The organism is Acidovorax sp. BoFeN1, from assembly GCF_003345135.1.
GTDB lineage: Bacteria > Pseudomonadota > Gammaproteobacteria > Burkholderiales > Burkholderiaceae_C > Acidovorax > Acidovorax defluvii.
The window spans coordinates 1-51,442 of record NZ_QOZT01000018.1 but is presented as its reverse complement, the minus strand read 5'-3'; the positions used below and the strand labels follow the sequence as shown (position 1 = coordinate 51,442).

The 51,442-nt window shown below is 63.3% G+C and carries 41 protein-coding genes, 2 tRNA genes and 1 pseudogene; 31 read left to right on the top strand and 13 right to left on the bottom strand.

The genetic code is table 11. From position 1 onward, the window contains the following. From DTW89_RS06810 to DTW89_RS06730, 17 genes and pseudogenes are all read left to right on the top strand, one after another. Positions 1-127: pseudogene (locus DTW89_RS06810) on the top strand (hypothetical protein); the annotation flags it as partial. Between the two features lie 11 nt (positions 128-138). Further along, a tRNA-Trp gene (locus DTW89_RS06805) sits at positions 139-214 on the top strand. An 86-nt stretch (positions 215-300) separates the two neighbouring features. Next, a complete protein-coding gene (gene secE / locus DTW89_RS06800; protein WP_111867197.1) occupies positions 301-687 on the top strand; it encodes a preprotein translocase subunit SecE in 387 nt (128 codons plus the stop codon). Further along, positions 684-1,277 carry a transcription termination/antitermination protein NusG gene (nusG, locus tag DTW89_RS06795; protein WP_024813806.1) on the top strand — a complete coding sequence of 198 codons (594 nt, stop codon included), beginning with the start codon at positions 684-686 and terminating at the stop codon, positions 1,275-1,277. Before secE ends, nusG begins: the two co-directional genes overlap by 4 nt. A gap of 123 nt (positions 1,278-1,400) precedes the next feature. Next, positions 1,401-1,832, top strand: a complete 432-nt coding sequence (gene rplK, locus DTW89_RS06790) for a 50S ribosomal protein L11 (RefSeq protein ID WP_024813807.1) — start codon at positions 1,401-1,403, stop codon at positions 1,830-1,832. Continuing rightward, positions 1,833-2,528: a 50S ribosomal protein L1 gene (gene rplA / locus DTW89_RS06785; protein ID WP_024813808.1), complete on the top strand. Its 696-nt coding sequence runs from the start codon at positions 1,833-1,835 to the stop codon at positions 2,526-2,528. It abuts the gene before it with no gap. Between the two features lie 237 nt (positions 2,529-2,765). Next, positions 2,766-3,290: a 50S ribosomal protein L10 gene (gene rplJ / locus DTW89_RS06780; protein ID WP_114655386.1), complete on the top strand. Its 525-nt coding sequence runs from the start codon at positions 2,766-2,768 to the stop codon at positions 3,288-3,290. 40 nt (positions 3,291-3,330) lie between these two features. Continuing rightward, on the top strand, positions 3,331-3,705 hold the full coding sequence (gene rplL / locus DTW89_RS06775) for a 50S ribosomal protein L7/L12 (protein ID WP_024813810.1): 375 nt from the start codon (positions 3,331-3,333) through the stop codon (positions 3,703-3,705). A 301-nt stretch (positions 3,706-4,006) separates the two neighbouring features. Next, on the top strand, positions 4,007-8,119 hold the full coding sequence (rpoB, locus tag DTW89_RS06770) for a DNA-directed RNA polymerase subunit beta (protein WP_114655385.1): 4,113 nt from the start codon (positions 4,007-4,009) through the stop codon (positions 8,117-8,119). Between the two features lie 131 nt (positions 8,120-8,250). Next, positions 8,251-12,477 carry a DNA-directed RNA polymerase subunit beta' gene (gene rpoC, locus DTW89_RS06765; protein WP_114655384.1) on the top strand — a complete coding sequence of 1,409 codons (4,227 nt, stop codon included), beginning with the start codon at positions 8,251-8,253 and terminating at the stop codon, positions 12,475-12,477. A gap of 114 nt (positions 12,478-12,591) precedes the next feature. After that, positions 12,592-13,149, top strand: coding sequence for a LemA family protein (locus tag DTW89_RS06760; protein ID WP_114655383.1), 558 nt, complete (start codon positions 12,592-12,594; stop codon positions 13,147-13,149). Continuing rightward, complete coding sequence (gene rsmB, locus DTW89_RS06755) at positions 13,146-14,588, top strand: 16S rRNA (cytosine(967)-C(5))-methyltransferase RsmB (RefSeq protein WP_114655382.1); 1,443 nt, start codon at positions 13,146-13,148, stop codon at positions 14,586-14,588. Before DTW89_RS06760 ends, rsmB begins: the two co-directional genes overlap by 4 nt. A gap of 7 nt (positions 14,589-14,595) precedes the next feature. Then, complete coding sequence (locus DTW89_RS06750; RefSeq protein ID WP_442858099.1) at positions 14,596-15,198, top strand: DUF4390 domain-containing protein; 603 nt, start codon at positions 14,596-14,598, stop codon at positions 15,196-15,198. Then, positions 15,195-17,492, top strand: coding sequence for a sensor histidine kinase (locus DTW89_RS06745; protein ID WP_114655380.1), 2,298 nt, complete (start codon positions 15,195-15,197; stop codon positions 17,490-17,492). Before DTW89_RS06750 ends, DTW89_RS06745 begins: the two co-directional genes overlap by 4 nt. Positions 17,493-17,528: 36 nt before the next feature. After that, on the top strand, positions 17,529-18,206 hold the full coding sequence (locus DTW89_RS06740; protein WP_024813817.1) for a response regulator: 678 nt from the start codon (positions 17,529-17,531) through the stop codon (positions 18,204-18,206). 54 nt (positions 18,207-18,260) lie between these two features. Beyond that, positions 18,261-18,336: transfer RNA gene (locus DTW89_RS06735), tRNA-Phe, on the top strand. Between the two features lie 197 nt (positions 18,337-18,533). Continuing rightward, positions 18,534-19,790, top strand: coding sequence for an Hsp70 family protein (locus DTW89_RS06730; RefSeq protein WP_114655379.1), 1,257 nt, complete (start codon positions 18,534-18,536; stop codon positions 19,788-19,790). Between the two features lie 121 nt (positions 19,791-19,911). Here the strand turns inward: DTW89_RS06730 and rsmI are convergent, their stop codons facing one another. After that, a complete protein-coding gene (rsmI, locus tag DTW89_RS06725; RefSeq protein ID WP_201740959.1) occupies positions 19,912-20,844 on the bottom strand; it encodes a 16S rRNA (cytidine(1402)-2'-O)-methyltransferase in 933 nt (310 codons plus the stop codon). On the opposite strand from rsmI, the gene DTW89_RS06720 reads away from it, so the two are divergent. The 3 genes from DTW89_RS06720 (at position 20,844) to DTW89_RS06710 (ending at position 22,604) form a co-directional block, all read left to right on the top strand. After that, the gene (locus DTW89_RS06720; protein ID WP_114655378.1) at positions 20,844-21,260 is read left to right on the top strand and encodes a YraN family protein; all 417 of its coding nucleotides are present in this window, start codon (positions 20,844-20,846) and stop codon (positions 21,258-21,260) included. The genes rsmI and DTW89_RS06720 overlap by 1 nt on opposite strands. An 88-nt stretch (positions 21,261-21,348) precedes the next feature. Next, positions 21,349-21,948 (top strand): SIS domain-containing protein, encoded by a 600-nt coding sequence (locus DTW89_RS06715; RefSeq protein WP_114655377.1) that lies wholly within the window; start codon positions 21,349-21,351, stop codon positions 21,946-21,948. Beyond that, positions 21,945-22,604, top strand: a complete 660-nt coding sequence (locus tag DTW89_RS06710) for a BON domain-containing protein (protein WP_114655376.1) — start codon at positions 21,945-21,947, stop codon at positions 22,602-22,604. The genes DTW89_RS06715 and DTW89_RS06710 overlap by 4 nt, the downstream gene beginning before the upstream one ends. A 123-nt stretch (positions 22,605-22,727) precedes the next feature. Here DTW89_RS06710 and DTW89_RS06705 read toward each other — a convergent pair whose 3' ends face one another. The 4 genes from DTW89_RS06705 to DTW89_RS06690 all read right to left on the bottom strand — a co-directional run bounded on the left by DTW89_RS06705 (position 22,728) and on the right by DTW89_RS06690 (position 26,671). Beyond that, the gene (locus tag DTW89_RS06705) at positions 22,728-23,642 is read right to left on the bottom strand and encodes an NAD(P)-dependent oxidoreductase (RefSeq protein ID WP_114655375.1); all 915 of its coding nucleotides are present in this window, start codon (positions 23,640-23,642) and stop codon (positions 22,728-22,730) included. Positions 23,643-23,745: 103 nt separating this feature from the next. Next, entirely contained in the window at positions 23,746-24,882 is a 1,137-nt protein-coding gene (locus DTW89_RS06700) for a PilT/PilU family type 4a pilus ATPase (RefSeq protein WP_114655374.1), read from the bottom strand. Between the two features lie 40 nt (positions 24,883-24,922). Beyond that, a complete protein-coding gene (locus DTW89_RS06695) occupies positions 24,923-25,558 on the bottom strand; it encodes a cyclic nucleotide-binding domain-containing protein (RefSeq protein WP_087743345.1) in 636 nt (211 codons plus the stop codon). A gap of 69 nt (positions 25,559-25,627) precedes the next feature. Continuing rightward, on the bottom strand, positions 25,628-26,671 hold the full coding sequence (locus DTW89_RS06690) for a type IV pilus twitching motility protein PilT (protein WP_114655389.1): 1,044 nt from the start codon (positions 26,669-26,671) through the stop codon (positions 25,628-25,630). Between the two features lie 37 nt (positions 26,672-26,708). On the opposite strand from DTW89_RS06690, the gene DTW89_RS06685 reads away from it, so the two are divergent. The 3 genes from DTW89_RS06685 (at position 26,709) to DTW89_RS06675 (ending at position 30,101) form a co-directional block, all read left to right on the top strand. After that, the gene (locus DTW89_RS06685) at positions 26,709-27,425 is read left to right on the top strand and encodes a YggS family pyridoxal phosphate-dependent enzyme (RefSeq protein WP_114655373.1); all 717 of its coding nucleotides are present in this window, start codon (positions 26,709-26,711) and stop codon (positions 27,423-27,425) included. A gap of 174 nt (positions 27,426-27,599) precedes the next feature. After that, positions 27,600-28,739 carry an aminotransferase class V-fold PLP-dependent enzyme gene (locus DTW89_RS06680; protein ID WP_114655372.1) on the top strand — a complete coding sequence of 380 codons (1,140 nt, stop codon included), beginning with the start codon at positions 27,600-27,602 and terminating at the stop codon, positions 28,737-28,739. 63 nt (positions 28,740-28,802) lie between these two features. Further along, positions 28,803-30,101: a DUF445 domain-containing protein gene (locus tag DTW89_RS06675; RefSeq protein ID WP_114655371.1), complete on the top strand. Its 1,299-nt coding sequence runs from the start codon at positions 28,803-28,805 to the stop codon at positions 30,099-30,101. A 750-nt stretch (positions 30,102-30,851) separates the two neighbouring features. Here the strand turns inward: DTW89_RS06675 and queA are convergent. Next, positions 30,852-31,955 carry a tRNA preQ1(34) S-adenosylmethionine ribosyltransferase-isomerase QueA gene (gene queA / locus DTW89_RS06670; protein WP_114655370.1) on the bottom strand — a complete coding sequence of 368 codons (1,104 nt, stop codon included), beginning with the start codon at positions 31,953-31,955 and terminating at the stop codon, positions 30,852-30,854. Between the two features lie 232 nt (positions 31,956-32,187). On the opposite strand from queA, the gene DTW89_RS06665 reads away from it, so the two are divergent. Beyond that, positions 32,188-33,333, top strand: coding sequence for a GGDEF domain-containing protein (locus DTW89_RS06665; protein ID WP_114655369.1), 1,146 nt, complete (start codon positions 32,188-32,190; stop codon positions 33,331-33,333). A gap of 81 nt (positions 33,334-33,414) precedes the next feature. Here DTW89_RS06665 and DTW89_RS06660 read toward each other — a convergent pair whose 3' ends face one another. The 3 genes from DTW89_RS06660 to DTW89_RS06650 all read right to left on the bottom strand — a co-directional run bounded on the left by DTW89_RS06660 (position 33,415) and on the right by DTW89_RS06650 (position 37,135). After that, positions 33,415-34,362: a 1-phosphofructokinase family hexose kinase gene (locus DTW89_RS06660; RefSeq protein WP_114655388.1), complete on the bottom strand. Its 948-nt coding sequence runs from the start codon at positions 34,360-34,362 to the stop codon at positions 33,415-33,417. 38 nt (positions 34,363-34,400) lie between these two features. Next, complete coding sequence (locus tag DTW89_RS06655) at positions 34,401-35,681, bottom strand: HD-GYP domain-containing protein (protein WP_114655368.1); 1,281 nt, start codon at positions 35,679-35,681, stop codon at positions 34,401-34,403. Between the two features lie 179 nt (positions 35,682-35,860). Further along, positions 35,861-37,135: an HD-GYP domain-containing protein gene (locus DTW89_RS06650; RefSeq protein ID WP_114655367.1), complete on the bottom strand. Its 1,275-nt coding sequence runs from the start codon at positions 37,133-37,135 to the stop codon at positions 35,861-35,863. 110 nt (positions 37,136-37,245) lie between these two features. Here DTW89_RS06650 and recG point away from each other — a divergent pair, with 110 nt between their 5' ends. The 6 genes from recG to DTW89_RS06620 all read left to right on the top strand — a co-directional run bounded on the left by recG (position 37,246) and on the right by DTW89_RS06620 (position 44,357). Then, positions 37,246-39,486: an ATP-dependent DNA helicase RecG gene (gene recG / locus DTW89_RS06645; RefSeq protein WP_114655366.1), complete on the top strand. Its 2,241-nt coding sequence runs from the start codon at positions 37,246-37,248 to the stop codon at positions 39,484-39,486. A 41-nt stretch (positions 39,487-39,527) separates the two neighbouring features. Continuing rightward, positions 39,528-40,493, top strand: coding sequence for a LysR substrate-binding domain-containing protein (locus tag DTW89_RS06640; RefSeq protein ID WP_024813840.1), 966 nt, complete (start codon positions 39,528-39,530; stop codon positions 40,491-40,493). A 162-nt stretch (positions 40,494-40,655) separates the two neighbouring features. Beyond that, positions 40,656-41,159: a Dps family protein gene (locus DTW89_RS06635; RefSeq protein WP_092698020.1), complete on the top strand. Its 504-nt coding sequence runs from the start codon at positions 40,656-40,658 to the stop codon at positions 41,157-41,159. Positions 41,160-41,254: 95 nt separating this feature from the next. Continuing rightward, positions 41,255-42,787, top strand: coding sequence for a CYTH and CHAD domain-containing protein (locus DTW89_RS06630; protein ID WP_114655365.1), 1,533 nt, complete (start codon positions 41,255-41,257; stop codon positions 42,785-42,787). A 108-nt stretch (positions 42,788-42,895) separates the two neighbouring features. Continuing rightward, on the top strand, positions 42,896-43,765 hold the full coding sequence (ubiA, locus tag DTW89_RS06625) for a 4-hydroxybenzoate octaprenyltransferase (RefSeq protein WP_114655387.1): 870 nt from the start codon (positions 42,896-42,898) through the stop codon (positions 43,763-43,765). 223 nt (positions 43,766-43,988) lie between these two features. After that, positions 43,989-44,357 (top strand): response regulator, encoded by a 369-nt coding sequence (locus DTW89_RS06620; RefSeq protein WP_114655364.1) that lies wholly within the window; start codon positions 43,989-43,991, stop codon positions 44,355-44,357. A 46-nt stretch (positions 44,358-44,403) separates the two neighbouring features. Here DTW89_RS06620 and DTW89_RS06615 read toward each other — a convergent pair whose 3' ends face one another. From DTW89_RS06615 to DTW89_RS06600, 4 genes are read right to left on the bottom strand one after another with little or no spacing between them, the layout of a single operon-like run. Beyond that, positions 44,404-45,534: a hybrid sensor histidine kinase/response regulator gene (locus DTW89_RS06615; RefSeq protein WP_114655363.1), complete on the bottom strand. Its 1,131-nt coding sequence runs from the start codon at positions 45,532-45,534 to the stop codon at positions 44,404-44,406. Positions 45,535-45,581: 47 nt separating this feature from the next. Next, positions 45,582-46,199, bottom strand: a complete 618-nt coding sequence (locus DTW89_RS06610) for a chemotaxis protein CheB (protein ID WP_024813846.1) — start codon at positions 46,197-46,199, stop codon at positions 45,582-45,584. After that, on the bottom strand, positions 46,199-47,038 hold the full coding sequence (locus tag DTW89_RS06605) for a CheR family methyltransferase (protein WP_024813847.1): 840 nt from the start codon (positions 47,036-47,038) through the stop codon (positions 46,199-46,201). The genes DTW89_RS06610 and DTW89_RS06605 overlap by 1 nt, the downstream gene beginning before the upstream one ends. A 30-nt stretch (positions 47,039-47,068) precedes the next feature. Beyond that, positions 47,069-50,545 carry a response regulator gene (locus DTW89_RS06600; RefSeq protein ID WP_114655362.1) on the bottom strand — a complete coding sequence of 1,159 codons (3,477 nt, stop codon included), beginning with the start codon at positions 50,543-50,545 and terminating at the stop codon, positions 47,069-47,071. 686 nt (positions 50,546-51,231) lie between these two features. Here DTW89_RS06600 and DTW89_RS06595 point away from each other — a divergent pair. Continuing rightward, on the top strand, positions 51,232-51,442 hold a 211-nt coding region (locus DTW89_RS06595; RefSeq protein WP_201740958.1), incomplete at its 3' end, for a transposase family protein.

Sequence of the window (51,442 nt, the reverse complement as noted above, 5' to 3'; positions counted from 1 at the left end):
TGGCGACAACGTGTCGATCACTGTGAAGCTGATCAACCCCATCGCCATGGAAGAAGGCCTGCGTTTCGCCATCCGTGAAGGCGGCCGCACCGTGGGCGCTGGCGTCGTGGCCAAGATCATTGCTTAAAGCGTGTTCATAGGGGTATAGCTCAATTGGCAGAGCGTCGGTCTCCAAAACCGAAGGTTGTAGGTTCGATTCCTACTGCCCCTGCCACTTGAATGTGGTCAAAAAAGCCCGCCATGAATTGGCGGGCTTCGGCGTCTTAGGCGACGCCAGAAATCGAAGCAGGAATTTTACACATGGCCACTACACAAGTTGAAACCGTCAATACCGGGGCGGACAAGGCCAAGCTCGCTGCGGCCGTGGCTTTGGTCATTGCTTCCGTGGCGGGCTTTTATTTGCTGGGCAAGCAAGGTCCGATCGTGCAATGGGCTGCGTTGCTGGTGGGCCTCGTTGTTGCTGCGGCCGTATTTCTGGTTTCTGAATCAGGGCGGCAGTTTGTCGCCTTCGCTCGTGATGCTTGGCGTGAAGTCAAAAAGGTGGTGTGGCCTACGCGCAAAGAAACCGTTCAGATGACGGCTTATGTGTTTGCATTTGTCGTGATCATGGCGCTGTTCTTGTGGTTGACCGACAAGACCCTTGAGTGGGTGTTTTACGACCTGATTCTGGGCTGGAGAAAATCATGACAAGCGTTGTGGAGTTGGCTGGGGCAGATGCCCCTGGTGGGGCTGCATCCTCCAATCCTGATTTGCGCTGGTACATTGTCCACGCTTATTCTGGTATGGAAAAAGCAGTTGAGCGCAACATCCTCGAGCGCATTGCCCGCTCCGGAATGCAGGATAAGTTTGGTCGCATTTTGGTGCCCACCGAAGAGGTGGTCGAGATGAAGAACGGCCAGCGCAAAACAACGGAGCGTCGGCTTTTCCCTGGTTATGTGTTCGTCGAGATGGTCATGGATGATGACACTTGGCACTTGGTCAAGCACACCAACAAGGTCACTGGATTTGTCGGTGGCGCGAAGAATCGCCCCGCTCCCATCTCTGAAGAAGAGGTGCAGAAAATCGTCAGCCAGATGCAGGAAGGCACTGACAAGCCCCGGCACAAGGTCGAGTTCATGGCGGGTGAGTTGGTTCGGGTCAAGGAGGGCCCTTTCACGGATTTCAATGGATCGGTGGAAGAGGTGAATTACGAGAAGAGCCGAGTGCGCGTTTCCGTGATGATTTTCGGTCGCTCCACGCCGGTGGAGTTAGAGTTTTCGCAGGTCGAAAAAACCTGATTTGTTGAATTTTTGGGCATCACACTTTTCGACTCGGTGTGAATGCAATTTGTGAGTCGTTAGCCCCGGGGAGCCTATTCTTGCGTCAGCAAGTTCGGCGTTATTACCCGCAAGGAGAAAACCATGGCGAAAAAAATCGTCGGTTTTATCAAGCTGCAAGTACCAGCTGGTAAGGCCAATCCATCCCCACCCATTGGCCCTGCGCTCGGTCAGCGCGGCCTCAACATCATGGAGTTCTGCAAGGCATTCAATGCGCAGACCCAAGGTGTCGAGCCCGGCCTGCCGCTGCCGGTGGTCATTACGGCCTTTGCTGACAAGAGCTTCACCTTCATCATCAAGACGCCGCCTGCGACGGTTTTGATCAAGAAGGCCATCAAGCTGGAAAAAGGTTCACCAAACGCCCTGAGCACCAAGGTCGGCAAGATCACTCGCGCACAGCTCGAGGAAATCGCCAAGACCAAGTTCAAAGACATGAATGCCGCCAATGTGGACGCTGCTGTCCGCACATTGGCTGGCTCTGCACGCTCCATGGGCGTGACGGTGGAGGGTTTGTAAATGGCCAAGCTGACAAAAAAACAAAAAGCCCAGCAGGGTAAAGTGGACAGCACCAAGCTGTACGCATTCGCTGAAGCCATCGTGATCGTCAAGGATGCGGCGACCGCCAAGTTCGACGAGTCTATTGATGTGGCAGTGCAGTTGGGTATCGACGCCAAGAAGTCCGACCAGGTTGTGCGTGGCGCCGTGGTGCTGCCCAACGGCACTGGCAAGACCACCCGCGTGGCGGTGTTTGCGCAAGGTGCCAAGGCTGATGAAGCCAAGGCCGCTGGTGCTGACATCGTAGGCATGGACGACCTGGCCGCCATGGTGAAGGCTGGCGACATGCCTTTCGATGTGGTGATTGCTGCTCCGGACGCTATGCGCGTTGTGGGTACCTTGGGTCAGATTCTGGGTCCACGTGGCCTGATGCCAAACCCCAAGGTCGGAACTGTGACCCCTGACGTCGCCACGGCTGTGAAGAACGCCAAGGCTGGTCAGGTGCAATTCCGTGTTGACAAGGCTGGTATCGTGCACAGCACGATCGGTCGCCGTTCGTTCGACAACGACAAACTGCAAGGCAATCTGGCAGCTCTGATCGACGCGCTGTCCAAGGCCAAGCCCGCAACCAGCAAGGGCGTGTACCTGCGCAAGGTGGCAGTGTCCTCCACGATGGGACTTGGCGTCCGCGTGGATACACAGACCATCGCAGCGTAATCGCAAAAAATCTTCGGGCCGGCCCTCGGGTGGGCCTGATGTGGTGGGCTGGGGCTGCTTCGGGAGCCGCAGGCCATCCAAGACCGTTGGTGCGCGACGTTGTCGCGCTTAAAGCCAGACAAGGCGCCAACGCAGATGGCGATCCCGCTGCAGATGGAAATTTTCCTAAACAGTTGGTCGCTGCAACAAGAGCGCGCACGAGGCATTCTGCCGAGTGCGCATTTTAAGGAGTAGACCTTGAGTCTTAATCGCAGTGAGAAAGAAGCGGTCATCAGTGAAGTGACCAGCCTCGCCGCTAAAGCTCAAACGCTTGTGATCTCGGAATACCGTGGCATCACGGTCGCCGACATGACCAAACTGCGTGCCGATGCTCGCAGCAAAGGTGTCAGCTTGAGTGTTTTGAAGAACACTTTGGCTCGCCGTGCTGTAGCTGGAACCGGGTTTGACGTGGTGGCTGACCAGATGACTGGTCCGTTGATCTATGGCTTCTCTGAAGACGCAGTGGCCGCTGCCAAGGTGGTGGCCGACTTCGCAAAAACCAACGACAAGTTGGTGATTCGCGCAGGCGCTTTCGGGGGTAAGGCTTTGGACGTTAATGGCGTCAAACAACTGGCCAACATTCCTTCCAAGGAAGTGTTGCTGGCACAGGTGTGTGGCTTGCTCATGTCCCCCATGTCGCGTACGGCCGTTGTGCTGGGCGCGCTGGCGGCAAAGAAAAGCGAAGGCGCTGCCGAGCAGGCAGCCGAACCTGTCGCGGCTTAAGCGCCCGACAGTTAACCAACAAATTTGTTAGGAAATCAAAATGGCATTCGACAAAGACGCATTTTTGACCGCGCTGGACAGCATGACGGTTCTGGAACTCAATGAGCTGGTAAAAGCCATTGAAGAGAAGTTTGGTGTGAGCGCTGCCGCTATGGCCGCTCCTGCTGCTGGTGGCGGCGGCGCTGCTGCTGCTGCCGAAGAGCAGACCGAATTCAACGTTGTGCTGCTCGAAGCTGGCGCCAACAAGGTGTCCGTCATCAAGGCAGTTCGCGAAATCACCGGCCTGGGCCTCAAGGAAGCCAAGGACTTGGTGGATGGCGCTCCGAAGAACGTCAAGGAAGCTATTGCCAAGGCTGATGCCGAAGCAGCAGTCAAGAAGCTGGTGGAAGCTGGCGCCAAGGCTGAACTGAAGTAATTCAGTCTCCTTCAAGGGCTGGAGTGCTCCTATCGGGCCTCCAGCCTTTGGTGCTTTCAGAGTGCACCCGAAAACCAGATTGAACGGTTTCCCGAAGACACAAGGTCGACGGAAAACGAGCAGCAGATTTTCGAGTGTCTTCTGACAACCCCGACAGCAGAAGACGCCTTGGTTCGGGTGATGTGCAACGCATCACCGTCCGCCATGGTTGGTAGTGGCCAACCGCCAAGCCCGTAAGGACGTATCTCCTTGCGGGTCAGTCGTCGAAGACCCAGGACTCATGTCTTTGCCCGGAGATCTCATGGCCTATTCCTACACCGAACGCAAGCGAATTCGCAAAAGTTTCGGCACCCGCGATAGCGTGCTCGAAGTTCCTTATCTGCTGCAGATGCAGAAGGACGCATACACCGCTTTCCTGCAGGCTGATAAAGCACCCCAGAAAAGAACCATCGAAGGCCTTCAGGCTGCATTCGACGCTGCCTTTCCTATCGTCTCCCACAACGGTTTTGTGGAGATGAAGTTCATCGAGTACAACCTTGCCAAACCCGCATTCGATGTGCGTGAATGCCAGACACGCGGTCTGACTTTTGCGTCCGCTGTCCGGGCCAAGGTTCAGTTGATCATTTATGACCGCGAGTCCTCAACCTCGCAGTCCAAGGTGGTCAAGGAAGTGAAGGAGCAAGAGGTGTACATGGGCGAAGTGCCGCTCATGACCGAAAAAGGCTCGTTCATCATCAATGGCACCGAGCGCGTGATCGTCTCGCAGCTGCACCGTTCGCCCGGTGTGTTCTTCGAGCACGACAAGGGCAAGACCCACAGTTCGGGCAAGTTGCTGTTTTCGGCGCGCATCATTCCGTACCGCGGATCGTGGCTCGATTTCGAGTTCGATCCCAAGGACATCTTGTATTTCCGGGTTGACCGTCGTCGCAAGATGCCGGTCACCATCCTGCTGAAGGCCATCGGCCTGAACCCCGAATCGATCCTGGCGAACTTCTTCGTCAACGACAACTTCCGCCTGATGGACAGCGGCGCACAAATGGAGTTTGTGTCCGAGCGTCTGCGTGGCGAAGTGGCCCGTTTTGACATTACCGACAAATCCGGCAAAGTGGTCGTGGCCAAGGACAAGCGTGTCACCGCACGCCACACGCGCGAACTCGAGCAGTCGGGCACCACGCACATCAGCGTGCCGGAAGACTTCCTGATCGGCCGCGTCGTGGCCCGCAACATCGTGGATGCGGACACTGGCGAAATCATTGCCAAGGCGAATGAAGAGTTGACCGAAGCACTGCTCAAAAAGCTGCGCAGCTCGGGTGTACAGGATGTCCAATGCATCTACACCAATGAACTAGATCAGGGTGCGTACATGTCGCAGACCCTGCGCATCGACGAGACGGTGGACGAATTCGCTGCCCGCGTGGCCATCTACCGCATGATGCGTCCTGGCGAGCCGCCTACGGAAGACGCTGTACAGGCCCTGTTCCAGCGCCTGTTCTACAACCCCGACACTTACGACCTGTCGCGCGTGGGCCGCATGAAGTTCAACGCCAAGATCGGTCGCGGCGAGTCCACCGGTCCCATGGTGCTGTCCAACGAGGACATCCTGGCCGTGGTCAAGATCCTGGTGGATCTGCGCAATGGCAATGGCGAAGTCGATGACATTGATCACCTGGGCAACCGCCGCGTGCGTTGCGTGGGTGAACTGGCCGAAAACCAGTACCGCACCGGTTTGGCTCGTATTGAAAAGGCTGTGAAAGAACGTCTGGGCCAGGCAGAGCAAGAGCCGCTCATGCCTCACGATCTGATCAACAGCAAGCCCATCTCGGCCGCACTGAAGGAGTTCTTCGGTGCCTCGCAGCTGTCGCAGTTCATGGACCAGACCAACCCGTTGGCTGAAATCACGCACAAGCGCCGCGTGTCTGCCCTGGGCCCAGGTGGTCTGACGCGGGAACGTGCAGGCTTTGAAGTGCGTGACGTGCACGTGACCCACTACGGACGCGTGTGCCCTATCGAAACGCCAGAAGGTCCAAACATTGGTCTGATCAACTCGCTGGCACTGTATGCGCGTCTGAACGAATACGGTTTCATTGAAACCCCGTATCGCCGCGTGGTGGATGGCAAGGTCACCAACGACATCGATTACCTCTCGGCCATCGAAGAAGGCAAGTACGTGATCGCGCAGGCCAATGCCGTGCTCGACAAGGACGGCCGTCTGACGGGTGAGCTGGTGTCTGCTCGCGAAAAGGGTGAATCCATTTTGTGTGGTGCCGACCGCGTGCAATACATGGACGTGTCGCCTGCGCAGATCGTGTCGGTTGCTGCCTCGCTGGTTCCGTTCCTGGAGCACGACGATGCAAACCGCGCACTGATGGGCGCCAACATGTCCCGCCAGGCTGTACCTGTGCTGCGCCCTGAAAAGCCGCTGGTTGGCACGGGCATCGAGCGCGTGGCTGCTGTCGATTCTGGCACTGTGGTCACCGCAACCCGTGGCGGCATCGTGGATTACGTCGATGCGACGCGTATCGTGGTTCGTGTCAATGACGCAGAAGCACTGGCGGGTGAAGTCGGTGTGGACATATACAACCTCATCAAGTACCAGCGTTCCAACCAGAACACCAACATTCACCAGCGTCCCATCGTCAAGAAGGGCGACAAGCTGGTCAAGGGCGACGTGATTGCCGACGGCGCATCGACGGACTTTGGCGAAATCGCCATTGGCCAGAACATGCTGATCGCGTTCATGCCCTGGAACGGCTACAACTTTGAAGATTCGATCCTGATCTCCGAACGCGTGGTCTCCGAAGACCGCTACACCTCGATCCACATCGAGGAGCTGGTGGTCATGGCGCGCGACACCAAGCTGGGCGCCGAAGAAATCACGCGCGATATCCCGAACCTGAGCGAACAGCAACTGAACCGTTTGGACGAGTCCGGCATCATCTACGTGGGTGCCGAAGTGCAGCCCGGCGATACGCTGGTGGGCAAGGTCACGCCCAAGGGCGAGACCACGCTCACGCCTGAAGAGAAGCTGCTGCGCGCGATCTTCGGCGAGAAGGCCTCCGACGTGAAGGACACCTCGCTGCGCGTGGACCAGGGCTCGCAAGGCACCGTGATCGACGTGCAGGTGTTTACCCGCGAAGGCATTCAGCGCGACAAGCGCGCCCAGCAGATCATCGACGATGAGCTCAAGCGCTTCCGCCTTGACCTGAATGACCAGCTGCGTATCGTGGAGGCCGACGCCTTTGATCGTATCGAAAAGCTGCTGAATGGCCGTGTTGCCAACGGCGGCCCGCAGAAGCTGGCCAAGGGTACGAAGATCGACAAGGCCTATCTGGCCTCGGTCGAGAAGTTCCACTGGTTCGACATTCGCCCTGCAGAAGACGAAGTTGCCACGCAGCTCGAATCCATCAAGAATTCGCTGGAGCAGACGCGCCACAGCTTCGACTTGGCTTTTGAAGAAAAGCGCAAGAAGCTCACGCAAGGTGATGAGCTACCCGCTGGCGTGCTCAAGATGGTCAAGGTGTACCTGGCCGTCAAGCGCCGCCTGCAGCCTGGTGACAAGATGGCAGGCCGCCACGGTAACAAGGGTGTGGTGTCCAAGATCGTTCCCGTCGAAGACATGCCTTACATGGCCGACGGCACCCCTGCCGACATCGTTCTGAACCCGCTGGGCGTGCCATCGCGGATGAACATTGGTCAGGTGCTGGAAGTTCACCTGGGCTGGGCCGGCAAGGGCATTGGCCAGCGCATCGGCAACATGCTGCAGGAGCAGGCCAAGGCCGCTGAAGTGCGCAAGTTCCTCGAAGAGGTGTACAACTCGCGCGGCCGCACGGAAGACCTCTCGCTGCTCAGCGATGACGACGTGATGGCCATGGCGGCCAACCTGACCAACGGTGTGCCCTATGCGACGCCCGTGTTCGATGGTGCTTCGGAAGAAGAAATCAAGGACATGCTCAAGATCGCCTACCCGGACGATATCGCCGAGCGCAAGGGCCTCACGCCCACCCGCACGCAGGCTTACCTGTTTGACGGCCGCACGGGCGAGCGCTTTGAGCGCCCGACCACCATTGGCTACATGCACTACCTGAAGCTGCACCACCTGGTGGACGACAAGATGCACGCGCGCTCCACCGGTCCTTACTCGCTCGTCACGCAGCAACCGCTGGGCGGCAAGGCCCAGTTCGGCGGCCAGCGTTTCGGTGAAATGGAAGTGTGGGCGCTGGAAGCTTACGGCGCCGCCTACGTGCTGCAGGAAATGCTGACCGTGAAGTCCGACGACGTGGTGGGCCGTACCAAGGTGTACGAATCCATCGTCAAGGGCGAACACGCCATCGAAGCCGGCATGCCGGAATCGTTCAATGTGCTGGTCAAGGAAATTCGTTCCCTGGGCCTGGACATCGAACTCGAACGCTCCTGAACAGGATCGGGATTATTAAAAAAGTGAGCTGCTGGCGCTGATTGATAGAGGCTTTGCATGTGTTTTTGCATGCAAAGCACCATGTATCAAGCGCTGGCAGCTATGATTTTTGACGAAAAGGAAAGAGTCACATGAAATCGCTACTCGACCTGTTCAAGCAATTTACGCCGGATGAGCACTTTGATGCCATCCGCATCGGCATGGCCTCGCCCGAGAAGATCCGTTCGTGGTCCTTCGGTGAAGTGAAGAAGCCTGAAACCATCAACTACCGCACGTTCAAGCCCGAACGCGACGGTCTGTTCTGCGCCAAGATTTTTGGTCCCATCAAGGACTACGAATGCCTGTGCGGCAAGTACAAGCGCCTGAAGCACCGCGGCGTGATCTGCGAGAAGTGCGGCGTTGAAGTCACGCAGACCAAGGTGCGCCGCGAGCGCATGGGCCACATCGATCTGGCCGCGCCTTGCGCTCACATCTGGTTCCTGAAGTCGCTGCCTTCGCGTCTGGGCCTGGTGCTCGACATGACGCTGCGCGACATCGAACGCGTGCTGTACTTTGAAGCCTACGTGGTGACCGACCCCGGCATGACCCCGCTGAAGAAGTTCAGCATCATGAGCGAGGACGACTACGACGCCAAGCGCAAGGAATACGGCGACGAGTTCATCGCCAAGATGGGCGCTGAAGGTATCAAGGACCTGCTGGAATCCATCGACATCGACATGTCGATCGAACGCCTGCGCGGCGACCTGACCGGCTCTGAAGTCAAGGTCAAGAAGAACGCCAAGCGCCTGAAGGTGCTCGAGGCATTCAAGAAGTCCGGCATCAAGCCCGAGTGGATGGTGCTCGAAGTGCTGCCCGTGCTGCCACCGGACCTGCGTCCGCTGGTGCCGCTGGATGGCGGCCGCTTCGCGACCTCTGACCTGAACGACTTGTACCGCCGCGTCATCAACCGCAACTCGCGTCTGCGCCGCCTGCTGGAGCTGAAGGCCCCTGAAATCATCGCCCGCAACGAAAAGCGGATGCTGCAAGAGGCTGTCGACTCGTTGTTGGACAACGGCCGCCGTGGCAAGGCCATGACGGGTGCCAACAAGCGTGCCCTGAAGTCCCTGGCCGACATGATCAAGGGCAAGTCGGGTCGTTTCCGCCAGAACTTGCTGGGCAAGCGCGTGGACTACTCCGGCCGTTCCGTGATTACCGTGGGCCCAACGCTCAAGCTGCACCAGTGCGGTCTGCCCAAGCTGATGGCGCTGGAGCTGTTCAAGCCTTTCATCTTCTCGCGCCTCGAAGCCATGGGCATCGCGACGACGATCAAGGCCGCCAAGAAGGAAGTCGAATCCGGCACACCCGTGGTGTGGGACATCCTGGAAGAGGTCATCAAGGAACACCCCGTGATGCTCAACCGTGCGCCTACGCTGCACCGTTTGGGCATCCAGGCCTTTGAGCCCATCCTGATCGAAGGCAAGGCCATCCAGCTGCACCCCCTCGTTTGCGCGGCCTTCAACGCCGACTTCGACGGTGACCAGATGGCTGTTCACGTGCCGCTGTCGGTGGAAGCGCAGATGGAAGCCCGCACGCTGATGCTGGCCTCCAACAACGTGCTGTTCCCCGCGTCGGGCGAGCCTTCCATCGTTCCCTCGCAGGACGTGGTGCTGGGCCTGTACTACGCCACCCGCGACCGTATCAACGGCAAGGGCGAAGGCCTTGTGTTTGCCGACACCGGTGAAGTGCAGCGTGCTCTGGATGCAGGCCAGGTCGAACTGGCTGCCCGGATCACCGTGCGTATGACCGAGTGGAGCAAGAACAAGGAAACCGGCGAATTCGAACCCGCGACCTCGCTGGTGGAAACCACCGTGGGCCGCGCACTGCTGTCGGAGATCCTTCCCAAGGGCCTGCCGTTCTCCAACATGAACAAGGCGCTCAAGAAGAAGGAGATTTCCAAGCTCATCAACGTGTCCTTCCGCAAGTGCGGTCTGAAGGAAACGGTGGTGTTCGCCGACAAGCTGCTGCAAAACGGTTTCCGTCTGGCCACCCGCGCCGGTATTTCGATTGCCATCGACGACATGCTGGTGCCGCCCCAGAAAGCCGGCATCATCGAGCGCTCCGAGAAGGAAGTGAAAGAGATCGAGCAGCAATACGTGTCCGGTCTGGTCACCGCTGGTGAGCGCTACAACAAGGTGGTGGACATCTGGGGCAAGGCCGGTGACGAAGTTTCCAAGGTGATGATGGCCCGGCTCTCCAAGGAGCAGGTCATTGACCGCCATGGAAACGAAGTCTCTCAGGAGTCCTTCAACTCCATCTACATGATGGCCGACTCCGGCGCTCGCGGTTCTGCTGCCCAGATCCGTCAAGTGGCCGGTATGCGGGGTCTGATGGCCAAGCCAGACGGCTCGATCATCGAAACGCCCATTACCGCGAACTTCCGCGAAGGTCTGAACGTGCTGGAGTACTTTATCTCCACCCACGGTGCCCGTAAGGGTCTGGCCGATACGGCGCTGAAGACGGCCAACTCGGGTTATCTGACCCGTCGTCTGGTGGACGTGACGCAGGATCTGGTCGTGACCGAAGAAGATTGCGGCACGGCCAACGGTTCGCTGATGCGCGCCATTGTCGAGGGCGGTGAAGTGATCGAATCGCTGCGCGACCGCATCCTGGGCCGCACGGCGGCGGAAGACGTGTTGCACCCCGAAAACCGTTCGGTGCTGGTCCAGGCGGGCGTCATGCTCGACGAAGACATCATCGAAGGGCTCGAAATCGCCGGTGTGGACGAGGTGAAGGTGCGCACGGCACTGACCTGCGAAACCCGCTACGGCCTGTGCGCCAAGTGCTATGGCCGCGACCTGGGCCGTGGCGGCCTGATCAACCTCGGCGAAGCCGTGGGTGTGATCGCTGCCCAGTCCATCGGCGAACCCGGCACCCAGCTGACCATGCGTACGTTCCACATTGGTGGTGCCGCTTCGCGTGCCGCCATCGCGTCGAGCGTGGAAGCCAAGTCCAACGGCGTGATCGGCTTCAACGCCACGATGCGCTATGTGAGCAACACCAAGGGCGAGTTGGTGGTGATTGCACGTTCGGGTGAGATCATCATCCAGGACGAGCATGGCCGCGAGCGTGAGCGCCACAAGGTGCCTTACGGCGCCACGTTGACGGTGAAGGCCGACCAGACCATCAAGGCTGGCACCATCCTGGCCAACTGGGATCCGCTGACGCGACCCATCATCACCGAGTTCGCGGGCACCGCGAAATTCGAGAATGTCGAAGAAGGCCTGACGGTGGCCAAGCAGGTCGACGAAGTGACCGGTCTGTCCACGTTGGTGGTGATTGATCCTAAGCGCCGTGGCGCCGCCAAGGTGGTGCGCCCGCAGGTGAAGCTGATCGATGCCCAGGGCAACGAGGTGAAGATCCCCGGCACCGACCACTCGGTGACCATCGGCTTCCAGGTGGGCGCTCTGATCCAGGTGCGCGACGGCCAGGACGTGGGCCCCGGCGAAGTGCTGGCGCGTATTCCGGTCGAAGGCCAGAAGACCCGCGACATTACCGGCGGTCTGCCCCGCGTGGCCGAGCTGTTCGAGGCCCGTACGCCCAAGGACAAGGGCACGCTGGCAGAGATGACCGGTACCGTGTCGTTCGGCAAGGAAACCAAGGGCAAGGTTCGCCTGCAGATCACCGATCCTGAAGGCCATGTGTTCGAAGAACTCGTGCCCAAGGAAAAGAACATCCTGGTGCACGAAGGCCAGGTGGTGAACAAGGGCGAATCGATTGTGGACGGCCCGGCCGACCCGCAGGACATCCTGCGTTTGCTGGGTATCGAAGAGCTGTCACGCTACATCGTCGATGAAGTGCAGGACGTGTACCGCTTGCAGGGCGTGAAGATCAACGACAAGCACATCGAGGTGATCGTTCGCCAGATGCTGCGCCGCGTCGTGGTCGAGAACGTTGGTGAGTCGAACTACATCGGTGGTGAACAGGTCGAGCGCTCCGAGATCCTCAACACCAACGATGCACTGCAGGCAGCGGGCAAGATCCCCGCTACCTACAGCAATCTGCTTTTGGGTATCACGAAGGCATCGCTGTCTACCGACTCGTTCATCTCGGCCGCTTCCTTCCAGGAAACGACCCGCGTGCTCACCGAGGCTGCCATCATGGGCAAGCGCGACGAGCTGCGTGGCCTGAAGGAAAACGTGATCGTGGGTCGCCTGATTCCGGCAGGCACGGGCATGGCCTATCACCAGGCCCGCAAGGCCAAGGACGCCATGGACGACGCCGAGCGCCGCGCCATTGCCGAAGCGGAAGCCGCTGAAATGGAGGCCTCTGCCGAAGCCTCCGTGACGGAAGGTGCTGCTCCTGACGCGGCTGCCGACTAAGCCCCCGGGCCGTCACTGATGCGCTCCCGCCCTGTCGCCCGACAGGCCGGGAGCGTTTTTTCTGGAATCCTCACGGACCGGGCCGCATGGCGCATGCGGTGTCGGTGTTAGCGCATGTGGTCATCGCCGCTCATCTGGATCGTCATTGCCATCGCTCTTTTCTGGGCCGTAGGCGCCTACAACCGCCTGGTGCGGTTGCGCTCCGCCGTGGTTCAGGCATTCGGAAGTCTGGATGCCCACCTGGTTCGATGGCTGGCCATGCTGGGCGAATTTGACGCTGCGCAAGTTACCGCCGGTACCCTGGATCGCCATGCGCGCAGCCTTCTGCAAGGTGCGACCACGCAATTGACGGCTTGCCTGGCGGTGGCGCGGGCTCGCCCGTTAAAGGCGGATGCGGTGGCGGCACTGTCGGCCGCGTGTGCTGTCGTCGACACGGTGTGGCCGACACTCCTGCCGGACACAGATGCGGATGACAACCACCGCAGGATGGCGCCCTGGCGCGCGCGGTGGGACGAGTTGCGCACCCATAACGAACAGGCCGCACGGATCTTCAATGATGCGGTGACCCACTACAACGCCGGGATCGCACAGTTTCCTGCGATGCTGCTGGCCTGGATTTTTGGTTTCACCCCAGCGCGTGTGCTGTCCATCGCACGAGAAGGCAATTCATGACACGAGCCGGTTCACATCAACAGCCTCGCCATGGGGCCCCTGCGGGAGCACCCGGTATCCGCGCTTCTTCACATGCAGAGTTGGGAGCAGACCCCCGCCCAGCGGTGGGGATTGCGCTTTGGCAGCAACTAGCGGGTGTCGCGTCGGCGCTGCAGGCCATCCGGGCCGGGCAATCGGGCACGGCGGCATTGGCCGCCGTGGATTCGGGCTTGCGGCCCGGAGTGCAGGCGCTGCTGTTTCAGGTGTTGCGCTCACTGGGGCGTGCAGAGGCGCTTCGGCGCAAGCTGGTGTCCCGTGCACCGCCACCCGCCGCCGATGCCCTGTTGTGCGCAGCGCTGGCGCTGTCGTGGCAACCCGAAGTGGCGCCATACGAGCCCTTCACCCTGGTCAACCAGGCGGTAGAGGCTGCCAAACGCGGCGTTGCCACGCGCGCCCAGGCGTCGTTCGTCAATGCGTGCCTGCGCCGTTTTCTGCGAGAGCGCGATGCCTTGGTTGCTGCAACGGATGCCGACCCCGTGGCGCGCTGGAATCACCCGCTGTGGTGGGTAAAAAAGTTGCAAAAGGACCACCCGACGCACTGGGAACAAATCCTGCAGGCCAACAATGCCCATGCACCCATGATTTTGCGTGTTAATGCATCAAAAGGCACTGTAGCCCAATACCAGCAAGCGCTAGCTGCTATGAATGTTGATTCATCTTCGGTGGGTGAGCACGGCTTGATCCTGCAGCAGCCCCTGCCGGTGACCGAGCTGCCGGGATTCGCCCAGGGGATGGTTTCGGTGCAGGATGCTGCGGCGCAACTGGCCGCGCCACTGTTGCTGCAGGGGCTGGATCTCACGCAGCCCTTGCGGGTGCTGGATGCCTGCGCCGCACCAGGAGGCAAGACGGCACACCTGCTGGAATACGCGGGCCCGTCCAGCGCCATGCAGGTGACCGCACTGGAGGTGGACTCGGTGCGCAGCGCCCGCATTCATGAAACCCTGCATCGAATCGGTCTGCACGCGCAAGTGCTAGTGGCTGATGCAGCGCGGCCGCAAGACTGGTGGCAGCAGCACTGTGCAGGTGTGCCGTTTGATGCGATCTTGCTGGATGCACCCTGCACCGCCTCGGGCATCGTTCGCCGCCACCCCGATGTGCGCTGGTTGCGCCGCGAAACCGACATTGCGCAGCTGGCGGTCCAGCAAGCGCGCCTGCTTAGGGCATTGTGGCCGTTGGTGCGGCCGGGCGGGCGGCTGCTGTATTGCACCTGTTCGGTGTTCCGCGCAGAAGGCGATGCGCAGGTACAAACGTTTCTTGCGCACCACACCGATGCCCGGTTGTTGCCCTCGCCGGGGCATTTACTCCCAGGCAATGACACCAATCACCGAGCTGTCCCGGACAATGCAGCGAGTGAGCACGACGGATTTTTTTACGCACTGTTGCAAAAAGCCCCTGGGTGAGCGCCGCATGGCTCGCTGGGTCTTGTTGTGGGCGATGGCGTGGCTGTGGTTGCTGGCCTGGCCAGTGAATGTGCAGGCGCAGTCTCCGGCGAACGAGGTGGTGGACCTCGGCCTGGAGCAGGCCGATGATGGCCTGTACCTGAATGCGGCCTTGCAGCTTGCACTGCCCGCGCTGGCCGAAGATGCGCTGTACAAGGGCATTCCCGTGTTTTTTGTGGCGGAAGCCCAGGTGCTGCGTGAGCGCTGGTACTGGTCAGACCGCCAAGTGGCCGCAGCCACGCGCCACATGCGGTTGAGCTACCAGCCCCTGACACGGCGCTGGCGTCTGAGCACATCGCCCGTTCCGTTTTCCAACACCGGGCTGGGCGTGGTGCTGGGGCAGAACTTTGACGACTTGCGCGATGCATTGTCTTCCATGCAGCGCATTTCGCGCTGGAAGATTGCGGATGGAGAAGCAATCGATGCCGATGTTGTGCATACGGTGAATTTCCGGTTCCGGCTGGACCTGTCGCAGTTGCCCCGTCCTTTGCAGATAGGCGCTGTGGGCAGCGCGGGCTGGAGTCTCATGGTCACCCGCAACCAGCGGCTGGTGCCCGAGGTGGTGCGGTGATCAGGCAGCCACCCCGCAAACCTGTCGGCGAGCCAGGATCGGCCCAGGCCCTGGCCCGGCAATCGCGTGCGGTGCGCTGGACCGTGGGCGTGGGGGCCGCCATCATGTCGGCCATCGGAATGGTGCTGCTTTTCATGCTCACCCTGGCCACCAACAACCGGGCACTTTACGAGCGCAACTATGCGTGGCTGCTCGGGGTCAATGTGCTGGTGGCCGTGTTGCTGCTGGCGGTGCTGCTGTGGGTAGGCGTGCGCCTGGTTGTGCGGCTGCGGCGTGGGCGCTTTGGCAGCCGTCTCCTGGTCAAGCTGGCCGCCATTTTTGCGCTGGTTGGCCTGCTGCCCGGGCTGCTGATCTATGTGGTGTCGTACCAGTTTGTCACGCGGTCCATTGAAAGCTGGTTCGATGTCAAGGTGGAGGGGGCGCTGGTGGCCGGTGTGAATCTGGCGCGGGTGTCCCTTGATTCCATGGCCGAAGACATGGCCACCCAGGCGCGGACCGCCAGTGTGCAGCTGGCCCAGGTGCCCGACGCTGCCGCCGGACTGGTGCTGGAGCGCATCCGCGAGCAGCTTTCCGCCAGCGATGTGATCTTGTGGAATGCGGCAGGCAACGCCGTTGCCAGTGCCGGCCAGTCGCGCTTCAGCCTGAGCCCGGAGCGCCCGGGCACGGCCCAGTTGCGCATGGTGCGCCAGCAACGCACCCTGACCCAGATCGAAGGCCTGGACGACCTCACCGACACGGTCGCTACGCAGCATGCCCGGGTGAAGGTTTTTGCACTGGTCGCCAGTCCTCGGGTGGGGCTGCTGCTGGAGCCCCGGTTTTTGCAGGTCACGATGCCATTGCCCCCGGCCTTGGTGGCCAACGCACTGGCGGTGCAGGAGGCCAATCGTGAATACCAGGAGCGTGCCCTGGCCAGAGAGGGCCTGCGCCGCATGTATGTGGGCACGTTGACGCTGGGCCTGTTTCTGGCGGTGTTTGGTGCGGTGTTGCTGGCGGTGTTGCTGGGCAATCAGCTGGTGCGGCCACTGCTGGTGCTCGCCGAGGGTGTGCGGGAGGTGGCCGCCGGCAACCTGAGCCCCAAGGCCGCATTGCAGGGCAAGGATGAGCTCGACGGATTGACCCGTTCCTTTGCCACCATGACGCAGCAGATTGCAGACGCGCGGGGTGCGGTGGAGCAGAGCATGGGCGCGGTGGACGCGGCGCGCGCCAAGCTGCAGACCATTCTGGACAACCTCACCGCAGGCGTGATGGTGCTGGATCCGCAGAGCCTCATCCTGTCCTTCAACCCGGGCGCCACGCGCATTTTGCGTGTGCCCATGGCGGCCTATGCGGGCCAGCCACTGGCGGCGGTGCCGGGTCTGGCCGATTTTGCGGCCGCGGTGCAGAAGCAGTTTGACGAGTTTCTGGGGGATCGCCACCACCACGGGCTGGACCATTGGCAACAGCCCTTTGAGCTGCATGGCTCACCCAGCGGGGCCGGGCACCATGCGACAAGCCTCGTGGTGCGGGGCGCAGAGCTCCCGGATGCGACGCGTCTGTTGGTTTTTGACGACATTTCTGAAATTGTTTCAGCCCAGCGGGCCCAGGCCTGGGGAGAGGTGGCGCGGCGCCTGGCCCATGAAATCAAGAACCCCCTCACGCCCGTGCAACTGTCCGCCGAGCGCCTTGAAATGAAGCTCACGGGCAAGCTGCCTGCCCCCGAGCAGGCCATCCTCACCAAGTCGGTCAAAACCATCGTCGAGCAGGTGGACGCGATGAAGCGGCTCGTCAACGAGTTTCGTGACTACGCACGCTTGCCCGCTGCCGAACTGCAGGCGCTGGACCTGAACACGCTGGTGACAGATGTGCTGTATCTGTATGGCGCGGAAAACGCCACCGTGCCCGTGGAATCCGAGCTGGACGCGCGGTGCCCGCCAATTGCAGGCGATGCCCAGCAATTGCGCCAGGTCGTGCACAACCTGCTGCAAAACGCCCAGGACGCCACCGAACAGGCGCGTGGGGAGGGGCCCGCATTGCCGCCCGTGCGCATCACGACACGCTGGAGCGAATCGACGCGCCGCGTCCGCCTCACCGTGAGTGACAGTGGGCCGGGCTTTCCCGCGCACATCCTCCAGCGCGCGTTTGAACCGTATGTCACCACCAAACCCCGCGGTACCGGATTGGGTCTGGCCGTAGTGAAAAAGATCGCCGATGAGCATGGTGCGCGCATCGAGTTGTCGAATCGGCTTGACGACGGCGTGGTGCGGGGGGCGCAAGTGTCGTTATCATTCGCCACTTACCCATCGGTGGCGTCATAACAACACCCACTGCAGCATCCAAGGCGTTTCATACACATGGCAAACATTCTGGTGGTTGATGACGAACTCGGCATTCGTGACCTCTTGTCGGAAATTCTGAACGACGAGGGCCACAGTGTCGACCTCGCGGAGAACGCGACGCAGGCGCGCGCGGCGCGTGCCGCCGGGATGTATGACCTGGTGTTGCTGGACATCTGGATGCCAGACACAGACGGCGTATCGCTGCTCAAGGAATGGGCCTCAGCCGGCGTGCTCACCATGCCCGTCATCATGATGAGCGGCCACGCCACGATAGACACCGCCGTCGAAGCCACCCGGATTGGCGCATTCTCGTTTCTTGAAAAACCCATCACCCTGCAAAAACTGCTCAAGGCTGTGGAACAGGGACTGGCACGTACTGCCGTGCAACAAGCCCCCGTGGTCGCCCACCAGCCCACCGCTGCAGGGCCTGTGGATGGCGGCTTCGTGCCCGCACCGATCATCACCACCGCCATGGTGGGCGAGGTCGGCCCTCACGCGCACCAAGGGTTCGATCTGGATCGCCCCTTGCGTGAAGCCCGCGACGGCTTTGAAAAAGCCTACTTTGAATTCCATCTCGCGCGTGAAGGCGGCTCGATGACCCGCGTTGCAGAAAAAACCGGGCTGGAACGCACCCACCTGTACCGCAAGCTGCGCCAACTGGGCGTGGACCTTGGCCGCGGAAAACGCAATTAATCTTGGGGTTGCTGTTTTTATCGCGTCAATTTCTGGTTTATAATTTGAGGCTTAGGCCCGGTAGCTCAGTCGGTAGAGCAGAGGATTGAAAATCCTTGTGTCGGTGGTTCGATTCCGCCCCAGGCCACCAAACCTAAAAGCCCTTGATTTGTAAAAGTCAGGGGCTTTTTCCATTGGCTTTTCCTCACTGCAGGCCTTGGGGTGCGGCTCATTTCCGCGCCTTTCTGCATCGCCCTGGCCCCTGGGCGGCAATGTCACCCGTTGGCACAAGTCCGCATCTTTTGGAGCCGCGCCTGGTTTCGGGCATTTCTCTCCATATTTTTCACGATGGCATTTTTGACGGACACAACCCTGGGCATTGACTTTGGCACTTCCAACTCGGCGGTGGCGGTGCGCCAGGGGAATTCACCTGCGCGCATGTTGCGCTTGGAGGGCGAGAACAACACCTTGCCGACAGCGCTGTTCTTCAATGCCGAAGACCATCGCACGCACTACGGGCGCGATGCCGTTGCGCAGTATCTGTCGGGCACCGAAGGGCGCCTGATGCGCTCGCTCAAAAGCCTGCTGGGCAGTTCGCTGCTGCAAGACAAGACGGCGGTGCACAACGCGCTGGTGAGCTACCAGGACATCATCAGCCTGTTCTTGCGCATGTTGGCCCAAACGGCGCGCGAAACGCTGGGCGGTATGCCGGGCCGGGTGCTGCTGGGGCGCCCCGTGCATTTTGTGGATGGCGATACCGTGCGCGACCAGCAGGCCGAAGATGCCTTGCGGCAGGCGGCGCTGGACGCTGGGTTTGTAAACATTTCGTTCCAGCTGGAGCCCATTGCCGCAGCGCTGGACTACGAACAGCGCATCGAGCACGAATCGCTGGTGCTGGTGGTGGACATTGGCGGCGGCACGTCCGATTTCACGGTGGTGCGCCTGGGGCCCGACCGCAGGGCCCGCACCGACCGCGTCAGCGACATTCTGGCCACCACTGGCGTGCATGTCGGGGGTACCGATTTCGACCGGCGCCTTAGCCTGGCGCTGCTCATGCCATTGCTGGGCTTGGGTCACACCGGGCACTCGGGCCGCGAGGTGCCCAGCCGGGTATTTTTTGACCTTGCGACCTGGCACCTGATTCAGTGGCTGTATGCACCGCGCGCGCTGCGCGATGCACAGGCCCTGCGGCCCGACTATGCGCAGCCGGTGCTGCACGACCGCCTGATGGCGGTGCTCAATCAGCGCCTGGGGCACCGCCTTGCCAACACGGTGGAGCAGGCCAAGATTGCGGCTTCCGTGGATGCGGTGGATACCCCGATGGTGCTGGACTGGGTTGAGCCGGGGCTGGGGGCACTCATCACTTCTGAAGGCCTGGCCCGCCACCTTGCCGCGCCTTTGCAGCAGGTGGTGGCCTGCGCCACCGAATGCGTGCAACTGGCCGGGCTGGTGCCTCAGGATTTGCAGGCCATCTACCTCACTGGTGGATCATCGGCACTGCGCCCGCTGCGTGACGCGCTGCGTATGGCGTTCCCTGATACCCCGCAGGTGGAGGGCGATCTGTTTGGGGGAGTCGCGGCGGGGCTGGCGGTGGCAGCGCCCTGACCACAGGCGGTTTTGCAGACCCATCAGGGGGATGCAGGGTGGTTGAACGCTATTAATACAATAGCTGTGCGCGCTTATCTATAAAGGGCTAGGGGCAATTTGATGTAAAAACAGGCGCAGGCTACGCATTCCCGGCTTCCGGGGCGCTGCGCTTCCATTCCAGTGCGGTGTCATACAGGCTGTTGCGGGATGCTCCCGTTACTTCGGCCGCCAGGCGCACGGCCGTCTTCAGGGGTAGCTCCTGCAGCAACAGGCGCAGCACGCGCAGGCTGTCGCCTTCGTCTGCGGCAGGAGCCGTGGGGTGCAGCAGCACCACAAATTCACCGCGGGACCGCTGGGGTGAGCCTTGCAGCCAGGCCGTCAACTCGCGGGCTGGGTGGGTGGCGATTTCTTCGAATTGCTTGGTGAGTTCGCGTGCCAGCGTCACTGGGCGATCGCCCAGCACCGCCAGCGCCTGGGCCAGCTCGTCAATGCGGTGGGGGGCCTCCAGCAGCACAACGCAGCGGGGCTCGCTGGCGAGTTGCTGCACGGCAGTGGCCCGCTCAGCGTTCTTCACCGGCAAAAAACCCGCAAATAGAAAGCCACTGCTTTGCGTGCTGTGCGCCACGGCGCCCGCCACGCTCAGGGCCGTGGTGATGCTGCTGGCACCGGGCAGCGGCAGGGCGCGCAGGCCAGCCGAGTGCACTGCAGCCACCAGGCGCGCGCCGGGGTCGCTGACCCCGGGCGTGCCCGCATCACTGACATAGGCCACGCGCAGGCCCTGCTGCAGCCGCTGCACCACTGCCAGCGCGGCTTCGGCCTCGTTGTGCTGGTGCACAGCCAGCAGTTGCGCGCTGGTTTTGTCGATGCCATAGGCGCGCAGCAGCGCCTGGGTGTGGCGCGTGTCCTCGCAGGCAATGGCGTCGGCCAGCTGCAGCACATGCAGCGCGCGCAGGGTGATGTCGGCCAGGTTGCCGATGGGCGTGGCCACGACATACAGCGCACCCTGCGGATAATGCTGTGCAGCCGCCGCATCGCGTGCGGCGTTCAAGGCAGTTGCGAAAGATGCGCTCAATGAATTTCCTTGGAAAAAAGCCAGCCCATACCCGCCCGCCTGCGCCTGACGCCGCAGGCAGCACCACCACGCGGCAGCGGGGCAATGCGGCCGAAGACCAGGCGTTGGCCTTTTTGCAGGCTGCGGGCCTGAAGTTGCTGGAGCGCAATTATCGGACGCCCGGGCGCGGTGGGGGCGAGATTGATCTGGTGATGCGCGATCGTGACGGCACGCTGGTGTTTGTTGAGGTGCGCAGCCGTGCCAGCAATGCCTTCGGAGGTGCGGGTGCCAGCATTGGCGCCATCAAGCAGCGGCGCATCGTGTTTGCGGCGCGCCATTACCTGCTGCGTATGTCGGTGCCGCCGCCGTGCCGCTTCGACGTGGTGCTGGTGCAGGATTCGGTGCAATGGCTCAAGGCTGCCTTCGACGCCCAATAAGCGCAGCGCCCAAAAGGCCTGCACACCACGCTGGTGACTACGGTTTGCTACAAAACCTATAACAACCCGCGGGTATCATCGGGCCTCCATGCTAGAGCAACGCATTCAACAGCACTTTATCGACAGCGCCGACCTGAAATACCAGGCCGCGCAAGCCCTCAGCGCGCCCATCGCCGCTGCCGTGCAGGCCATACTGGCCTGCGTAACCAGCGGCGGCAAGGTGCTGGCCTGTGGCAATGGCCCTTCGGCCGCCGAGGCGCTGCAGTTTGCGGCCTTCTGCGTGGCGGGATTCGAGCGAGACCGGCCCGAGCTGGCCGCGCTGGCGCTGACCTCTGACAGCACCCTGCTCACGGGGGCCGGCGGCGGCAGCGACGTGGCCCAGCAGTTTGCCCGCCAGGTGCGCGCGCTCGGCCAGGCGGGCGATGTCTTGCTGGCACTGTCTGTCACCGGCAACGATGCCAACCTGATCGCCGCCACCGAGGCAGCGCACGAGCGCGACATGACGGTGGTGATCCTCAGCGGCCGCACCGGCGGCCAGCTGGCCACCATGGTGCGCGAGACCGATGTGCTGATCAGCGTGCCGCACGACCGCGCCGCGCGGGTGCGCGAGGTCCATGCGTTGGTGTTGCACTGCCTGTGCGACGGCGTGGATGCCCAATTACTTGGAGAACAGGAAATACCGCTATGAAGCTGACCATGAACCGTACCGCCTGCACCCTGCTGGCTGCCGCTGCGCTGGTTGCAGGCCTGTCCGCCTGCGCTCCTCTGGTGGTTGGCGGGGCGGTGATGGGCGGCATGATGGCCGCAGACCGCCGCACCACCGGCACCCAGGTGGAAGACGAAGGGATCGAATTGCGCGCGGTCAACCGCATCCGGGAAACGCTGGGTGATCGTGCCCATGTCAACGTCACCAGCTTCAACCGCCAGGTCTTGCTGACCGGCGAGGTGCCCACGGCGCAGGACCGTGCCACCGTCGACCAGATCGTGGCGGGGGTGAACAATGTGCGCTCGGTGGTGAACGATCTGGCCGTGATGCCCAACACCTCGCTGGGCCAGCGCTCGAATGATGTTCTGATCACCGGCAAGGTGCGGGCGAGTTTCGTGGACGCCAAGGACGTTTTTGCCAGCGCCTACAAGGTGGTGACCGAACGCAACGTGGTCTACCTGATGGGACTGGTAACCCCCCGAGAGGCCACGCGTGCCACTGAAATCGCGCGCGGCGTGGGGGGCGTGAGCAAGGTGGTGCGGGTGTTCGAGATGATCACCGAAGACGACCTGCGCCGCGCCAGCACGCAGCCGCCCCCGACCGTGACCACTGACAGCCCATCGTCGCAGGGCAACTGATGCCTGTTTGACGGCCGGGTTCTGAATCGCAGTCCGGCGATTACGGCGCGGCTTTGCGCAGCTTTCTGGCCGATCGCAGACTTGCAGGGGGCTGCAAGGCGCCTGTGCCGCCCGCATCCGGCGTCAGGTTAGGCGCTTGATCAGGCTGGACGTGTCCCAGCGGTTGCCGCCCATCTTCTGCACATCGGCATAAAACTGGTCCACCAGTGCGGTCACCGGCACGCGCGAGCCGTTGCGCCGGGCTTCGTCCAGCACCAGGCTCAGGTCCTTGCGCATCCAGTCCACGGCAAAGCCGAAGTCGAACTTGCCGTCCACCATGGTCTTGCCGCGGTTGTCCATCTGCCAGCTTTGCGCCGCGCCTTTGCCAATCACGTCCAGCACCTGCTTCATGTCCAGCCCGGCATTCTGGCCAAAGGCCACCGCTTCGGACAGGCCTTGCACCAGGCCCGCGATGCAGATTTGGTTGACCATCTTGGCCAGTTGCCCCGAGCCGCTGGTACCCAGCAGCGTGAACGCCCGTGAGAACGCCATGGCCACGGGCTGGGCGGCGTCAAACGCGGCCTGGTCCCCGCCGCACATCACTGTGAGCATGCCGTTTTGTGCCCCGGCCTGGCCGCCGGACACAGGCGCATCGACAAACTGCAGCCCCAGTGCGCGCGCGGCGGCATACAGCTCCCGCGCCACTTCGGCCGATGCTGTGGTGTGGTCCACAAAGATCGCGCCCGGCCGCATGCCGGCAAACGCGCCGTCGGCGCCGAGCGTCACCGAGCGCAGGTCATCGTCGTTGCCCACGCAGCAGAACACCATGTCCGCACCCGCCGCTGCCTCGCGTGGCGTTGCGGCATGTTTTGGGGCTTTGGCGCTTGCGTACTCTGCGCACCATGCTATTGATTTTGTAGTAGTGCGGTTGTACACCGTGACCTCATGGCCCGCCAGCGCGAGGTGGCCGGCCATGGGGTAGCCCATCACGCCCAAGCCCAGAAAGGCGACCTTGCGCGAAAGGGGTGTGTCGTAGCTGCGAGGGTTGGTGCTTGGCATGGGAGTGAAGGAAAAAAGTGGGTAGAGGAAAAAGAAAGCCCGCCCAACGGGGCGGGCTTTCAGCGGTCATGAAAAGCAAATCAATGCAGGTGGCGGACCTCGGCTAGACAATCGCGAAATGCTCGGTACCCGAGGCCAGGTCGGGCGACTTGGCGCGCTGGCTGTTGAGCTTGATCTGCAGGCGCAGGTCGTTGAGCGAGTCGGCGTTGCGCAGCGCATCTTCGTAGCTAATCACATTGGCCTCGTAGGCATCGAACAGCGCCTGGTCGAAGGTCTGCATGCCCAGGTTGCGGCTCTTTTTCATGACCTCCTTGATCTCGGCGACTTCGCCCTTGAAGATCAGGTCGGCAATCAGCGGGGTGTTGAGCATGACCTCCACCGCCGCAGCCCGACCCTTGCCATCCTGCTTGGGGATGAGGCGCTGCGAAACCATGGCGCGCAGATTCAGCGACAGGTCCATCAGCAGCTGGGCGCGGCGCTCTTCGGGGAAGAAGTTGATGATCCGGTCCAGCGCCTGGTTGGCACTGTTGGCGTGCAGCGTGGCCAGGCACAAGTGGCCGGTTTCGGAGAAAGCCACGGCATGTTCCATGGTCTCGCGGTCGCGGATTTCGCCCATCAGGATCACGTCGGGCGCCTGGCGCAGCGTGTTCTTCAGCGCCGCTTCCCAGCTGTCGGTGTCCAGCCCCACTTCACGCTGCGTCACTACACAATTCTTGTGCGCATGCACAAATTCGATGGGGTCTTCCACTGTGATGATGTGGCCGAACGAGTTTTCGTTGCGCCAGTCCACCATGGCCGCGAGCGTGGTGGACTTGCCCGAGCCCGTGGCGCCCACCAGGATGCACAGGCCGCGCTTGGTCATCGTCACTTCCTTGAGGACCTGCGGCACGCCCAGACCGTCAATGGTGGGCAACGTGAGCGGAATCGTGCGCAGCACCATGCCGACCTTGCCCTGCTGGATGAATGCGTTCACGCGAAAGCGCCCGATGCCGGCCGGTGAGATGGCGAAGTTGCATTCCTTGGTGCGCTCGAAGTCTGCCACCTGCTTGTCGCTCATGATGGAGCGGGCCAGCGTCAGGGTGTGGTTGGGCGTGAGCGGCTGGGGCGATACCTTGGTCACCTTGCCATCGACCTTGATGGCGGGCGGAAACTCTGCCGTGATGAACAAGTCGCTGCCATTGCGGCTCACCATCAGCTTGAGCAGATCGTTGATGAATTTACTGGCCTGATCGCGTTCCATCAGAGATCCTTCCGTGGGGCTTTGTCTGCAGGACGGGTGTTCATTTCTGGTGGTCGCTCAGCCGGGCGCTCACGGCCCGCAGGCGCAGCGACAGCTTGCGCGCCAGCAGCGCCACCAGGCTGGCTGCCAATTGGGGGTCTTCGGCCATCATCTGGTCCAGGGCTTCCGCGCTCAACACAGCGATCTCGCAGTCGGTGAGGGTGGTGCACGCCGAAAAGCGGATGCCGCTGTCGAGCAGCGACATTTCGCCCAGAATGTCGCCGGGCCGGGTCTCGGCCAGGCGCAGTTGCTCGCCCCAGGGCTGAAGGCGGTCCACGGCGATGGTGCCGGTGAGCAGCACCACCATGAAGTTGCCGTATTCGTCCTGCCGGATCACGTCGCGGTTGGCTGCAACGGCGGTAAATTCAAAAAAGCGCTCCATGCGCTCCACGGCATCCTTGTCCAGGTGGGCCATGTATTTGTCCTTGGACCACAACGCCTGCAGCAGCTTGCCACCGCGGCTGGGGGGCAGGCGTTTGGCGGCCACTTCCACGGCACGAGCCTCCCAGGGCACGAGCATGGATGGATCCACGCCCTGGCCGGCAAAGGCGGTGGAGAACAGCACGGAGTCGGTGTGCTCCTCCAGCGGCTTGGTGCCGCGGGTGTTGCGGCGCAGAAGGCTGAGAATGCCTTTCATAACTTGCTCCAATGTGCGGCGTCTGCTGCCGCTCTGTCAGAAGGATGTGTGGGCTGCAACGGGGCGCGATCAGCCGGGGAAATTTTCGGGAATCTTGGCCTTGCTGCGGGCTTCAGCGGGGCTGATGATGTTGCGGCGCACCAGATCGGTGAGGTTCTGGTCCAGCGTCTGCATGCCCACGCTGTTGCTGGTCTGGATGGTGGAATACATCTGCGCCACCTTGGACTCGCGGATCAGGTTGCGGATGGCGCTGGTGCCCAGCATGATTTCGTGCGCGGCCACCCGGCCCGAGCCGTCCTTGAGCTTGCACAGCGTCTGCGAGATCACCGCCTGCAGCGATTCGGACAGCATGGAGCGCACCATTTCCTTTTCTTCGGCGGGGAACACGTCGATGATCCGGTCGATGGTCTTGGCGGCGCTGGATGTGTGCAGCGTGCCAAACACCAGGTGGCCGGTTTCGGCGGCGGTCATGGCCAGGCGGATGGTTTCCAGGTCGCGCATTTCGCCCACCAAAATGGCGTCGGGGTCTTCGCGCAGCGCGGATTTGAGGGCTGCCGCGAACGACAGCGTCATGGGCCCCACTTCGCGCTGGTTGATCAGGCACTTCTTGGATTCGTGCACAAACTCGATCGGGTCTTCCACCGTGAGGATGTGGCCGTATTCGGTTTCGTTCAGATAATTCACCATGGCCGCCAGCGTGGTGGACTTGCCCGAGCCCGTGGGGCCGGTCACCAGCACCAGGCCGCGCGGTTTGAGGGCCAGGTCGCCGAAGATCTTGGGGGCGTTGAGCTGTTCCAGCGTGAGGATTTTGCTCGGAATGGTCCGGAACACCGCCGCCGCGCCGCGGTTCTGGTTGAACGCGTTGACGCGAAAGCGTGCAAGGCCTTCGATTTCAAACGAAAAGTCGACCTCCAGAAACTCTTCATACGTCTTGCGCTGCGAGTCGCTCATGATGTCGTACACCATGGCGTGCACGGTCTTGTGGTCGAGCGCGTCCACATTGATGCGCCGCACATCGCCGTGGACCCGGATCATGGGCGGCAACCCGGAGGACAAGTGCAGGTCGGAAGCTTTGTTCTTCACGCTGAATGCGAGCAACTGGGTAATGTCCACGGGTTCCCTCTCTCTTTTGATACGCTTGTTGTTCATTATGACCACGATTGATAACAACCTCCAAAAGGTTCGGACCCGCATCGCGCAGGCCTGCGTGGCTGCCGGCCGGGACCCTGCCAGTGTCTCGCTGCTGGCCGTTTCCAAAACCTTTGGCGCTGATGCGGTGGTGCAGGCCGCTGCGGCGGGCCAGCGGGCGTTTGGTGAAAACTACGTCCAGGAAGGCGTGGACAAGATCGCCGCAGTGGGCCGGGCGTTCGATCCCGCGCTGCAGTGGCATTGCATTGGCCCCATCCAGAGCAACAAGACGCGCCTGGTGGCCGAGCACTTTGACTGGGCGCACACGGTGGACCGGCTCAAGACCGCCGAGCGCCTGTCGGCCCAGCGCCCCGACCACCTGCCGCCCTTGCAGGTGTGTATTCAGGTGAATATGGATGGCGGCCCCACCAAGTCCGGTGTGGCACCGGCAGACACGCTGGAGCTGGTGCGCGCTGTTGCAAAATTGCCACGTTTGCGGGTGCGTGGATTGATGAGCATTCCAGACCACGCGCCTGATTTCGAAACGCAACTGGCACTGCACCAAGGCGCCAAAAGGCTTTTTGACCAGACAGCCGCCCTGGGAGAACCCGGGCTCGAACACTTCGACACCCTGTCCATGGGCATGACCGCGGATCTGGAGGCCGCCATCCAAGCGGGCAGCACCCTGGTGCGTGTGGGTACGGGCATCTTTGGCGGGCGAACCTATCCGGCGGCCTGATCCACTCGTGCAAGCGTTGCGCAACAGCCTGCCGCTGTGGCGTGCTGCGGGCATTCCAGCGCCGCAACCAAGTGGGTCTGGCAAGCCGCCCGTGCTAAGCTGATTCGCTCAGTTTATGGCTTGCCGCCCGAGGGCGGATTGCAGCCATCACACCCCGTCACTGGAGATCTTTTCATGCCCGGATTGCTGCCCGATATCGACCCCGATGGCCTGCTCGAATTCTCGGTGGTCTACACCGACCGTGCGCTCAACCACATGTCCAAGCGCTTCACCGGCGTCATGCAGGACATCCTGGCCACGCTCAAGGAGGTGTACCACGCCCATACCGCCGTGCTGGTGCCCGGCAGCGGCACGTTCGGCATGGAGGCCGTGGCGCGCCAGTTTGCCAACCAGCAAAAAGTGCTGATCGTGCGCAACGGCTGGTTCAGCTACCGCTGGAGCCAGATTTTTGATGCCGACAAAGGCCTGGGCGGCGGGGCCGTGGTGTGCAAGGCGCGCCAGCAGGGCAGCGGCCCGCAGGCACCCTGGGCGCCGTGCCCCGCCGAGGAAGTGGCCGCTACCATCCGCGCCGAAAAACCCAAGGTGGTGTTTGCGCCCCACGTCGAGACGGCCAGCGGCATCATCCTTTCCGACGACTACCTGCGCACGCTGACGGCTGCCGCGCACGAAGTGGGTGCGCTCTTCGTGCTCGATTGCGTGGCCTCGGGCGCCATGTGGGTGGACATGCAGGCCACCGGCGTCGATGTGCTGATTTCCGCCCCGCAAAAGGGCTGGAGCGGCTCGCCCTGCTGCGCCATGGTCATGCTCAGCGAGCGTGCGCGCCAGGCGATTGACGGCACCACGAGCAGCAGCTTTTCGTGCGACCTCAAGAAGTGGATGCAGATCGCCGAGGGCTACGAAAAGGGCCAGCACGCGTACCACACCACCATGCCCACCGACGCGCTGGTGCGCCTGCGCGATGTGATGGCCGAGACGCGCGCCTACGGCTTTGCCAGGGTGCGCGAGGAACAGATCGAACTGGGCGTCAAGGTGCGTGCGCTGCTCGAGTCGCGCGGTTTTGCCAGCGTGGCCGCCGATGGCTTCAAGGCGCCCGGCGTGGTGGTGAGCTACACCACCGACCCCGGCATCCAGAACGCCAGCAAGTTCGCCGACGTGGGCCTGCAGACGGCCTCGGGCGTGCCGCTGCAGTGCGACGAGGGCCCGGACTTCAAGAGCTTTCGCATCGGCCTCTTCGGTCTGGAAAAATGGCACAACGTGGAGCGCACCGTGGGCCACCTTTCCAGGGCGCTGGACCAGATTGCGGCCGGGTCCTGATGGCCCCCAAGGCTGGCCTGGCGGCGCAGACTGTGCTGCGGCGCATGCCCCGCGTGGTTGACCATGCAGAACGCTGATCAGAGTCCCGCGCACCAGTCCTTGCGCGCCGCCAAGCGGCAGGCCCTCGGCCTGCTGTTGCTGGTGACCGTTGTGTTTGCAGGCACCAGCCTGGTTGAACGCGGCTTGCTGCTCGATTGTGTGAAAGCCATGGCCGAGGCCGCCATGGTGGGAGCCCTGGCCGACTGGTTTGCCGTGGTGGCGCTGTTTCGTCGCCCGCTGGGGCTGCCCATACCGCACACGGCCGTCATTCCCCGCAACAAAGATCGCATTGGCGTGAACCTGGCCGCCTTTGTGCGCGACCGGTTTCTCGACCCGCCGTCGCTGGTGGCGCTGCTGCGGCGTCACGACCCTGCCTTGCGGCTGGCCCAGTGGCTGGGCGATGCAGGCAACGCTGGTCTGCTGGGCCAGCAGGCGGCGCGGTTGCTCAGTGCCGCCCTGGATACCGTGCAGGATGCGCAGATGGAGCGGTTCATCCGCAAGGCAGCGCGCGCCCTCATCGGGCGGGTGGATTTGTCGGGCACCCTGGCCACGGTGCTGGGGGCGCTCACCCACAACGGGCGCCACCAGGCGCTGCTCGATGATGCGCTGGGCCGGCTGATCGTGGTGCTGCAGGAGGAAGACACGCGCCACCTGATTGCCACCACCATCGTGCAATGGCTCAAGAAAGAGCACCCGCTCAAGGAAAAAATGCTGCCCACCGACTGGCTGGGCGACAAGGGTTCGGCCATGATCGCCAATGCCCTGGAAGCCCTGCTGGCGGACGTGGCGCAGAACCCGCAGCACCAGTTGCGCGAACAGTTCGACGCGGCAGTGCAGCGGATGGTGCTGCGACTGCAGACCGACCCGGACTGGGCACGCAAGGGCGAGGAGATTCGGCGCTATCTGCAGACCAATGCCACCCTGGGCCGCTATGTGCAGGACTTGTGGCAAGGGATGCGCGCAGCATTGCAGCGCGACCTGGCCGACGAGCACTCGGCCGTGGCGCGCAACGTGCACGCCATGGGCGCATGGCTGGGCCGCTCGCTGGCGGGCGATGCAGCGCTGCGCCAGTCGCTCAACCAGCGGCTGGAAAGTTGGGTGCAGGGGTTAGCGCCCGACGTGGCCCAGTTTGCTGCGCAACACATACAGGACACGGTGCAGCGCTGGGATGCGCAGGAGCTGTCAGAGCTTATTGAGCTGAACATCGGCAAGGACCTGCAGTACATCCGGATCAATGGGACGGTGGTGGGCGGGTTGATTGGCTTGGTGTTGTTCGGGGTGTCGCACGCGGGGGAGATTTGGCGGGCGGTGATGTCCGGGTGAGTTTGCGGTAGGTTGTTGTGCTTGTGCTTGTGCTTGTGCTTGTGCTGAGGGCGGGGGCCGGGTCTCGCCCCGGCGGGCGAGGGACTTGTTCTTTGCTTCGCCAAAGAAAAGTACCCAAAAGAAAGGCGACCCTGCAGTCTGCGACCCCTTCGGGGCAAACCTGCGGCGGGGCGTTTGCGGGGTGCGCCGCATAACTCACTTCGCTGCTGCGCAGCTGCGTTCGGACAAACGCGGCGAGTCAGATAACGAAGCATGCGCGCTCCGACGCGCATGCCACCCCGCAAACGCCCCGCCGTAGGCGCAGCCAGAAGGGGGGCAGCCCAAAAGCCGGACAGCCAAACAGCCACACGGGCCATCGCTGCGCTCGGCCCACACCGCCCGGGCGCAAGCGCCGCGCGCTGCGCAGACTGGGCCGAGCGCAGCAATGGCCCGTATGGATGTCCGCTTGCGGGTTCCCTTCAGGATGCGCCGAGGAGCGCAGCGGCCAGCGGATCAGGGCTCGCGATTGTTTGAGCGAAGCGAGTTTGAGCGAGACCCCGCTGGACGCGAGCACCGCAGGTTGCCCGCAGCGAAGCGAAGGGACGCAGCCTATAGGGTCGCTTTCTCTTTGGTGACTTTCTATTGGCGAGGCAAGAGAAAGTTACTGCGCCGCCGGGCGCACACCCCGGCCCCCGCACTCAGCAAAGGCATACTAAAAGCTATAAAAACAATAGCTAATAGCGCTTGCTGTATAAGCGCTAAAGGCCAAAATCACTCAGAAATTCGCTCTAACAACATCGCATCCCCATAGCTAAAAAACCGGTACTCCTGCGCAATCGCATGGCGGTACAACGCCATCACCCGCTCATACCCCGCAAACGCGCTCACCAGCATCATCAGCGTGCTCTTGGGCAAGTGGAAGTTGGTCAGCAGCACATCCACCACCTGAAAGCGAAAGCCCGGCGTGATGAAGATATTGGTGTCGCCACTCGCCTGGCCCGAGCGCGCCCAGGATTCGAGCGTGCGCACCGTCGTTGTGCCCACGGCCACCACGCGCCCGCCGCGCTGGCGGCAGCGCTCCAGGGCGGCCAGGGTGGTCAGGGGCACCTCGTACCACTCGCTGTGCATCTGGTGCTCGGCCAGGTTCTCGGTCTTGACGGGCTGGAAGGTGCCCGCGCCGACATGCAACGTGACGCTGGCACGCTCGATGCCGCGCGCTGCCAGGTCGGCCAGCACGGCGTCGTCAAAATGCAGCGCCGCTGTGGGCGCGGCCACGGCGCCGGGGGCGCGGGCAAATACCGTCTGGTAGCGCTGGCTGTCCTCGGCGGCGTCGGGGTCGTGGTCGGTGTTCTGATTGCGCTCGATGTAGGGCGGCAGCGGCAGGTGGCCGTGGCGCTCCATCAGCTCCCAGGGGCTCTCGCCGGCCGGGCCGTGCAGTGCAAAGCGGAACAGCGGGCCGTCTTCATGAGGCCAACGGCCCAGCAAGGTGGCGTCGAAGCCGCCGCCCTGGCGCCCGCCGGCCATGTGCACGGTGCTGCCGCTCTGGGGCTTCTTGCTGACTTTCATGTGCGCCACCACCTCGTGACCGGTGAGCACGCGCTCGATCAGCAGCTCCAGCTTGCCGCCGCTGGCTTTCTCGCCAAAGATGCGCGCCTTGACGACGCGGGTGTCGTTGAACACCAGCAGGTCGCCCGCGCGGAGCAGGCCGGGCAGCTCGCGAAAGATGCGGTCCACGGGCTGCATGGCGCGGCCGTCAAGCAGGCGCGAGGCGCTGCGTTCCGGGGCGGGGTGCTGGGCAATCAGTGCGGGGGGCAGCGAAAAATCAAAATCGCTGAGGGTAAAAGTGCGGGCGCTGCCGCCGGGGTGATCGATCATGGAGCTTGAGGACCGGACGGGTCCGTGCCAAGAAAAGGGGGAGGTGAGGGAGGCGCCGATTTTCCCACGCCCACGCCTACGCCCACGGTGACGGTGACGCGAGAAGGCAAGTCGGAGGTAAAGCCACACAACCGGCCATGCATTGCGCGGTGTGGTGCCTGGGCTGACAATGCCGCCTTGCATTGACGCATCTGAACGCCCGGCCACTCGAACACAACACCTATCTGCCTCTATGGAAACTTTTGTCTGGGATCAGAACCTGCTCACCGGCCTGCCCCTGGTGGACCAGCAGCACCACGCGCTGGTGGACCTTTTTAATGAACTCAGCAGCTCGTTTTTTCTGGCGGAAGGTAACCGCGAGGTGGTGCTTGCCGATACCTTCCGGCGGCTGGAAGCCTATACCCGCGAGCATTTCAGCGACGAAGAGGCCCTCATGCATTCCGAGGGGGTGGACGCGCGCCACATCGCGGTGCACCACGCCCTGCATGAGCAGTTTGTGGCGCAGGTCAACACGATGTGGGGGCGGCGCTCCGACATGGGTGATCCGGCGGAGACCTTTGTCGGGTTTCTGACGGCGTGGCTGGGTTTGCATATTCTGGGCATCGACCAGTCGCTGGCACACCAGATCAACCTGATACGCCAGGGGGTTGCCCCGGCCGATGCCTTCGAGCGCGAGGGGGCGGCGCAAGACCACGGCACGCAGGCCCTGATCAAGATGATTGGCAATCTTTACCATGTGCTGTCCCGGCAGAACGCCGATCTGGCGCGGGCCAACCTGCACCTGGAAGACCGCGTGGCCCAGCGCACCGCAGAGTTGGCCCAGACCAATGAAGAACTGAAGCTGGCCAATGTTCGGCTGGAAGCCTTCTCGCGCACCGACGGGCTGCTGCAGCTGGCAAACCGCGCGTATTTCGACACCCGGCTGGCAGAAGCCTGTGCGACCGCTTTTCGGCGCGAGCAACCGCTGGGGCTGCTGATGATCGATGTGGACTATTTCAAGCGCTACAACGACAGCTACGGCCACCAGGCTGGCGATGCGTGCCTGCAGGCGGTGGCTGCTGCAGTGCAGGGTGCCATGCTGCGCGCCAGCGATCTGGTGGCCCGGTATGGCGGTGAGGAACTGGCCGTGATCTTGCCCGATACCGACGCCGCCGGCACCGCCGCCGTGGCTGCACGGGTGGTGGCTGCGGTGGCAGCGCTGGGGCTGGCCCACAAGGCCTCGGGTGTCGCTACGCATGTCTCGGTCAGCGTGGGGGCGGTAAGCGGCATTCCGGCGCAGCGCGATGCCAGTGCACCCCTGGTGGCCCAGGCCGATGCGGCGCTTTACCGGGCCAAGGAGCAGGGGCGCAATCGCTGGGTTATGGCGGAATCGGCCTGACGCGACCGATCAGCGCGTGAGGGCACAAGGGCGCCCGCGCCCAGCTCGTCGTTCGCACCGTTCTCACGCCGGCCACGCCATTCAAACCGGTGATGCGCGCACGATGACCTGCGATTGCAGTCGGTGCACGTCGGTCGCCCGGGCCAGTGCGGTGCCGGGCACCAGCAGCGCGGCAGCGCCCGCGGCCATGCCCCAGCGAAGGGCATCAGGCGGGGGGGCGCCGCGGTCCAGTGACCAGACCAGCGCGGCCAGAAAGCAGTCGCCCGCACCCGTGGTTCCCCTGGCCGCGGACACGTCAAGGGCTGGCGCCTGCCACACCCCATCGCGCGTGGCGAGCACGGCGCCTTGCGCCCCCAGCGAGAGCGCAACCATCTCTGTCTGGCCAGAGTGCACCAGCGCCTGCGCGGCCGCGCACTGGTCCGCGGGGTGTTCCAACGGCTGCCGCAGCACCTCGCGCAATTCGCGCAGGCTGGGCTTGACCAGGGTGGTGCCGGCTTGCAGCGCAGCGGCCAGTGGCAGGCCAGAGGTGTCCACCACCAGGCGCGTGCCGCGTGCGCGGGCGCCGGGTGCAAGCCGGGCATAAAAATCATCCGGCACGCCGGGCGGCAGGCTGCCGCTGGCAATCAGCCAGCGCGGGGCCGCGGTGACTGTGGCCAGGGCATCCAGGCACGCCTGCCATTCCGCAGTCTGCAGGGTGGGGCCGGGCAGCACGAAGCGAAATTCCTGGCCGGTGGCAGTTTCGACGACCGAAAAATTTTCCCGGGTATCGCCCGCAACGGGCTGGATGGCGGTGGCCACACCTTCGTCTTCCAGCAACTGGCGCACTTGCGCGCCCGCTGGCCCCCCCGCCAGGGCCCAGGCCTGCACATCGCTGCCCAGCCGGTGCAGAACGCGGGCCACATTGATGCCGCCGCCGCCTGCAAACCGTTGCGCAGGGCCGCAGCGCAGCTTGTGCGTGGGCTCCACGCGTTCGATGGTGGTGGCCAGGTCGAGCGCGGGGTTGAGGGAGAGGGTGATCAGTGCGGGCACGGGCAGCATTCGGGTGGGGCAAACAGTTGGGCGCGAACCTACCAGACCTGCTCGGAAAAACCCGACCACAGCTCGTTCATGTCGGGGAAATTCCATTGGCCGGGGTCTTCCCGCGCCACGATTTTCTCGGTGGCGCCGGGCGCGGCCAGGTTCACCAGCTCGGCTGGAATGCGCAGGTCGGATTTGGTCGAAAAGAAGACTTTGACGACCGGGGTGGTGAGCGCTGCAGGGGCCTGCTCTACCACCACACCCAGGCGGCCTGAAGTCAGCCGCACCAGCGAGCCCACCGGGTAAATGCCAATGCTTTTGACGAACGCTTGGAACAGCCGGGCATCGAAATGGTCGTTCGTCCAGTCGGCCATGCGGCGCAGCGACTCGGCGGGGTCCCAGCCGCGCTTGTAAGGTCGGTCGGAGGTGATGGCGTCGTACACGTCGCAGATGGCCGTCATGCGGGCGATCACGCTGATGCCATCGCCCTTGAGCTTGTCGGGGTAGCCCGATCCATCCACCTTCTCGTGGTGGTGCAGGCAGGCGTCCAGCACGGCTTCGGGGATATTGCCACCCTCTTTGAGCATGTGAAAGCCTTCCACCGGGTGGCTGCGCACCACGGTGAATTCCTGGTCTGTGAGCTTGCCCGGCTTGTTGAGCACCTTCAGTGGAATGGCGGCCTTGCCCAGGTCATGCATCAGACCCGCCAAACCGGCCAGCCGCTGCTGGTCGTCCCCGAGCTTGAGCTGTTTTGCCAGTGCAATCATGAGCGCGCACACCGCCACCGAATGCATGTAGGTGTAGTCGTCGGCCGTTTTCAGGCGGGCCAGGCTGATCAGCGCACCCGGATTGCGGGTCACGGAATCGGAGATTTCCTCTACCAGGCTCTGCAGTCCCACCGAATCCACCGCGCGGCCCATGCGCGCCTCATTGAACATGGAGACCACTGCCTGCTTTGACTTCACGCAGATGGCGGCCGCCATTTCGAGCTCACTTTGCATGTCCGCAGGCTGGCGGTTGCGCTTGGGCGGAGGCGGCGGGGTCGGCAGGGTGACCTCGATGGGGGGCAGATCCGACAGCAGACTGAAGTCGGTTTCGATCTGTGCATCGACCTCTTCACGTGACACCGAGGCGGTGCCGACAGCGACGTCCGCGCCCTTGTCGGTGTCGATCCAGCATTCGCGGATGGAGGTGGCCAGGATACGGGCCAGGTCGTCAGGGTCCTGGAGCAGGAATTTGGCGCGCCAGAAGGGATGCTCCATCCACGAGCCGCAAAACTCGTGCAGGTACATACCCAGGGTGAGGTGCTTCACGTCGATGCGTTTGAGCATGGTGGCTGGCTGGAATGGGTGGCAAAAAGGCGTAACAATCAGCAACCATATTAGTCTTTTTCTTCACCGGGGCTGACAGATCGCTGAGCCAGCTGCAGCCTGCAGTCACCCTGGGCGAACCCGGGACTGGCGTTGGGGGCGGGCGGCCGGTGCGACCGCAGGCCGCTGGCGGCATAAAGCTACCAGACCTGCTCGGAAAAACCCGACCACAGCTCGATCATGTCGGGAAAATTCCAGTGGCCGGGGTCTTCCCGCGCCACGATTTTCTCGGTGGCGCAGGGCGCGGCCAGGTTCACCAGTTCGGGTGGAATGCGCAGGTCGTATTTGGTCGAAAAGAAGACTTTGACGACCGGGGTGGTGAGCGCTGCAGGGGCCTGCTCGACCACTACGCCCAGGCGCCCAGAAGTCAGCCGCACCAGCGAGCCCACCGGGTAGATGCCGATGCTTTTGACGAACGCCTGGAAAAGCCGGGGGTCCAGATGGTGGCCCGACCATTCGGCCATGCGGCGCAGCGATTCGGAAGGATCCCAGCCGTTTTTGTACGGGCGGTCGGAAGTGATGGCGTCATAGACATCGCAGATCGCGGTCATGCGGGCGATCAGGCTGATGGCGTCGCCCTTCAGTTTGTCGGGGTAGCCCGTGCCATCCATTTTTTCGTGGTGATGTAAGCAGGCGTCCAGCACGGCCTCGGGCAGGTTGCCGCTCTTCTTGAGAATCTGGTAGCCAGACGCGGAGTGGTTGCGCACCACATCGAATTCCTGATCGGTGAGCCGGCTGGGCTTTTTGAGCACGACCATAGGCGTTGCGATTTTGCCAAGATCGTGCAGCAGGCCTGCCATGCCGGCGACGCGGGTTTGCTCGTCGTCGAGTTTGAGCTGCCGTGCCAGTGCCACCATCAGGGCGCACACCGCCACCGAATGCATGTAGGTGTAGTCGTCCGCCGTTTTCAGGCGTGCCAGGCTGATCAGTGCATCGGGGTTGCGGGTGATGGAATCGGAAATGTCTTCCACCAGGTTCTTGACGCTGGGGGTGTCCACGGCGCGGCCCATGCGCGCTTCGCTGAACATCGACACGACGGCTTCCTTGGACTGTCTGCAGATGAACGCGGCCATCTGCAGCTCGGAGTCAATGTCTGTGGGGGCGTGGTTGCGCGGGGCAGGCGTCGGCGGGATGGCCTGCGGTGGTGGGGGTGTGTTCTCTGGTGCGCTGAAGTCGGTATCGCTCTGCGCATCAACTTCTTCCCAGGAGATAGAGGCGGTGCCGATGGCCACATCCATGCCTTTGTCGGTGTCGATCCAGCATTCGCGGATGGAGGTGGCACGGATGCGGGCCAGATCCTCGGGGTCCTTGAGCAGAAATTTGGCGCGCCAGAAGGGATGCTCCATCCAGGAGCCGCAAAACTCGTGCAGATACATGCCCAGGGTGAGATGTTGGATGTGGATACGCTTGAGCATGACGAAAGCACTGACCTCGAAAGAGCACCGTAACAAGGTGTGAACAAAGGCAAGCATGGTAGCCTTTTTGGCCTGCCACCGTCACTTGCTCCTCTGTCTCTTCTCCTTCCATGCCTGCAGCCCCAAAAATCGTTCCCCGAGCGGCCGCTCCGGCACCTGCCCTGTCGGCTGCCAAGGGCGGGGCCTCCGTGGCGCAAAAGGCGCTGCAAAAGCTGGGGCTGCGCCGCGACATTGACCTGGCCCTGCACCTGCCCCTGCGCTACGAGGATGAAACCCGCATCACCCCGCTGGCCAACGCGCGCGACGGGCAGATGGTGCAGATCGAAGCCACGGTGACGGCCAGCGAGATTCAGCTACGCCCGCGTCGTCAGTTGCTGGTGCAGGTGGAGGACGACACCGGCAGTTGCGAGCTGCGCTTCTTCAGCTTCTACCCCTCGCACCAGAAAACCCTGGCGGTGGGCGCGCGCCTGCGCATCCGGGGCGAGGTCAAGGGCGGCTTCTGGGGGCGGCAGATGATGCACCCGGCGTTCCGCGTGGCGGGCGGCGAGCTGCCTGCGGCGTTGACGCCTGTCTACCCCACCACCGCCGGTCTGCCCCAGCCCTACCTGCGCCGGGCCGTGGTGGGCGCGCTGAGCCGGGTGGACCTGTCGGACACCCTGCCGTCCGGCTGCGAGCCGCCGGTGACGCAGGTTTATAGCCAAAATGGCCTGCAGCGCTTATTCAGCCTGCGCGAGGCGCTCACTTTTTTGCACCACCCCACGCCCGATGTGGCGCTGTCCACGCTGGAAGACCACAGCCACCCCGCGTGGCAGCGCCTGAAGGCCGAGGAGCTGCTGGCCCAGCAGCTGTCGCAGCAGCAGTCGCGCCGCGCACGCGACATGCTGCGTGCGCCCGTATTGCGCGCCCAAAAAGCCGCCGATGGCGCCTTGCCGCTGCATGAGCAGTTGCTGGCCGTGCTGCCCTTCAGCCTCACCTCCGCCCAGCGCCGCGTGGGCGAAGAAATTGCCGCCGACCTGGCCCGCGCCGTGCCCATGCACCGCCTGCTGCAGGGCGACGTGGGCTCGGGCAAAACCGTGGTCTCGGCCCTGGCCGCGTGCCTGGCCATGGACGCCGGCTGGCAGTGCGCGCTGATGGCGCCCACCGAAATCCTGGCCGAGCAGCACTTTGCCAAGATGATCGGCTGGCTCGAACCCCTGCTGGCCGCACGCGGCCGCCGTGTGGCCTGGCTGGTGGGCGGGCAAAAAAAGAAAGAACGCACCGCCATGCTGGCGCTGGTGGCGAGCGGCGAAGCCGCCCTGGTGGTGGGCACCCACGCCGTCATCCAGGAGCAGGTGCAGTTCAAGAACCTGGCGCTGGCCATCATCGACGAGCAGCACCGCTTTGGCGTGGCGCAGCGGCTGGCACTGCGGCAAAAGCTGGCTGCGGGCGTCGCCGCCGGGCCGCCCCAAGGCGACGCAGCCCCCTCGGGGGGCAGCGACCCGCGCAGCGGCGGAGCGTGGGGGCCTGTGGTCGCTATGGAACCGCACATGCTCATGATGAGTGCTACGCCCATCCCGCGCACGCTGGCCATGAGCTACTACGCCGACCTGGATGTGTCGGTCATCGACGAGTTGCCCCCAGGGCGCACGCCCATCGTCACCAAGCTCATCGCCGACAGCCGCAAGGACGAGGTGATTGCGCGCATCGGCGCGCAGGTTGCGGCCGGGCGGCAGGTGTACTGGGTGTGCCCGCTGATTGAAGAGAGCGAGGCGCTCGACCTTTCCAACGCCACGGCCACACACGCCGACCTGAGCGAGGCCTTGCCCGGCGTGATGGTCGGCCTGTTGCACTCGCGCATGCCCACGGCCGAGAAGAAGGCCGTGATGGCGCTGTTCACCAGCGGGCAGATGGGCGTGCTGGTCAGCACCACGGTGATCGAGGTGGGCGTGGACGTGCCCAATGCCTCGCTCATGGTGATTGAGCACGCAGAGCGCTTTGGCCTGTCGCAGCTGCACCAGTTGCGCGGCCGGGTCGGGCGGGGCGCGGCCGCTTCGGCCTGCGTGCTGCTGTATGCCACCAACGACAGCGGGCGGGTGGGCGAGACGGCGAAAGAGCGCCTGCGCGCCATGGCCGAGACCAACGACGGCTTCGAGATCGCCCGGCGTGACCTCGAAATCCGCGGGCCGGGCGAGTTTCTGGGGGCGCGCCAGTCGGGCGATGCACTGCTGCGCTTTGCCGACCTGGCCACCGACACCCACCTGCTCGAATGGGCGCGCGAACTGGCCCCGCAGATGCTGGACCGCCACCCCGAGTTGGCTGCCCGGCATGTGGCGCGCTGGTTGGGTGGAAAATCAGACTATCTCAAGGCATGAGACGCTGCGATCAACACAGACGCGGCCTGCTGGAACACACCATGACCCTCACCGAACTCAAGTACATCGTCGCCGTGGCACGGGAGAAGCACTTCGGCCATGCGGCCGATGCCTGCTATGTCTCGCAACCCACTCTGTCGGTGGCTATCAAGAAGCTGGAAGAAGAGCTGGATGTGAAGCTCTTCGAGCGCAGCGCGGGCGAGGTGACGGTGACGCCGCTGGGCGAAGAGATCGTGCGCCAGGCGCAAAGCGTGCTGGAGCAGGCGGCCGCCATCAAGGAGATTGCCAAGCGCGGCAAAGACCCGCTGGCCGGGCCGCTCACGCTGGGGGTGATCTACACCATTGGGCCCTATCTGCTGCCCGATCTGGTGCGCCAGGCCATCAAACGCTCGCCCCAGATGCCGCTGATGCTGCAAGAGAATTTCACCGTCAAGTTGCTGGAGATGCTGCGCACCGGCGAGATCGATTGCGCCATTCTGGCCGAGCCTTTTCCGGACACCGGGCTGGCCATGGCGCCGCTGTACGACGAGCCTTTCATGGCGGCGGTGCCCAGCACGCACCCGCTGGCCGCGCAAAAATCCATCACGGCAGCCGAGCTCAAGAGCGAGACCATGCTGCTGCTGGGCGCGGGCCACTGTTTTCGCGACCATGTGCTGGAGGTCTGCCCAGAATTTGCGCGCTTTGCCAGCAACGCCGAGGGCATCCGCAAGTCGTTCGAAGGCTCGTCACTGGAGACCATCAAGCACATGGTGGCCGCCGGCATGGGGGTGACGCTGGTGCCGCGCCTGTCGGTGCCGCGCGATGCGCTGCTGACCGTGTCGCGCCGGCGCAAGAGTGACGAGACCTACATCCGCTACCTGCCCATCCGCGAGGAAGACGGCAGCCCGCCGCCCACGCGCCGCGTGGTGCTGGCCTGGCGGCGCAGTTTCACGCGCTACGAAGCCATTGCCGCGCTGCGCAACGCCATTTATGCCTGCGAGCTGCCGGGCGTCACGCGGCTGTCATGACCTGATGCGACCGTGCATCGGGCATCGGCGTTGCGACAGGTATTGAACGGCGGTTGTGCCGCGGGCGCACGGTTTCCTGCGCTACAGTGGGCCATTGCGCTGCAGGCCGGTTTCCCGGCGCCCGCAGCCGTTGTTTAACCCGCCCTTTCCAGGAGAAATGACATGGCCAAAGCTTCCAGCAAAACCTCGGCACCCACCATCAACATCGGCATCAGCGAGAAAGACCGCGCAGCCATCGCCCAGGGCCTGTCGCGCCTGCTGGCCGATACCTACACGCTGTACCTCACCACCCACAACTTCCACTGGAATGTGACGGGCCCGATGTTCAACACGCTGCACACCATGTTCATGACGCAGTACACCGAGCTATGGAATGCGGTGGACCCGATTGCCGAGCGCATTCGCTCGCTGGGCCATGTGGCGCCGGGCTCGTATGCCGATTTTGGCAAGCTCGCCAGCGTGCCCGACGCACCCAGCAAGCCCCCCAAGGCGCTGGACATGGTGCGCGTGCTGGTCGAGGGCCATGAAGCCGTGGCACGCACCGCGCGCAGCCTGTTCTCGTTGGTCGACAAGGCCAGCGACGAGCCCACGGCCGACCTGCTGACCCAGCGCCTGACGGTGCATGAGCAGGCCGCGTGGATGTTGCGCTCTTTGCTGGAAGACTGATTCCCTTCGCTGGATCATGGGGCGTGTCTGCTGCCGGCGCTCATTTCTGGCAGTGGACCTTCACCGTGGCGCCGTGACCTGGCCAGACACACACCATGCCCTCTACCAGCCAGCACGGCCCGGGTGCAGAGCTTGAAATCAAGCTGGCCCTGCCCACGGCCGACCCCGCTAGCCTGGCCCGTCAACTGGCGCGTTTGCCAGCGCTGGCGCGCCGCAAGCCCGTGCGCAAGCAGGTGGACAACATCTACTTCGACACACCCGCGCAGGCCTTGCGCGCCCAACGCATGGCCCTGCGCCTGCGCCGGGTGGGCGGGGATGACGCGCCGCAGTGGCTGCAAACCTTCAAGACCAGCGACGGCGGTGATTCCGCACTGAGCCTGCGTGGTGAGTGGGAGGTGCCGGTGCCGGGGCCCGCGCTGGTGCAGGCCGCTTTGCAGGCCGCGCCCCCCTGGCAACGCCTGGACCCCGAGGGCGCGGTGTTTGCCGCGCTGCAGCCGTGCTTTGCCACGGCATTTGAACGCACGGCCTGGACGGTGCGCCGGCGCGATGGCAGTGTGATCGAGGTGGCACTGGACTTGGGGCAGATCACCAGCGGACAGCGCAGCGTGCCGATTTGCGAGCTGGAGCTGGAGCTGCTGGCGGGTGCGCCCACCGCGCTGTTCGATCTGGCGCGGCACATCGCGCTGCACATCGCCGTGCTGCCGCTGGCGGCCAGCAAGGCGCAGCGCGGCCACGCGCTGCGCGATGGCACGCTGGACACCCCCCTGCGCGCTCGCCCGCAGCGACTGGGCGGCGACGTCGCCTGGCACCACATGGTGCAGCCCGTGCTGGGCGAGATGTTTGCCCAGTTCACCGCCAACCTGAACGCTTTGCGCCATTGCGATGATCCGGAACTGGTGCACCAGGCCCGGGTGGGCTGGCGGCGCTTTCGCGGCGCCGTGCGCCTGTTCAAGCCTGCCGTGCCCGCGCAGGCGTTGCCCTCGTGGCAGGGGCTGCAACCCCTGCTGACCGCGCTGGGCGAGTTGCGCGACCTGGATGTGGCGTGTACCCAGACCCTGCCCGCGCTGCAAAACGCCTTTGTGGCCGAGTGCGCCGAGCGAATGCAGGCTTGGCAGGCCATGGAGCTGGCGTTTCGCCACGCCGCGGTGCAGCAGCGCCGGGCGGTGCGCCATGCGTTGCAGGCGCCGGCGGTGGGCTCCGACTTGCTGGCCATCACCCTGTGGCTGGACGACATGTCCCGGCCGCAGGCCTGGGGCGACAGCCCGGGTTTGCCCGGAAAAACCGTGCGCCGCTGGGTGCGCCAGCGCATCCAGCGGCTGCATGCGCAATGGAAAAAGGCGCTGCGCGACAGCACCCACGCCGAAAGCCAGCACCGCGCGCGCATTCTGGCCAAGCGCCTGCGCTACAACATCGAGGCCTTGTGCCCGCTCTTGCCCGCCCGCACGCAACGCTGGCTGCAGCAGGCCAGCGGTGTGCAGGCGGGGATTGGCGCATCACGCGATCTGTTGCAGGCCGGTGTGCTGGCCCAGCGGCTGGCAGTGGACCGGGGCATTGTGGCGTTTCTGCGCGGCTATGCCGCCGGCCGGGCTGGTGTGCCCTGGGCATCGCAGCTGCCGGGTAGCGTATAAAGCGCCTTTTCCTGGCAAGCCCGCCAGCGCGTTCGGGTGGCTACGCTCGCCGCTTTCCTCTGCCGTCCTTTCGTCGCCCGCTCTCGTTTGTTTTCCGTTGGTTTCAGCATGACTCCTTCCCCGCGCAGCCGCTTTTCCCTGTACCTTGACCTGATCCGCTGGAATCGGCCTGCCGGCTGGTTGGTGTTGATCTGGCCCACGCTCAGCGCGCTGTGGGTGGCAGCGGGCGGGTTTCCCGGCTGGCATCTTCTGGCGGTGTTTGTGCTGGGCACCATCCTGATGCGCAGCGCCGGTTGCTGCATCAACGACGTGGCCGACCGCGACTTTGACCGCCACGTCAAGCGCACGGCGCAGCGGCCCATCACCTCGGGCCAGGTCTCGGTCAAGGAAGCGCTGGCGCTGGGCGCGGTGCTGGCCCTTGTTTCGCTCGGGCTGGTGCTCACCACCAACTGGGCAGCGGTGGCCTGGTCGGTTCCCGCGCTGCTGGTGACCATTCTTTATCCGTTCACCAAGCGCTTTTTTGCCATGCCGCAGGCGGTGCTGGGCATTGCCTTCAACTTCGGCATCGTGATTGCGTTTGCCGCCGTGCGGGGCGAAGTGCCGGCCATGGCGTGGCTGCTGTGGCTGGGCAACCTGTTTTGGGTGCTGGCCTACGACACCGAATACGCCATGGTGGACCGCGATGATGACCTGAAGATCGGCATGAAAACCTCGGCCATCACGCTCGGGCGTTTTGATGTGGCGGCCATTGTGGTGTTCTACCTGTTATTCTTGGGTTTTTGGGTGCTAGCGCTTATCCCGCTTGCGCTAGATGCTATTTTTTATATAGCAATTGCCCTGGCGCTGGCCCAGGTAGGGTGGCACTGGTGGCTGATCCGCACACGCACGCGCGAGGGGTGTTTTCGCGCGTTTCGCATGAACCACTGGGTGGGGTTCACGCTGTTTGCCGGCATTGCGGGCAGCAGCCTGGTGCGTTGACGGCCGCACTTGCCGTGCCTGGCAGGCCTTTGGCGAGCTAATTGTGTTTTGTCCTACAACGGGCCATGGCACTTGTCCCGATGATCCAGGGCTCGGTGTGCTGCCTGGGGTCATCCCGCTGCGCCTAGGGCCTTTCGGCATGGTGCTGCACCCCATTGGCAGCCGATGATTTCATTTCTTGCAGGCTCCTGTCCAGGACAGGGGCAAGCTCATCTGGTGATTTATGCGAATCCTATACGTCGAGGACAACCGTGAGTTGCGCGAGACGATTGGCATGCTCATGGAGGCGGAAGGCCGGACAGTGACTTCATGCGCCACGGCCGAAGAAGCACTGAAACTGGATGCGCAGCAGGGTTTCGATCTGCTGGTGTCCGATGTCAGCCTGCCGGGCATGTCCGGAACCGAACTTGCCCGCCAGCTGCTGGCCGAAGATCCTGGGCGGCGGGTGGTGCTGTGCTCGGGCTACCCGCTGGGTGGCTATCCCGACGCCTGGGGCCCCAACGTGCGCACCTTGCTCAAGCCGTTTGAGCTAGAAGAACTTGAGCTATTGCTCGGCTCCATCCAGCAAGCCGTGGAACGGTCGGACGCCTGACCCCTTTGTGGGTTTTTCTGAGCCCAGAACCGGCTTTCACTGCGGCTCAGGTGTTCGACCACTTTTCTGCCGCTGGTGACACCCGGGGTAACTCCACCACAAAGCGTGTTGTGCCGTCTTGCGAGTGCACATCGATACGGCCCCCGTGCGCCCGAACGACCTGGTGGGCAATGAACAACCCCAACCCCAGCCCCTGGTGGCGGCCCGGTGCGCGGTCGCGGCCCCGAAAAGGGTCGAAGAGGTGCGGCAGCAGTTCTGGCGCGATGGTGCCGCCGTTGGAGACCGCCACCGTCACCACGCTCGCCTGGGTGCCATCCACGGCCACCCGCACGGGCTGGTCGGGGGCGCCGTGGTGGATCGCGTTGCCGACAATATTGGTGGCCACCTGGCACAGGCGCTCACTGTCCCATACACCCGCCATATCGCCCTGCAGCACGGATTCGATGTTGCGGTCGGGGAAGCTCGTCTGCACTTCGTCCAGCGTGCGCTGCACAATGGATTGCATGTCGGCACGCCCCAGTTGCAGCGCCAAACCACCGGCGTGGCGGATGCGGGTCACATCCAGCAGGTCTTCGATCATGCGGCCCATGCGCTGGCTGCTGCTCAGCACCCGGTCCGCGAGGACGGCGACCCGGTTGGTGTCGGGCTGCCGCTTGAGCACCGTGGCCGCAGCGCTGATGGACATGAGCGGGGTGCGCAGGTCGTGGCTGAGCACGGCCGTGAACATTTCATTGACGCGCAGCGCCGCCGTGCGTTCCTCCAGTTCGCGCGCCTGTGCCTGCTTGCGGCGCTGCAACTCGAAGAAAACGTTGGCCTTGTTGATCAGCATGTGGGAATCAATGGGCTTGTAAAGAAAGTCCACCGCGCCACTTTCGTAGCCCCGAAACTGCCAGTTGTGTTCGCGCGATCCCGCCGTGATGAAGATCAGCGGAATATGCCGCGTGCGCTCGCTACCGCGAATGAGCTCAGCCAGCTCGAACCCGCTCATCTCAGGCATCTGCACATCCAGCAAGGCCAGCGCCACATCGGTGTGGGTCAGTAACAGTTCCAGGGCCTCGGGCCCCGACTGTGCCTTGAGGATTTCAAGCCCGTCACGCTGCAACAGCGCTTCCAGAGCGATCAGGTTTTCCAGAACGTCATCGACAAGCAGGCATTTGATGCAGTCGGTAGATGGCATGGGACGTTTCAACGATAGAGGGCGTGTGGAGGTGGAAACTGCCGGCATCACAGCAAGCAATTTTCATGCAGATGGGCCAGCAGGTCGGCAATGCCTGCGGGTGGCAAGACATGGTGGACCGCAACGCGTGCCAGGGCGGCATGGGGCATGGCAGGCATGGAAGCGCTGGCGGGGTCCTGCACCACGACCAGCCCGCCTGCGGCGGCAATGGCCTGCAGGCCGCGTGCGCCATCTTCATTGGCACCCGACAGCAAAATGCCCAGCAGGCGCTCACCATACTGGTCGGCTGCGGACTCGAACAGAACGTCGATCGAGGGGCGCGAAAAATGCACGGGCGCATCCACCGACAACGCGAGCCTCGGCCCGGCGTCCACCAGCAGGTGGTAGTCCGGCGGCGCAAAGTACACCGTGCCCGGAGCAATTGCATCCTTGTCGTGCGCCTCCTTCAGGGGTAGGCCGCAGCGGTGGCGGAAGATCTCTGCCAGCAGGCTGGGCCGGTCGCGCGGCAGGTGCATCACCACCAACACCGCCGCGCGCAGGGTGGCAGGCAGGGCAGGCAACATGTACAACAGCGCGTCGATGCCACCGGACGAGCCGCCCACCACGATGGCGTCGTAGCCCGCTGAGGGGGGCCGAGCCTGGGGTGATTGCAAAGAAGTCGGCATCACAGGCCCGCCTTCTTCCGGTAGATGCGGTTTTCCGAAACAAAGTCATCAAACGCTTCCGTGTGCGTAGAAAACCTCAGCGACTCTTTGGAGCCCAGGCCCAGGAACCCCCGGTGGCACAGCGCGTCGCGAAACAGCCCGAGCGCGCGGTTCTGGAGCTCGCGGTCAAAATAGATCAGTACATTGCGGCACGACACAAGGTGCATCTCGGCAAACACGCTGTCGGTGGCCAGGCTGTGGTCCGAGAACACCATGTGCTCACGCAGGGATTTGTCAAAAACCACCCGCCCGTAGCGCGCGGTGTAGTAGCTGGACAGCGAGCCGCGCCCACCGGAGCGGGCATGGTTCTCGGTGAAAGCGGCGATACGCGCCATGTCGAACACGCCGGATTCGGCCGCGCGCAGGGCATGCGGGTTGATGTCGGTGGCATAGATCAGCGTGCGGTCCAGCAGCCCTTCTTCCTGTAGCAGGATGGCCAGCGAATAAACCTCTTCGCCAGTGCTGCAGCCTGCCACCCACACCCTTAGCGAAGGGTAGGTGCGCAGCAGCGGCACCACCTCGTCACGCAGCGCGCGAAAGTAGCTGGGGTCGCGAAACATGTCGCTGACCTGGACCGTGAGGTATTCCAGCAGCGCCGGGAATACGGTGGGGTCGTGCAGCACGCGGTCTTGCAGTTGCGACAGTGTCTTGCAGTCAAAATGCAACAGCGCCGAGCCCAGGCGCCGCTTGAGCGACGCCTGGGCATACCCCCGAAAGTCGTAGTGGTAGCGGTGAAAAATCGCGTCGATCAGCAGGCGCTGCTCGATGTCGGCGATGCGCGCTTTCTTCTGGTACGGCATAGGTGCTGGCGGGCTGGGGGCGGTGCCTGGCTACTTGGGCATCCACACTCGCACCAGCGACAGGAGCTTTTCCACGTCCAGTGGCTTGGGGATGTAGTCGTTGGCACCGGCGGCCAGGCACTTTTCCTGGTCGTCCTTCATGGCCTTGGCTGTGAGCGCAATGATGGGCAGGCGGCGCCATTCGGGGCGGTTGCGGATCTCGCGCATGGCAGTGTAGCCGTCCATCTCCGGCATCATGATATCCATCAGCACCAGGTCGATCACCGGGCTGTCCGCATTGCCCGCGCGCGCCAGCTTGTCCAGCGCTTCACGCCCGTTGCGGGCAATTTCGACCCGAATGCCTGTGGGTTCCAGGATGCTGGAGAGCGCAAATACATTGCGCACATCGTCCTCCACCACCAATACGGTGCGGCCTTCCAGTGCCGACTCGCGGTTGCGCGCGGTCTGAAGCATCTGGCGGTGCTCAGCCGACAAATCAGACTCCACCTGGTGCAAAAACAACGTGACCTCGTCCAGCAGTCGCTCTGGTGAGCGAGCGTCCTTGATGATGATGGACTTGGAGAACCGAAGCAGCTTTTGCTCTTCATCGCGCGACAGGGCGCCGCCGGTGTAAACGATCACGGGCGGAAACGACACCCCGTCCTGCTCGGTCATCTGCTGCAGCAGCTCGTAGCCATTCAGGTCGGGCAGGTTCAGGTCCATCACCATGCAGTCGAACGTGGAGCCGCGCAGGTGATTGAGCGCGGCGGCGGCGGTGCCGGCGCCCACAATTTCCACATCCTCGCTGCTGAGCAGGTGCCGCACGCTCTCGCGCTGGCGCTCGTCGTCTTCCACCACCAGCACGCGGCGCAGGTGCTGGGTGAATTTGGCTTCCAGCCGCTGCAGGGCCTGCACCAGCTCTTCGCGTTTGACGGGCTTGAGCGCATAGCCAATCGCGCCTCGTCCCATGGCCTCCTGGGAATAGTCGGCCACCGACACCACATGCACCGGGATGTGGCGGGTAGCGGGGTTGCGCTTGAGCTGGTCGAGCACACCCAGGCCCGAAAAATCGGGCAGATTCACATCCAGCACAATGGCGCTGGGCAGGCTTTGCGCTGCAAAAGCCAGGCCGTCGGCCGCGTTGTAGGCCAGATGGCATTCAAAGTCCATCTCACGGGCGAGGTCGCACAGGATCTGGGCAAAACGCTTGTCGTCCTCGATCACCAGAATGCTGCGCGGCCCGGCGCGAACCGGGACAGGCTGGGCCACGGCAGCGATGGCGGAAGCTGAAGAGCCTGCGGGAACAGGCGCAGGCTGTCCCGCAGTGGGCCCTGTCTGGACGGTCGACGGTGTGCCGGAGGGCGCTTCGGGCGTTGCCAAGTCGAGAGGCGCCACAGCGCGGGGCTCCGCCGGTTGCTGCGGCACGAGTCGCATAGGCACCATGAGCGTGAAAACACTGCCTTCGCCGGGCACGCTGTGCACCGTAAGGGTGCCTCCCAGAAGGTGCGCCAGATCCCGTGATATCGACAGGCCCAGCCCCGTGCCGCCGTATTTGCGGTGGGTGCTGCCATCGGCCTGGCGGAAGGCTTCAAAAATCAGGGCTTGTTGGTGGGGGGGGATGCCGATGCCGGTGTCCTTCACTGCGAACGACAGCGTGTCGTCGGGGTTGCGCGACACATGCAGTGCCACGGCGCCCTTGTCGGTGAACTTGAGCGCGTTGGACAGCAGGTTCTTCAGGACCTGGCCCAGGCGCTGCGGGTCGGTTTCGAAGCCGGCAGGTGTGTCGGGCGCCACGGTGGTGGTGAGCTCCAGGCCTTTTTCCTGCGCCACTGGGCGCAACGGGTCGACCAGCGCCTGCAGCGTCCGGGCGATGTTAACGGGTTCTACCTCTACGGTGGCTTGTCCGGATTCGATCTTCGCCAGGTCCAGGATGTCGTTGATCAGCGCCAGCAGGTCGTTGCCCGCGGCGTAGATCGTCTGCGCAAACTTCACCTGCTCGGGGCTCAGGTTGCCGGGCTTGTTGTCGGCCAGCAGCTTGGCCAGGATGAGCGTGGAGTTCAGCGGCGTGCGCAACTCGTGGCTCATGTTGGCCAGAAACTCGCTTTTGTATTGGCTGGCCAAAGCCAGTTCGCGGGCCTTGTCCGTCATGGCGCTTTGGGCGCGCAGCAGTTGCTCGCGCTGGTGTTCCAGCTGTTTGGTTTGCGCTTCCAGGTTGGCATTGGTCTGTTCCAGCTCGGTCTGCTGGACTTCCATTTGCGCTTGCGACTCTTGAAGGATGCGGCTTTGCTGCTCCAGCTCTTCGTTGTTGACGCGCAGCTCTTCCTGTTGGGTCTGCAGTTCTTCGGACTGGCGTTGGGTTTCTTCCAGCAGCTCTTGCAGGCGGTTGCGGTCGATACCCGAGCGTATGGCCACGGCCAGCATCTCGGATGCACGCTCCAGCAGGCTGCGCTCGGCGTCGCTCACGGGGCGATAAAAGCCCAGCTCTATAACGGCAAACACTTCGCCGTTTTCCACGGCTGGCGCAATCAGCAGCTGGGTGGGGCTGGCCTGCCCGGTGCTGGATGAGACCGGCAGGTAGCCGGGCGGTACATCGCGCACGTCCAGCAGCTGGCGCGCGCGCGCGGCTTGCCCCACCAAACCTTCGTCGCTCAGAAGCTTTTGCGCCAGGCGCTCGCGTGGCAAGGCATAGCCGCCGAACAGCGTAAAGCCGCCGTTGCGGTCCGCCACATACCCGGCACCCACCTGGGCCCTGAGGTAGGTAGCCAGGTATTCGAGTGCCAGCTGGCCCACATCTTCCAGCCGGTGGTCGCCCTGGATGCGCTGGCCCAGGCCGGTAAGCCCTGCGGACACCCAGGACTGCTGGCTCTTGGCTCGGTATTCGCGCGCCGTGATGGCGGCTGACAGACAGATCAGCGCCAGCAGCACCATTGAGCCACCCGCCGAGTACAGGTTGGAGTTGCTCGCGGCGTTGACCCACTCCTGACGCCGCTCGGCCAGTTGCTGGTTTTGCTGGACGCGCAAGCTTTCTGCAACGTCGCGCATCCGGTCCATGATGCTTTTGCCGGCTCCGGAATGCACCAGTCCCATTGCACCCACCGCATCACCGTTTTTGCGCAGCGCCAGAGCTTCATTGAGTTCGCGCAGCTTCAGCTGGGTCAGCTCTTCCAGTTGCACCACCAGTTGCTGGTGGGCAGGGTCGCTTCTTGAGCTGAATTCGAGTTCGGCCAGGTGCTTGGAGAGTGTCGTCACTGCCTGTTGATAGGGCTGCAGGTAGGCCATGTCTCCGGTCAGGAGGTAGCCACGCTGGCTGCTCTCTGCATCCCTGACCGCCGCGTTGAAAAAATTGAGCTGTCGCATCGCCAGGGAGGTGAGGTCCATGGCGTGCACGGCATCGGAGCGCGTCTCGGCGGACCGGAAATTGACGATGGCGATGACGAGGGTGGCGAGGGCCGCCACCACAAAACCTGCCACCAGCGCGCGAGGAATGGCGAAACGCGAGGCGGCCTGGGGGCTCGAAGAACGGGGCATGCGTTGCAGGTCCGTGAGGTTGCTGGAGCAAAGACTTTACCGGGTTTACGGCAGACTGGGCAGCAGGGCAGCGCACCCTTGGCGTGTGCAACGGCCCGGCCGCTGTGGGCGCCAAGCCGGCGGTCACCACGTTGGCGTCACCAACTCTGAGGCCATTGCTCGGCCATTGCTCGGCCATTGTCCGGCCGCTACTCGTGCGGCGGGTGGCCATCGCCCACCCGGTCTGAAGGCGCGTGACCGCCATACCGCAGTCGCTGCGAAAACTGGCATTGCAAACTCGAGCATTGCGCAGGGCCGAGTGCATGTGCCCATCCATCATGGCGTTCTGCTTGGTTGAATGCCATTTTATGGCTCTCGCGCTTTGTGGGTAAGCGCGACGCGCTATTGTTTATATAGCAATTTTTGCCCGAATTCGCGCGGCACTTTTGTAGGTACTGTGGCGTGTCACAGTGATCCTGATCCGCATACGTACGCGTGGAGGCGCTTCACCGCAATTTTCAGGTGAGCACGCCGGTGTTGGCGTGCCTCGCAGGCCGTCACATGCTGCGGCTAATGCTCATTAAATAATAGCTGTTAGCGCTTTATGGATAAGGGCTAGACGGCAAAACACTGGCTCTCTTCCGTTTCGGGTGGAGCGCTACAGTTCAAAAAAATCTGTTGACACCCCCTGAACAGGAGCCGTTCCGATGCAAGAAGCATTGTTTTGCCAAGCGTTAGGCCTTGCAGCCCCTTGGGCGGTCGAGCGTGTTGCGCTGGACGTGGAGCGCAGTCGCATCGACCTGTACGTTGTCTGGCGCTCAGGCAGTGCAGCATGCCCGGCGTGCTCAGCCGCTGATCAAAAGCTCCATGACCACCGCCAGCGCAGCTGGCGGCATCTGGACTTCTTTCAGTTCGAGG

Excerpts from the sequence above, each read along its gene's own strand:
- DTW89_RS06710 (WP_114655376.1), top strand. The coding sequence starts at position 21,945 with ATGAAGCTGACCATGAACCGTACCGCCTGCACCCTGCTGGCTGCCGCT.
- DTW89_RS06610 (WP_024813846.1), bottom strand. The coding sequence starts at position 46,199 with ATGCCGACTTCTTTGCAATCACCCCAGGCTCGGCCCCCCTCAGCGGGC.
- rplL (WP_024813810.1), top strand. The coding sequence starts at position 3,331 with ATGGCATTCGACAAAGACGCATTTTTGACCGCGCTGGACAGCATGACG.
- DTW89_RS06740 (WP_024813817.1), top strand. The coding sequence starts at position 17,529 with ATGGCAAACATTCTGGTGGTTGATGACGAACTCGGCATTCGTGACCTC.
- DTW89_RS06615 (WP_114655363.1), bottom strand. The coding sequence starts at position 45,534 with ATGCCATCTACCGACTGCATCAAATGCCTGCTTGTCGATGACGTTCTG.
- rpoC (WP_114655384.1), top strand. The coding sequence starts at position 8,251 with ATGAAATCGCTACTCGACCTGTTCAAGCAATTTACGCCGGATGAGCAC.
- ubiA (WP_114655387.1), top strand. The coding sequence starts at position 42,896 with ATGACTCCTTCCCCGCGCAGCCGCTTTTCCCTGTACCTTGACCTGATC.
- DTW89_RS06720 (WP_114655378.1), top strand. The coding sequence starts at position 20,844 with ATGAATTTCCTTGGAAAAAAGCCAGCCCATACCCGCCCGCCTGCGCCT.
- rsmB (WP_114655382.1), top strand. The coding sequence starts at position 13,146 with ATGACACGAGCCGGTTCACATCAACAGCCTCGCCATGGGGCCCCTGCG.
- DTW89_RS06675 (WP_114655371.1), top strand. The coding sequence starts at position 28,803 with ATGCAGAACGCTGATCAGAGTCCCGCGCACCAGTCCTTGCGCGCCGCC.
- DTW89_RS06630 (WP_114655365.1), top strand. The coding sequence starts at position 41,255 with ATGCCCTCTACCAGCCAGCACGGCCCGGGTGCAGAGCTTGAAATCAAG.
- DTW89_RS06620 (WP_114655364.1), top strand. The coding sequence starts at position 43,989 with ATGCGAATCCTATACGTCGAGGACAACCGTGAGTTGCGCGAGACGATT.
- DTW89_RS06680 (WP_114655372.1), top strand. The coding sequence starts at position 27,600 with ATGCCCGGATTGCTGCCCGATATCGACCCCGATGGCCTGCTCGAATTC.
- rplA (WP_024813808.1), top strand. The coding sequence starts at position 1,833 with ATGGCCAAGCTGACAAAAAAACAAAAAGCCCAGCAGGGTAAAGTGGAC.
- recG (WP_114655366.1), top strand. The coding sequence starts at position 37,246 with ATGCCTGCAGCCCCAAAAATCGTTCCCCGAGCGGCCGCTCCGGCACCT.
- DTW89_RS06760 (WP_114655383.1), top strand. The coding sequence starts at position 12,592 with ATGTGGTCATCGCCGCTCATCTGGATCGTCATTGCCATCGCTCTTTTC.
- DTW89_RS06695 (WP_087743345.1), bottom strand. The coding sequence starts at position 25,558 with ATGAAAGGCATTCTCAGCCTTCTGCGCCGCAACACCCGCGGCACCAAG.
- rpoB (WP_114655385.1), top strand. The coding sequence starts at position 4,007 with ATGGCCTATTCCTACACCGAACGCAAGCGAATTCGCAAAAGTTTCGGC.
- DTW89_RS06655 (WP_114655368.1), bottom strand. The coding sequence starts at position 35,681 with ATGCTCAAACGCATCGACGTGAAGCACCTCACCCTGGGTATGTACCTG.
- DTW89_RS06665 (WP_114655369.1), top strand. The coding sequence starts at position 32,188 with ATGGAAACTTTTGTCTGGGATCAGAACCTGCTCACCGGCCTGCCCCTG.
- DTW89_RS06705 (WP_114655375.1), bottom strand. The coding sequence starts at position 23,642 with ATGCCAAGCACCAACCCTCGCAGCTACGACACACCCCTTTCGCGCAAG.
- secE (WP_111867197.1), top strand. The coding sequence starts at position 301 with ATGGCCACTACACAAGTTGAAACCGTCAATACCGGGGCGGACAAGGCC.
- DTW89_RS06730 (WP_114655379.1), top strand. The coding sequence starts at position 18,534 with ATGGCATTTTTGACGGACACAACCCTGGGCATTGACTTTGGCACTTCC.
- DTW89_RS06635 (WP_092698020.1), top strand. The coding sequence starts at position 40,656 with ATGGCCAAAGCTTCCAGCAAAACCTCGGCACCCACCATCAACATCGGC.
- DTW89_RS06640 (WP_024813840.1), top strand. The coding sequence starts at position 39,528 with ATGACCCTCACCGAACTCAAGTACATCGTCGCCGTGGCACGGGAGAAG.
- DTW89_RS06600 (WP_114655362.1), bottom strand. The coding sequence starts at position 50,545 with ATGCCCCGTTCTTCGAGCCCCCAGGCCGCCTCGCGTTTCGCCATTCCT.
- DTW89_RS06685 (WP_114655373.1), top strand. The coding sequence starts at position 26,709 with ATGACCACGATTGATAACAACCTCCAAAAGGTTCGGACCCGCATCGCG.
- DTW89_RS06605 (WP_024813847.1), bottom strand. The coding sequence starts at position 47,038 with ATGCCGTACCAGAAGAAAGCGCGCATCGCCGACATCGAGCAGCGCCTG.
- DTW89_RS06715 (WP_114655377.1), top strand. The coding sequence starts at position 21,349 with ATGCTAGAGCAACGCATTCAACAGCACTTTATCGACAGCGCCGACCTG.
- DTW89_RS06700 (WP_114655374.1), bottom strand. The coding sequence starts at position 24,882 with ATGGAACGCGATCAGGCCAGTAAATTCATCAACGATCTGCTCAAGCTG.
- DTW89_RS06650 (WP_114655367.1), bottom strand. The coding sequence starts at position 37,135 with ATGCTCAAGCGTATCCACATCCAACATCTCACCCTGGGCATGTATCTG.
- queA (WP_114655370.1), bottom strand. The coding sequence starts at position 31,955 with ATGATCGATCACCCCGGCGGCAGCGCCCGCACTTTTACCCTCAGCGAT.
- rplK (WP_024813807.1), top strand. The coding sequence starts at position 1,401 with ATGGCGAAAAAAATCGTCGGTTTTATCAAGCTGCAAGTACCAGCTGGT.
- DTW89_RS06750 (WP_442858099.1), top strand. The coding sequence starts at position 14,596 with ATGGCTCGCTGGGTCTTGTTGTGGGCGATGGCGTGGCTGTGGTTGCTG.
- nusG (WP_024813806.1), top strand. The coding sequence starts at position 684 with ATGACAAGCGTTGTGGAGTTGGCTGGGGCAGATGCCCCTGGTGGGGCT.